Raw genomic sequence first — 57,671 nt, forward strand, 5'->3', positions numbered from 1 at the left:
ATTTTTATTTTTAATAAGATTAATATCTACTCCTACATTTGATCTAAGTCCTAGAAAAATGCTTTCTAGTCTAATGTCATTTGGGCTTAAACTTTCTTTAATTCTAAAATATGGATTTGCTATATATTCATTTAGGTTTGAACTTGCTGTATAGCGAATATTATCGCTAGTGCCAACGCTTGAAAGTCCAATGCCTAAGTAATTTTCTTTACTCCAATAAGCTTTATTATGAGAGCATTCATATTCGCTAGAACTTGCAAAATTACTTATTTCATAAGCTTTTAACCCGATTTTTTGCAAATTTTCATAAAAATAGCAATTTAACTCATCATCTTTTTGAATGTATTCGGTTTTATTTTGAAAAGGGGTATTATCTTCTAAAATTAAAGTATAAGCACTAAGATGATTTAATTCTAGGCTTTTTATGACTTTTAATTCATCATTTAGCATATTTAAATCATCTAAATAAGTGCCATAAATTATATCTATACTAAAAGATATTTTTTCATTTTTTAATAGTTTGATTTTTTCTATAGCTTGTTTGCTTGAGTGGGCTCTATTTAAGAATTTTAATTTCTCATCATTAAAGCTTTGCACCCCAATGCTTATGCGATTTAATCCATAATTACGCATAGTATTAAGCCAATTTAAGCTTAAAGAATTTGGATTTGCTTCAGCACTGATTTCTGTATCATTATTAATATAAGGCTTTAATAATTTAAAAATATTTTCATAGTATTTTGCGTCTATAAAGCTTGGAGTTCCACCCCCAAAATATATGCTTTTTATATCTTTAGAAAATGGTAAAAACCTTGCCAAATCTAATTCTAAGGCTTTAAAATATTCGTTTATTTTTTGCTGATTTGTAAAACTAGCAAAAGAACAATAAGAGCATTTGCTAGCACAAAATGGAATATGAATATAAATTCTCATTTTATGCTTTGAAATTTAATAAATTTTCGCCTAGTTTAGCGATTTGCTCATCTATCATTTTGATAGCATTATCAAGAGTTTTATTAGCCAAACTCATATAATCATCACCGAAATTAAATCTTTTTAATGCTTCATTAAAGCCACTTAATAATCCATCTTTACCTAATCTTAGTTTATTAGCATCATTATTTGCATTTTTTAGGATTTGCTCTGCCATTCTTTTTGCAGTATTTTTTGAACCAAATTCTGCATTATCTAATAATAAATTTTTAGCACTATTGCTATCTAAATTATCATTAACTAAATCTTTAAAATTATTTAAAAATTCTTTGATATTACCCCTATTATTTGCAATTTCGTTTAAATTACCTTGAATGCTAATTTCTGTGATACTAATCTCAAAACTCATTGCAAAAAAACTATCATTTTCGCCTTTTGCTGTGAGTTTGTCTAATTCTTCGTTGCTAAGATTTACGCCGTAGTTTTTTAAGCTATCTTTAATGTTTTTTTGTGCTTCATCTTTACTACTAAAAGAAGCTGCTGCTTGATAAGATAAAGTTATATTTCTAGCACTTATTTGCATTTTTTCTCCTTGAAAATCATAAGCTTCATATCGGCAAAAAATAATTATTTCTTTAGTAAAAATGTTGCTTTTAATTAAATTTTTCTTGATAGTATCGTGTGAAATTAATTTTAGGTTATTTGATGAAAAAAAGATTTAGAAAAAATGTAGCAGCTATTGTTTTGTCTCAAGAATACCCATTAAATTGTAAAATTTTAGTGGCTTTAAGACTTGATATTGATGTTTGGCAATTCCCGCAAGGTGGGATTGATGATGGAGAAAGCCCAAAAGAAGCATTAATAAGAGAGCTTGAAGAAGAATTAGGCACAAAAGAATTTGAAATCATTGCTGAATATCCTGAATGGTTAAGCTATGAATTTCCTAACGAAGCTGTTAAGAAAAAATATAATTTTGATGGGCAAACTCAAAGGTATTTTTTAGTTAAAGTAAGAGATAATAACTTGATTAATTTAAATACCAATGAACCTGAGTTTAAAGAGCATCTTTTTGTGGATTATAAGGATATAAACCCTTATATTAATCATTTTAAAAGACCACTTTATACCAAAGTTTTAAAGTATTTTCAAAAAGAAGGATTTATAGGATGTTAGTTGTTCAAAAATACGGAGGCACAAGCGTTGGCAACCTTGAACGCATAGAAAATGTTGCAAATAGGGTTATTAAGTCTAAAAAGACTTATAAAGATATAGTTGTGGTAGTTTCTGCAATGAGCGGTAGAACAAATCAATTAATTGATAATGCTAATTTTTATTCAGAAAGTCCAAATAAAAAAGAATTAGATATGTTGCTTTCTTGTGGTGAGAGAGAAACTGCTGCTTTACTTGCTATTGCACTTATGTCAAAAGGATATGATGCGATTTCTTTAAGTGGTAAAGAAGCTGGGCTTTTAACTACAGATGATTATACAAACGCAAAAATTATTGATATTGATGCAACTAGAATTAAAAAAGAACTTTCAAGTGGAAAAATAGTTGTAATAGCTGGTTTTCAAGGGTATGCAGCAAATGGAAATACTACTACACTTGGTCGCGGGGGAAGTGATTTGAGTGCTGTTGCTTTTGCAGGGGCTTTAAATGCTGATTTGTGTGAGATTTACACAGATGTTGATGGGGTTTATACTACTGATCCAAGAATTGAGCCAAAGGCTAAAAAACTTGATAAAATTTCTTATGAAGAAATGTTAGAACTTGCTAGTTTAGGTGCTAAAGTTTTACAAAATAGAAGCGTTGAATTAGCAAAAAAATTAAATGTAAAATTAGTTACTAGAAGTAGCTTTAATGAAAATAGTGGAACAATTATAACAAGCGAGGAAAAAATGGAACAAGCATTAGTTAGTGGAATAGCATTAGATAAAAATCAAGCAAGAATAGTTTTAAGAAGAATTGAAGATAAGCCAGGAATTGCTGCTAGTATTTTTACAACTTTAGCAAAAAAAGACATTAATGTTGATATGATTATTCAAAATGTAGGTCATGATGGAACTACTAATTTAGGTTTTACCGTGCCACAAAATGAATTAAAAAATGCAAGTGAAGCTATGAGAGAGCTTTTAGGTAGTGATGTAGTAATAGAAAGCGATAGCGATATAGTTAAGGTTTCAGTAGTTGGAGTTGGTATGAAAACTCATTCAGGTGTTGCTAGTGCTGCATTTGAAGCATTGGCAAATGAAGGCATTAATATACAAATGATTTCAACAAGTGAGATTAAAATTTCTATGATTGTTAGCTCAAAATATGCTGAATTAGCAGTTAGAACACTACATAAAGTTTATAAGCTGGAAGATTAATGCAGGATTTTTTAAGTTTTGTAAAAGACTTTATCCAAAAAAAAGGTATGCTTTATAGTTGGCTAGATAGCGAAAGGTTTAAGATAAGCCCTTTGCTATCTTCTAGGCTTAGCTATTTACTAGATGGGAAAAATTTTATAGTAATTTGCGATGATGAAAGAGCTTGGTTTGAGGAGTATTTTTTAAGTCTTGTAAATGCAAAAAGTGCTAGACCATTGCTACCATTTTTTAGCTTAAAAGGTTTTAAACTTGATAATTATGATAAGAATGAAGATTTACTTGATGATGTTTTAAGTCTAGCATATCCTAATGGTTATATTTATATTTATTTTGGTAAGGATAGTTCAAAAATGGCAAAACTTGCTAAAAATAAAAAAGATAGCTTAATGTTTATATTAGATGAAGAATATGATAATTCTTTTTGTCTTAAGTCAAGTGATGAACATTTAGATATTAAACTAATAACTATTGCTCAATTAATTAACGCTTGTTTAGACGCTATTATTTTTGCAAAGGTTAAGATTTGAGAAGTGAGATAATAATCACTCAAAGCCCTGATGATTTTATAAATGATTTAAGGCAAAAAACCAAAATCTGCAAGGTTTTTAGTGGCGATGAGTTTTTATTAGATGATGCAAAAGCTATTATGCAAAATGCTTATTTGATTGAAGAATATGACAAATATTTCGTATTATCATATAAAGAATATAGCATACAAGCTCAAAATTATATGCTAAAACTACTAGAAGAGCCACCTGCTAATGTGTATTTTAAGATTTTAGTTAGTTCAAAAAATCTTTTATTAGCAACTATTAAATCAAGATTAATTTCAAGAAAATTAGAAAATTATAAAAATAATTATGAGATTAAATTAAATCTTAAAAATATGTCGTATTTAGATATTGTAAATTACGATGTTGATAAAGCGAGTTTGAGTGAATTTATAAGTGCATTAGCTAAAGAATGCTACAAACAAGGCATAAATATTAGTAGTGATTTATTAGAAGAATTTTATAAATGCTATGAATTATCAAAGCTTAATTCAAATTCTAAAATTATAATTTCAAGGTTATTATTAGGAATAATGCGTGAGAGAAGCTAGTTTTTATTTACTAGATGAAAACTCGGCTAAAGATATTAATTCAAGTGAGTTTGCACTAGATAGATTTTTAAAAAGAAGTAATCATCAAATAATTTATATAAAAAATATAAGTACAACCGCTGCAAATATTTTAAAGCAAGACGCAATTAGCGTAGGTGCAATTGTTTTAAATCACAAAAATACAATTTTAGGCGGAGAGTATAAATACGATAGCATTTTGCTAGTTGATAGCATTAATGCAAAGGATTTAGCTAATAAGCTTAAATTGCAGCAGTTTTCTTGCATAAGACTTAGTAAATTTTTAAACGAATTAAAAATAAGCAAAAAATATCCAAAAATTATGGGTATTATGAATATTAATGATGATAGTTTTTATGAAAGTTCTAGGATTAGCGAGAAGGAATTTTTAGCTAAGGCTTATGAGTTTATTGAAAATGGTGCAAGTATTATTGATATCGGTGCTATGAGCTCAAGACCTAATTCTACTTATTTAGGAGCGAAATTAGAGCTTGATAGATTAAAGCCTATTTTTAATTTAATAAAAGAACATAGATTATGCGATAAGATAGATTTTAGCTTGGATAGTTTTGATGAGATTTGCTTAACAAATGCTCTTGATATTGGCTTTAAATATATAAATGATATTAGTGCTAATACTAAGCTATCAAAACTAGCTTTAAAATACGACGCTACTTATATTTTAATGCACTCACAAAATAATTATTTTGATAATTATATAAATAATACTGGCTTAAGCAACTCAAATTCTAATTCTAAATTCTTTATTTTAGATAGCGTTTATGAGTTCTTTTTAAATAAATTAAGCGAAATAGAAAGTAAAGTAATAATTGATGTTGGAATAGGTTTTGGCAAAAGTGAGTATGAGAATTTAGTTTTAGTAAAATATTTAAATCATTTCAAGACCTTAAATAAACCTATTTTATTAGCAGCTTCAAACAAAAGATTTTTAGGTGAGCATAAAGAAGCTTTAAGTTTAATCACTCACGCTAATTCAAATGCTGATTATATTAGAGTTCATGATGTAATAGGGCAAAATGCAATGATAAATTATCTTAAAAAAATGGAAAGTATATGAAAGAGTATTTAGAAAATATTAAATTAGCAAATAAATGGGCAAAGGCTTATTATTTAGGAGAAAATCCACTTGCAAGTGATGCTGAATACGACGCACTTATGAAAAAAATAAAAGATTATGAGAGTTTAAATCCAAATGATATAAGCCCTGATTCTCCAACGCAAAAAGTATTGCCAATCAATCTAAAAGATGTAAATGATGGCTTTAATAAATTAGCTCATCTTAGCAGAATGTATTCTATGGAAGATGTTTTTAATGAAGATGAATTACACGCTTGGATAAAAAGAGCAAAAGCAGAAGATGAAGAATTTTTCATTGAGCCAAAATTTGATGGAGCTAGTTTAAACTTAATTTATGAAAATGGTAAATTAATTCATGCAATTACTCGTGGAGATGGTAGTGTAGGCGATGATATTACTCTAAATGCTATGCAAATTACTTCAATTCCTAAGAGCATTGCTTATAAAGAATTGATTGAAATTAGGGGCGAAATTGTTATTTTAAAAGATGATTTTTTGAAGTTAAATGAAATAAAATTAGCAAATAATGAAAGCTTATTTTCAAATCCAAGAAATGCTGCAAGTGGTTCATTAAGACTTAAAGAACCAAGCGAAGTTGCAAAGAGAAATTTACAATTTTACCCGCACGGAATAGGGCAAAACTCACTAAGTTTTACAAAGCATAGCGAAGCAATGGAATTTATTAGAAGTTTAGGTTTTTTAAAAGATGATTTTTGCAAGGTTGTTAGGGCTAATAAATTGCAAATTGAGTATGAGAATTTACAAAATGATAGATTAAATAAAAAAATGATGTTAGATGGTTTTGTTTTAAGGATAAATGATTTAAGCAAATGCACTGAATTTACAAGCAAATTTCCAAAATTTATGGCTGCTTATAAATTTGAACCTTTAGAGCAAATTACAAAATTAATTGATGTTAGTTATCAAGTAGGAAGAACGGGAGTAATAACCCCTGTTGGAACACTTGAGCCTACTAATATTGATGGAGCTATAGTTAAATCAGTAACTTTACATAATTACGATGAGATAACTAGGCTTGATTTAATGATTAATGATAGCGTTAGCATAATTAGAAGTGGAGATGTTATACCAAAATTAACTCGTGTTTATAAAGAAAGAAGAGATGGCACACAAATTAAAATTCCAAAGCCAATAAATTGTCCATCTTGTAATGAAACTTTATTAGATGATGGAGCTTTAATTAAATGTATAAATCTTAATTGCAAGGCAAAAATGCTAAATCAATTAATATATTTTGCGAGTAAAAAATGCCTAAATATAGATGGTTTAGGGGATAAAATTATTGAATTGTTATTTAAACTTGAAAAAATCAGCACATTTGAGTGTATTTATGAGCTAAAATACGAAGATTTTCAAGGTCTTGAGGGTTTTGCTGATAAAAAGATAACTAATATTTTAACTTCTATTGAAAAATCAAAAGATTGCGAATTAGCAAGTTTTATAAATGCTTTAGGATGTGAGCATATTGGAGAAGTAGCTGCTAGCAAGGTTGCTAGTGAATTTGGATTTGATTGGTATTTAAAAGATGAGATTGATTATTTAAAATTAGATGGATTTGGAGAGCAAATGGCTAAATCTATTGCTAATTTTTGTGTGATTAATAAAGAGCTAATTATTAGATTTTATGAGATTTTAAGGCTAAAAAATACAAATATAAAATCTAGTGATAAATTCACAAATACGACTTTTGTAATAACTGGCACACTTAGTAATCCAAGAGAATATTATGAAAATATAATCAAAGAAAACGGCGGAAAAACTAGCTCAAGTGTTAGTAAAAAAACTTCTTATCTATTGTGTGGAGATGATGCAGGAAGTAAGCTTACTAAAGCTAAAGAATTAGGCATTAAGATACTTAATGAAGATGAGTTTAAGGCACTTTTATGAGAGCTGATTTGTTTGTAGCAAATAAATTAAATATAAGCCGAAATAAAGCTCAAGAATTATTAGAAAATGAAAAAGTATTAATCAATAACGAAGTAAAAAAGGCAAGTGATAAGATACTGCAAGATTATGAATGTAAATTATTAGATGAAGTTTATGTTAGCAGGGCTGCTTATAAATTAAAAGGATTTTTAGAAGAATTTGAGTTAGAAATTAGCGGGATTGATTGCTTAGATGTTGGCTCTAGCACGGGTGGATTTACCCAAATATTACTTGAAAATAATGCTTTAAGTGTTACTTGTGTAGATGTTGGAGATAAACAATTGCATAATAGTTTAAGAGCAAATCCAAAGGTAAAAGTATTTGAAAATACAGATATTAGAGATTTTAAATCAGCTCCGTTTGAAATAGTAGTGTGCGATTTAAGTTTTATATCAGCTAGATTAATAATAAATGATTTAATAAGACTAAGTAGCAAGTATTTAATTATTTTATTTAAACCACAATTTGAAGTAGGAATTAATGTAAAACGTTCTAAAAATGGTGTGGTAAAAGATGAAAAAGCCGTGCTTAAATCTTGCGAAGAATTTGAAAAAGAAGTAATAAGATTAGGTTTGATTTTACTTAAAAAATCAAAATCAAAACTTAGCGGAAAAGATGGAAATTATGAATATTTTTACGCTTTTTCAAAATGAAATAATAAAAGCAAAAAAATGTGATTTAGAAAATATTACAAGTTTAGCAATAGGGTGTTTTGATGCTTTACATTTAGGGCATTTTGAACTGATAAAAAGGCTTGATGATAATGGGGCTTTATTAATAATATATAAAAAAACAAGAGAATTAGTTCCGATAATTTATAAGCAAGAATTGCTAAATTGCAAAATATTTTTTGTAAATCTTGATGAGATAAAAGATGAAAATGCGTATAATTTTACGCAAAATATTATGTATAATTTTACACAACTTAAATATTTTGTAGCAGGATATGATTTTCATTTTGGTAAAAATAGACAAGCTCACGCAAAAGAATTGCAAGAATTTTCTGGGCTACGATGTATTATCGTAGATGAATTTAAAATAGATAATATAAGTGTTCATTCAAGTTTGATTAAAGAATGTTTATTGAATGCTGATTTAGAAAGTGTGAATAAATTTTTAGGTAGAAATTATTTCATTCAAGGAAGACAAATCAAAGGTCAAGGTTTAGGAGCTAAATTTTTTGTCCCTACTATTAATGTAGATTATGATAATTATTTTTTACCAAAAGAAGGGGTTTATTTTACTAAGGTTTATTTAGATAATGAGTGTTATTTTGCAGCTACTTTTTTAGGCAAACGCTCAACTGATTTAAATACGGCTTTAGAAGTGCATATTTTAAATAGTTCAAATTCTTATTTTAAATTCCACAAAATTAAAATAGAGTTTTTAGAATTTTTTAGAGAGAATAAAAAATTTGATAATTTTGATAGTTTAAAACAACAAATTAACTTAGACATAAAAGCTCTAAGTTTAAAGGCTAAAGATGAAAGATGAAGTTTTTAACGAAGAATTAATAAAACAATTTGAATTTGATGAAAAAGTGGTGCGTGTGTTTGATGATATGGTTACTCGTAGTGTGCCGTATTATTTGCAAAATCAAGAATTAATTTTTAAAATTCTAAGTCAGATTTTGCCAAAAAATGCAAAGGTTTTAGATTTAGGTTGCTCAACTGCAAATACACTTTTAGCACTTTCAAAAAGAGATGATTTAGAGCTTTTTGGACTTGATAATTCAGAGCAAATGCTAAATAGGGCTAGAATTAAGGCTAGTGATTTAGGTGTTAAAATTAATTTGATTAATAAAAATATAGAAGATATTTTAAGTCTTAATGATAGTTTTGATGCGATAATTTGTTCTTATACCTTGCATTTTATTAGACCGCTTTTAAGAGAAGATTTATTACAAAAAATATATAAGTTATTAAATAAGAATGGGATTTTTATTTTATGCGAAAAAGTGCTTTATGAAAATAAAATTTTACAAAAAAATATAATTGATATTTACGAAAATTATAAGGAATTACAAGGATATTCAAGATATGAAATAGCTCAAAAAAGAGCTGCTTTAGAAAATGTTTTAATACCTTTTACTTATGATGAAAATATAAAAATTTTAAGCAATGCTAATTTTAAGCAAATTGATTGCTTTTTTAGGTGGGCAAATTTTTGCTCTTTTATAGCTTTTAAGCTTTAAATGTTACGAAATGTAACAAATAATATAAAATTATTTTAAAAATATCTTGACATCAAAAATATTTTTTGCTTTAATCAACAAATATTTTTAAACAAAGGATTTTAAATGATGATGCAGATGCGCTAGCGTCTGGCTTTTAAAGACTTTCTTTTTTAGCTAGACGCAAATTAATTATATTAAAGCAAGCAAGCTAAAAAAGAAAGATAAAATATTTTTGCAACTTACAAAACTCTCAAAAATTTTTATTTTTCTTTAAATTAAATTTTAAGGAAAGTTATGATTGAAATTAAAAATCTTAAAAAGTATTACGGAAATACTTGCGTAATAAACGATGTAAGTCTTGATATTAAAAAGGGCGAGATTTATGCGATTGTCGGACAAAGTGGGGCTGGTAAAAGTACACTTTTAAGATGTATAAATGCACTTGAAAGCTATCAAGCAGGTTCATTAAAAGTATTTAATCAAGAAATTAAAGACCTTAAAGAAGAAGAGTTAAGAAAATTAAGAACCGAAGTTGGAATGATTTTTCAACATTTTGCTTTAATGGGTAGAAAGAGTGCTTATGAAAATATTGCAATGCCTTTACTTTTACATAAAAAAGATAATGTGGATAAAAGGGTTAAAGAATTGCTTGATTTGGTTGGATTAAGCGATAAGGCTAATTCATATCCTGCTAATCTTAGTGGTGGCCAAAAGCAAAGAATTGCAATAGCAAGAGCACTTGCACTAAATCCTAAGATTTTATTAAGTGATGAAGCAACTAGTGCACTTGATCCTGCTACTACTAATCAAATCTTAGATTTATTAAAGCAAATTAATAAAGATTTAGGCATTAGCGTTGTATTAGTAACCCATGAAATGGACGCTGTTAAAAGAGTAGCTGATAAGGCGTGTTTATTAAGTGGTGGAGAAATCATAGGCAATGGAGAAATTAGCGAAATATTTTTAAAACCAAGTAAGAAGATGAGAGAATTCTTAGATGAGAGTGATTGTGTGCCAGAAAGTGGGCTTAATATAAGATTAATTTTCCCTAAAGAAGTAGCACTTGATGGAGTAATTTCTAAAATGGCAAGAGAGCTTAATATTGATTTTTCAATAGTTTGGGGAAAAATTGAAAAGCTAAATGATATTGCACTTGGCTCACTTATTATAAATATTAATCCAAGTGATAAACAAAGAGTGTGTGAATATATTAATAAAAGTGGCGTTTTATGGGAGGAAGTATGAATTATTTTGATAATTTTTTAAGTCATTTTGACAAGATTTTATATCCTGCATTAAAAGAGACTTTATATATGAGTATTAGTGCTACTATTATTGGTTTTGCACTAGGACTTGTTTTAGGAATATTTCTTTTTGTTAGTAAAAAGGGTGGTTTGTATGAGAATTTAGGCTTTTATAGAGTGCTTGATTTTGTTGTAAATATATTCCGTTCTTTTCCGTTTTTAGTATTAATTATTGCTTTAATTCCTTTTACAAAGTTTTTAATAGGAAAAAGCATAGGAACAACAGCGGCTATTGTGCCACTTACAATTGGAATCGCTCCATTTATTGCAAAATTAGTGCAAAGTGCTTTAAATGAAGTAGATTACGGAATAATTGAAGCGGCTAAGAGTTATGGTGCTAGTAGAATACAAATTATTTTTAAGGTCGTATTGTATGAAGCATTACCTGCGTTAATTAATGCAGCAACGCTTACTTTAATAGTAGTCATTGGATATAGTGCAATGGCAGGAATTGTAGGAGGTGGGGGACTTGGCGATGTTGCTAATCGCTATGGTTATCAAAGATTTAAAACAGATATTATGGTAGAAACGGTTATTGTTTTGATTGTATTGGTTCAAATCGTTCAGATTTGGGGGGATTTAGTTGAAAAAGCTTTAAGAAAAGGTAAGGATAAATATCTTTATATTTCAATTTTAGCTTTAGTTATTTTATTTATTTATTCAGGAAATTTTATTTAAGGAGATATTATGAAAAGATTGTTTAGTTTAGCTGCTTGTTTGGCTTTAAGTGCAAATTTATTTGCTGATGTTATTAGTGTAGGTGCAACACCTGTTCCACATGCTGAAATTTTAGAAGAAGTTGCAAAAATTGTTAAAGAAAAAGGTCATGAGTTAAAAATCGTTGAGTTTAATGACTATGTATTGCCAAATCTAGCGGTTGATGATGGCGAAATAGATGCAAACTTTTTCCAACATAAACCATATTTAGATGAGTTCAATAAGCAAAAAGGAACAAAATTAACTCCAGTTGCACCAGTTCATCTTGAGCCAATGGGAGCATATTCTAAAAAGATTAAAGATATTAAAGATTTAGGAGATAAGGCTTTAATTTATATTCCAAATGACCCAACAAATGAAAGTAGAGCTTTAGATATACTTGAAGCTGCAGGGCTTATTGAACTTGATAAAAATGTAGAGCTAAAAACTCCACTAGATATCGTAAAAAACCCTAAAAATCTTGATATAAAAGAGTTAGAAGCTGCACAATTACCAAGAGTTTTAGATGAGTGTGATTTAGCTGTGATTAATTCAAATTACGCATTAGCAGCGAAGTTAAATCCTACAAAAGATGCGGTAATTATTGAGGGTAAAGATAGTCCATATACTAATGTTTTAGTAGTTAAGACTGATAATATTAATAGTGATAAGACAAAGGTTTTAGTTGATTCTATAAATGATGCAAGAATTAAAAAATTTATAGAAGAAAAATATAAGGGCGAAATAATCCCAAGTTTTTAAGGAGAAAATATGAAAAAATTAGCTTTAAGTTTAGCATTTTGTTTATACGCTAGTGCGGAGATTTTAAGAGTAGGGATTACCCCATATCCAAATGCTACTATTTTAGAAAATGTAAAAGATGATTTAAAAGAGCTTGGATATGAGTTAAAAGTTGTAGAATTTAATGATTATATTCTACCAAATCTTGCATTAAATGATGGGGAATTAGACGCTAATATGTATCAACATAAGCCTTTTTTAGAAGACTTTAACGAGAGTAAAGGCACTGATTTAGTAGCGGTTGCTAATGTGTTTTTACCTCCAATGGCAGCATATTCAAAAAAGGTAAAAGATATTAAAGAATTAAAAAATAATGCTTTAGTATATATCCCAAATGACCCAACAAATGAAAGTAGGGCTTTAGACATACTTGAAGCAGCTGGACTTATTAAGACAAATAAGGAAGTAAAATTTAGAAGCGTTATTGATATTACGGAAAATCCTTTAAATCTTGATATAAAAGAGTTAGAAGCTGCACAGGTTCCAAGAGTTTTAGATGAGTGTGATTTGGCTGTAATTAATACAAATTATGCATTAGCAGCGAAGTTAAATCCTACAAAGGATTCTATAATATTAGAAGATTTAAATAGCCCTTATGTAAATGTTATTGCTGTTAAAAAAGGCAATGAAAATAATGAAGGGGTAAAAGCTTTAATAAAGGTTATAAAAACAGAAAAAATTAAGAAGATACTTGAAGAGCAATTTAAAGGTGCTATAATCCCAGCATTTTAATGATTAGGAATTTGCTTTTGGCAAATTCCTTTTTTTATTTCTTTAAAATTTAAGGAGAAGTGTTGAGATTTATTCTACTATTTTTATTATCATTTAGCTTGTTTGCTAAGGAAATTACTTTCAAAGATGTAACAGGAAACGAAATTACTTTAAATACTCCAGTAAATAGAATAGCTTTAGGTTTTTACTATACAGATTTTTTAGCAGTTGGTGGAGAAAAATCATTTGATAAAGTTGTTGGTTTTTCAAAAGCAGTTTGGAGTGAGTGGAGTCCAATTTCTTGGCAAATGTATTTAGATGTAATGCCTAATTTAGACAAAATTGCTGATTTTGGTGAAGCAGAATCAGGCACATTGTCAATTGAAAAAATATTAGAATTAGAACCTGATGTATTAGTTTTAGCTAAATGGCAATATGATACATTAAAAGATACTTTAAATCCAATTAAACTAGCAAATATCCCAATAATAGTAGTAGATTATCACGAAGGAAAATTACAAAACCACGAGATAAGCACTAAAATTTTTGGAATTTTAACCAACCAAGAAAAAAGAGCTGAAGAAATTATGAATGATTATAAAAGTCGTTTAGAATTAATTCAGACAAGAACTAAAGATATTAAAAATAAAGTAAAAGTTTATATAGAATACGGAATTAATGGCCCTAGTGATAATGGAGTTACATATTCACATTATATGTGGGGAAGTTTGATTGATAAAGCAAATGCTAAGAGTATTGCTGATGGATTTATTAAGACTTGGGGAGCTATTAATCCTGAAGAAATCATAGTTCAAGACCCTGAAGTAATTATTATAGCAGGTCGTGAAAGCGAGCTTAAGAAAAATAAAACTTCAATGGTAATGGGTAATAATATAAGTTTTGATGAAGCAAATAATAGATTAAGAGGATTTTCTAATAGAACTACTTGGCAAGATTTAAACGCAGTAAAAAATCATAGAATTTATGGTGGTTATCATAGTATGCTAAGGACTTTAGGGGATATTTTTATGTTAGAATTTGTAGCAAAAGCTGCTTACCCTGAGTTGTTTAGCGATATTAATCCAAGTGATGATTATATTAATTATCATAAGAAATATTTGCCAATTATTCCTGATGGAACTTTTATGTTAAAGCTTGATGATGAGAAATTTTAATAGAGAAATTCTTTCATATAAAGCAATTGTTTATAAGAGATTGGGATTTTTACTAATCTCTTTTTTATTAGCATTAGTATTTTTTATACTAGATATTTCTACAGGACCAGCTCAACTTGATTTAATTATTGTATGTAAAGCTTTATTATCTAAAGCACTTGATATAGATATACAAAAGAATTTCGTTAATATTGTTTATAATTTAAGATTGCCTATGGCATTAATGGCACTTGTTGTCGGAGCTTCATTAGGACTTGGCGGAGCTTTGATGCAAACTATTTTAAATAATTCTTTAGCTAGTCCATATACTTTAGGTCTTAGTGCTGCAGCTGGATTTGGAGCTTCATTAGTGATTGCATTTAATATAAGTTTTATAAGTTCTTTTATTAGCATTCCATTAGGGGCATTTTGTGCTAGTTTGTTAAGCTCTGCAATATTATTTATGTTTGCTAAAAATAACAAATACAACACTCAAAGTTTAGTTTTAGTTGGTATTGCTTTATTGTTTTTATTTCAGTCTTTTTTATCTTTAGTGCAATTTTTATCAAGTCCTGAAGTATCTCAACAAATATTATTTTGGTTATTTGGAAGTTTGCAAAAAGCTAATTATATGAATATTTTAATAGTCTTTTTGGTTACTTTATTTTGCTATTTAATTTTATTAAAAGACAATTGGGCTTTAAGTGTATTTAGACTTGGGGAGAAAAATGCTAAAGTTTTAGGGGTTAATTTAGTATATTTAAGAATTAAAGTTTTATTATGTGTTTCTTTTGTTAGCTCTGTTGCTATTTCTTTTGTGGGCGTTATAGGTTTTATAGGTCTTGTTGCACCACATATTGCAAGGCTTATTATAGGAGAAGACCAAAGATTTTTCTTACCAGCTTCAATGATAATAGGAGCTTTATTTTTAAGTTTAGCTTCTAGTGTTTCAAAATTGATAATTCCTGGTAGTTTATTTCCTATAGGAATAGTAACTTCTTTTATTGGTGTTCCTTTTTTCTTTTTTATTATATTAAGGAATAAAAATGCTTAAAATTAATAATCTAAATATAAAAAAAGGAAATAAGACTATTTTAAATAATATAAACCTAGAATTTAAATCAGGTAAAATTTATGCTATTTTAGGCGCTAATGGTGTAGGTAAAAGCACATTATTAGATGCTATTTTTCAACTTGATAAAAAACATAATATGACTTATCGTAATATTAATTCAGATAATCTTAAAAAATGGCAAAGCAATATAGGTTATATGTTGCAAAGTTTTCATACTCATACAAACCTTAGTGCTTTAGAAGTAGTTTTACTAGGTGCTTATAATGAATTAGGTTTAAAAGTAAGTGATGAAATTTTAAATAAAGCAGTTAATGTTTTAAAGGAATTTAAGATTTCACATCTTGCTAATATTAATATTAAAGATTTATCTGGTGGTCAAAGACAAATGATAGCTTTTGCTCAAGTTTTGCTTAAAAACCCAAGTATTTTATTGCTTGATGAGCCTGTAAGTGCATTAGACATTAAACACCAATGTATTTTACTAGAAGCTTTAAAGAAAATTACAATTGAAAATGATTTAATAAGTATAGTTGTTTTGCACGATTTAAATTTGGCAAGTTTATATTGTGATGAAGCAGTTTTTTTACACAACAACAAGGTTTATAAAAATGGAAAGATTAACGATGTTATTACACTTGATTTAATACGAGAAATTTACGAGATTAAAGCAGATATAAGTATAGTTGAAAACAAGAAATTTATTCAAATATTAGGTTCATTAAACAAGGAAAATTATGACAACTCAAATAAAGCAGTTAATATCTAGACTGATTAATTTTTATGATTATATTTACTTAATCATACTTTTGGCGACATTTTTACATGTGTCCTTTTTGTTTATATTTTATTATATGAAAATATATGAGCTATTTTATGTAAATATAGTCTCAACCTTAATTTATGTATTAATAATTACAAATTTTAGTAGCGATAAAATAAAAATTTATTATGCTGTTGTATATTTTGAAGTTTTAATCCATCAGCTAATCGCAATTTATTACTTAGGTAGTGCTAGTGGATTTGACTTGTTATTATGTTGTTTGATACTTGTGCAATTTTTATTTTTTAAGAAAAGCACCTGTTTTGTATCAACAATTTTAATTATATTTTTAATTTATCTTAGTTATTTTCAGGCAGATTCTATTGTGCTACATAGTGATAAATTTTTTGAAATTGATGAATATAAAAATGCTAATATTGTTCTTTATCCAATTAATTTAGCGGTTTTATTGGTATTCTTAGTTGTATATGGTATTTTAGTGACCGTTATCCCTAGTAAGAAAATAAATGATTTAGCTCAAATTGTATATAAAGATTTTTTAACAGGTTTATATAATAGAAAATATATGGAAGATGTTGTATTATCAAAGTATAACAAACAAAGAATTTTAATTGCAGTATGCGATATTGATAATTTTAAACGTATAAATGATACTTATGGTCACCAAACCGGAGATATTGTGCTAAAAATGTTGGCTATAGTTTTAATCAATAAGTATAAAAAATATTCTGATTTTAATATTAATATTTGTAGATGGGGTGGGGAAGAATTTTTAATCATTGCAGATATTGATAATAAAAAAGATGCTGAAATATTTTTAAATGACATTAGAGAAGAAGTGTTTAAATTAAAAATAAGTGATTTGCAAGAAACAATAAGTATTACAATAGGTGGATATATAGCTAATTTTAATCAAAAAGATTATAAGCAACTATTTGAAATCGCTGATAAGAATTTGTATCTTGGCAAGAATACGGGTAAAAATAAATGCGTAGTGAGTGTTGAAGAATAATAAAATTATGTAAGTTTTGCCTAGTTTTATCTAGTGAGCTTTAATTATTAGAATTAAAAAACCAATAAAATATAATATTTTATTGGTTTTCAATAATTCTTGTTATATCATTAAATGTAGCAAATATCATTAAAGAAAATAATAAAAACATTCCAATATAACTAAGTGTAATAAATACTTTTTGATTTACTTCTCTTTTAAAAACTAACTCATATAAAGAAAAACTACAAGAATAAGAAGTCTAGTTTAATTAAAAATATTGTAAGTAAATTAAAGAATTTAAAATAAGCAAAAATATATAGTGGTTTTAATTATTAGAATTAAAAAACCAATAAAATATACTTTATTGGTTTTCAATAATTCTTGTTATATCATTAAATGTAGCAAATATCATTAAAGAAAATAATAAAAACATTCCAATATAACTAAGTGTAATAAATACTTTTTGATTTACTTCTCTTTTAAAAACTAACTCATATAAATTAAAAACTATATGCCCGCCATCAAGCACAGGAATAGGTAAAAGGTTTAAAATCCCAAGATTAATTGATAATAAAGCTGTAATTATTAGCAGTTTTGAAATTCCAAGTGTAGTAGCCATTGTAGTTGTGTCGGCTATGCTTATAATTCCACCTATATTTTTAGGGCTAACTTCAGCTAATATTAATTTTTTAAGACCTTCAAGGATTAAAAAAGCCCCATCTAAACTCTCTTTAAAAGCCCAAGCAAACACACTAAAATCTCTATGATATTCTATAAAAGTCTCATTTTTAGGCACAATTCCTAATAGTGGTTTTGTGATGATTTCTCCGAAAATATTTTGAGTTTTGCCTTCGTAAGTTTTAATATCAAGTTCTAAAATTTCATTATTTCTTAATACTTTTACATTAATACTACTATCATTTACGAGTGGTTTTATATCGTAAAAATTATTAATTTTAGTGCCATTGATTTTTAGTATTTTATCATTTACTTTTAGTTTTGTATCAGCATATTCGCTAAGCGCACCAATAGTCGGACTAAGCCTTTCAACCCCTATAAAACCTAAACTTATATAGATTAAAAATGCTAAAAGTAGGTTAAAAAATGGACCTGCAAAAAGAATTAAAATCTTTTTAAATGGGTGTAATACCGAATAGCTATCATAATCATAATTTTTAAGAGTAGGGTCGCTATCATCTTGACCTTTCATCTTGACATATCCACCTAAAAACACGCTTGATATTTGATAATCAGTGCCTTTATAATGCTTCACATAAATTGGCTTTCCAAACCCTATGCTAAATGTTAAAACTCTAACTTTAAAGTATTTTGCAGCTAAAAAATGCCCTAATTCATGAAAAAATATCAAAAAAGAAAGTATTAAAATAGTGCCTAAAAAACTAGCCCCATAATGCCAAAAGCAAAAAGCTAAAACAATAAAAGTGAGAATTATATTCTTCATTTTTTTGCCTTAGCGTATTCTATTACATAAATAGCCCCAGAATAAATAGTAAAGAAAAAGCATAGATAAAATAAAATATCTTTTCCCCACCAATCCATTAGTAAAAATCCAATTGCTAACATTTGAAATGTTGTTTTGATTTTACCACTCATATTTGCAGCGATTTTAAGCCCATCAGCTACTATCATAACTCTTAAGCCAGTTATAAAAAACTCACGAACTAATATAAAATAAACTAGAATTTCATTAACCCTTCCCATCATCATAAGCCCTAAAAATGCTGCTAAGGTAAGCATTTTATCAGCCAAAGGGTCTAAAATCTCTCCTAAAATTGTTTTTTGATTCCAAGACCTTGCAATATATCCATCAAAAAAATCAGTTATAGAAGCAATAGTAAAAATAAGAGCTGCTAAATAATTTATCCAAGAAATATGTATGTTGTGAGTATTAACCAACACATTTGAGTGCGTTAATAATATAAATAAAATTGGTGCTAGGACTATCCTAGCACTAGCCAAAAGATTAGGTAAATTCATCACTTGAATGTTGTTCCACCATCTACAATGAATGTATGTCCTGTAACCCAACTAGCTTTATCGGTGCATAAGAATAAACAAGCACCTGCTAAATCTTCAGGTTGCCCCATACGATTTAATGGGCTTAAATTCATTGTAGCTTGTTTTACTTCTTCATAATTAGTAAATGCTTTTAGAGCATCAGTATCAATTGGACCACCACTTACAACATTTACACGGATATTTTTCTCGCCTAATTCAGTTGCTGCATATCTAGCCATTGCTTCAACAGCAGCTTTTGCTGTCCCATGACCTGCATAGTTTTCAATATGAACTAAATTCCCTGTGCTAGAAATTGAAATAATACTTCCGCCGCCAACTTTTTCCATTCTCTTAGCTGCTTCTTGAGCACCACAAACAAAAGCATTAACGGTAGCTGTAAAGATATTATTAATTCCACGAGGTTTAAGTTTCATAAACTTAGTATATCCACCTACAACTGCACGACCTGTAATAATTGCATTTGAGATAAAGAAATCAACTCTATCAAAATCTTCATCAATTTTTAAAAATAAATCTTTATAAGTTTCAGGCTCAAGTATATCAAATGGATAGCATTTAGCTTTAACTTTGTAAGTTTTTTCAATATCAGCAACAATTTCTTGTGCGATTTGTTCGTTTGAATTATAAGTAAATGCAACATTACAACCTGCTTTTGCAAATTCATACACAATAGCCTTACCTATACCACGAGTTCCACCGCTTATTACTAATACTTTATCTTTAAAATTAATCTCTTGCATTAAAATCCTTTTATATCATAATTTTTCATAACTTCTTCTATTCTTTTTAGATTTTCTTTACTAGGAGCACAAAGTGGCAAACGATATTCAAGACTAGGAAGTAATCCTGCTATAAACATTGCTGCTTTTATTGGAATTGGGTTGCTCTCACAAAATAAAATCTTATTTATATTATAAAGTTTATCGTTAATAGATTTTGCATTTTTATAGTTTTCTTTTAAAGCTTCGTGAGTTAAATTAGCAATTTCATTTGGTAAAAGATTTGAAGTAACGCTAATCACACCGCTACCACCATTGCTTAAAATAGGATAATTTATACTATCTTCTCCACTTACAAGTCTTAGTTTTGGCTCGTTTGCTAATAAATCTACGCATTTATCTATATTTCCACTTGCTTCTTTTACTCCGTAAATATTAGGACAATTTCTAAAAAGTTCAATTATAGTTTGACTAGCTATTTCACAACCTGTTCTTCCTGGAACATTATAAAGCATAATAGGAATATCAATTGATTTAGCAATAGCTTCATAGTGTTTATATAATCCACTTTGCATAGGTTTATTGTAATATGGAGTAATGCTTAAAATCCCATCAGCTCCACACTCTTGAGCAAATTTTGCTAAAGATATTGCTTCGTGAGTTGCATTTGAGCCCGCACCTGCTAAAACCTTAGTATTTGTTCCTTTACAAACACTTACTGCGATTTCTATACATCTTTTATGCTCTTCGTGAGTTAAAGTTGGGCTTTCTCCTGTGGTTCCAACAGGAACTACGGCATCAATTCCATTTGCTATTTGTCTTTTAACTAGCTTTTCATAACTAAGTTCATCAATTTTATCATTTTTAAATGGTGTTATTAAAGCTGTCATTGCACCTATTATTTCTTTTTTCATACTTTCTCCTTTAAAATTATTTGAGTTAAATTGTCATCTTTTAGATATTTTTTAAAAACTTGGTTTAAAATTTTATAATCTAATTCTTTTGAAGTTAGAGAATTTAAAAATACATTTACATCTCCAAAACATTCAAATTTACCAATTCCACTCGCTAAAGCACTTGGGTTGGATTTTACTTGATTTATGCTTAATTCTAATTGATTATAAATTGTTCTTGTATCAAATTTATTAAATTTTGTTTGATTAATTAATTTTTTTAGTTGCTTTATTGCTGATTTTGTATTTACTAAATCATTACAAACTCCAAAAATTATAAATAAATTTTCATTCTTAGAGCTTTGCGCGTAAAAGTCCAAATCAGCACATAGATTATATTCATTTATCATTTTATTTTTTATAATTGAGTTTTTATCAAGATTTAAAAATATTGAAATAGCCTTTAAATACTCAAAATCTTCGTGATTAAATGCAGGTATTTTATAAGCACAAGCAAAAATATTAGAATTTAGATTAGGAAAACTAAGTTCTATTTCTTTTAGACCTGTTCTATCTGGTTCATATACTTTATTTTGTGTGATTTTTTTTGCTGATTTTTTACTAAAAATCTCTTCGCACATACTAAAAATATCAATATTAGCTAAATCTCCGCTAATTACTATACAAGCATTATTTGGTGCATAGAATTTAGTATAAAATTCTTTTACAATTTTAGGTGTAAGATTTGCTATATCATCAGCAAATCCAATCGGCGTCCAATGATAACTAGTCTTTATAAAAGCGTAATTATAAATAGCATTATATAAATACCCAAAAGCATCATTTCCTACTCTTAATCTCTCTTCTTCAAGGACTACATCTCTTTCTTTATAAAACTCATCTTTATTAAACAATAACTCACTCATCATACTAGAATATAATTCTAAAACCCTTTTAATATGAATATTTGCGATATTTACATAATATTGAGTGTAATCAAAACTAGTGCAAGCATTATTTACTCCACCTAATGCTTTTATTATCTCATCAAATTCTCCAGCCTTATGAGTTTTTGTGCTTTTAAAAGATAGGTGTTCTAGCAAATGTGCTATACCGCTTTTGCCTAATTCTTCATAACTTGAGCCTACTTTATAAAAGATATTTACACTAGCTACACCTGAATTATCATTTAGATTTACAGCATAAATTTTTAAGCCATTTTTTAATACTTTACTTTCTATATTCATTTTATCTCTTTTAACATTCTTCAAATTTTTCTTTTAATTTTTTATAAAATTCATTATTTTCTAAGCTTTTATCGTTTCCAAATCCCACCATTTTAGAATTATCTAAAATCAAAATATTATCAGCAATTGCAATAGAATTTAATCTATGTGCTATTAGAATAATTATCTTATCTTGCTTAATATTTACTAAGCTTTTTGATATTAAATTCTGACTTTCATTATCTAAAGCACTTGTTGCTTCATCAAAAATTATTATTTCAGGATTTTTATAAAACGCTCTTGCAAGTGCTAGGCGTTGTCTTTGACCGCCGCTAAAATTATTACCTTTTTCACTTAGTTTAGTATAAATTCCATCAGGCATAATACTTATAAAATCATAAGCATTTGCAAGTTTTAAAGCATTAATAACTCTTTCTTCATCAAATTCATTTGCATAAGCAATATTATTTGCAATAGTATCGCTAAATAAATAAATATTTTGTGTAACTATTGCTATTTTTTCTCTTAAGCTATCTAGTGAATAGTTTTTATAATTGTTATTATTTATTTTAATTTCTCCAGAATTTAGCTCATAAAATCTTAAAATAGTATTTACTAAAGAGCTTTTTCCGCTACCACTTCTTCCTATAATTGCGGTGATTTCGCCTTTTTTAAACTCTATACTAACATTATCTAAAGCTAATTTATCATCGTATTTTAAACTAGCATTTTGTAATTTTAGGCTTTTAATTTCTTGATTTAAATTCTCATCTCCACCTTTAATCTCTGGCTCAAGGTCAAGTAAATAAAAAGTCCTTGTGCTAGCTGCTAGGTTTGTTTGAAGACTTGCATAAAGACTTGTAATTCTTTTAACAGGAGTATATATTAAAAATAAAGCCGTTAAAAATGAGAAAAAATTGCCTATTTGCATAGAGCCATTTATAACTTCCATTCCACCTATTATTATAGTTGCCGATACGCCTAAAGCACCAAAAGTCTCCATAATAGGGCTTGTAAAGGCATTTATTTTAGTTCCACGATAGATTAATTTCGCTACATTTTCATTGCTATTTTTGTATTTTTCTAGTTCTAATTTTTCAGCATTTGATGATTTAACTAGTTCAATATTGCCTAAAATCTCATTTAGTCTTGAAGTAAGTTCGGCATAATTTTGTTGTGTTGCTATTCCTATGCTTTTTAATTTTTTTATGAAATATCTAATAGGAAGCATAGCAGCAGGTAAGATAATAAATGCAAAAAAAGCTAATTTTGGGCTTTGAGAAATCACTACATAAAGTAAGCCTAAGGTTGTAATTATTTCTCTTGTAATATCAGGAATGAAATTAGTAAGCACATTTTGAAGACTTCCAATATCATTTAATGAGCGTGATATTAGCTCTCCACTAGGGTGTTTTTGAAAGAATTTCATATCCATTACTATGATTTTTTTTAGGATTTTTTGCCTTAGTCTTTTTGTAATTTCTATACCTATAAAACCCATATTAATTGTTTGCATATAAAGACCTAAATTCTTTATAAAATATAAAGCAAACACACCTAAAGGTAAGATATATAATAATGTTACATCTTTTTCTACAAAGATTTTATTTAAAATCGGTTCAATAATCTTAGCACTACCAGCAGTTCCAGCTGAAGCTAAAATCATACCTATTATTGCTAGAAAAAATCTTATTTTATAATCTTTAAAATAGTGCTTAAACCTTTTTAATACATAAGATAATTTTAATTGGGATACATTTTGATTTTCTATTTCTTTTAAATTCATAAAATCTCCCAATCAACACCATTAGCGCTATCTTGAATGCTTACGCCTAAATTACTTAATTCATTTCTAATACTATCGGCTTTTGCGTAATCTTTATTTTTTTTAGCTTCATTTCTTTCATCAATTAATTTTAGAATTTGAATACGGAATTTCTCATCACAATTTTGTAAATATTCATTAGGATTAATCACTCCAACTCCTAATAATTCAACAATAGCTAAAAACTCATTTTTAAGTTCATCATTAGCTTTTATAGTATTTGCATAATTTACCCATTCATCTACAATTGCAAGTGCTTTTGAAGTATTTAAATCATCGCTTAAAGCTTCAACTAATTTTGATTTTAGCTCACTATTAGGTGCTATTGTTTTTAAATCTAGCTCATTTAAATTAAGCTTTTTTTTCACTCTAAATATTTTATCAAGGCGTTTTTTAGAAGCTTTTAAATCAGTAATTGTGTAATTAAAATCTTGTCTATAATGAGTGCTTAGTAAATAAAATCTAAGTGTTTCTCCGCTAAATTCTTTTAAAGCGTCTTTTACAAAAAAGCTATTATTTAGACTTTTACTCATTTTTTCGTTATTAATATTTACAAAGCCATTATGTAGCCAAAAAGTAGCCAGTTCGTTTTTAGTTGCTAAGCGACATTGACAAGCTTCGTTTTCGTGGTGTGGAAATAACAAATCAGCTCCACCACAATGAATGTGTAATTTAGGAAAAATATCTAAAATCATACAAACACATTCAGTATGCCAACCAGGACGACCTGTGCCAAAACTTGCTTTATAATAATTCTCATCAAATTTCCATAATATAAAATCACTTGCATTCTTTTTATCTACTTCATTTTCAAGTCTTGAGATAGTATCATCTTGAGGTTTGTTTGAAATACTTAAATAAAGTTTATCTAAACTTGTATTTAAATATATTCCATCATCTAATCTATAAGCATATTTTAATTCAAGCAATTTTTCAATAAAACTAATCATTTGATTAATATATTCAGTTGCTCTTGGGCTAATATCAGGCTCTAAAACATTTAAAGCTTTCATATCAGCTTCATAACTTTTAATATAAGTTTCGCTAATTTCAGCTAGACTTTTGCCACTTTCATTCATTTTTTTGATTAATTTATCATCAATATCTGTGTAATTTTTTGCTAATTTTACTTCAAAACCATTTGCTTTAATTACTCTTTTTAATAAATCAAAACTTATGCTTGACCTTGCATGGCCTAAATGTGCGTCATCATAAACGGTTGGACCGCAAACATATATATTTATACATTCATTTTTATATGTAAATTCTTCTTTTTTTCTAGTTTGTGAGTTAAAAAATTGCATTTAAAAATCCTTTTAAATATATTAAAACATAAGCAAATATTACACTAATAAAGATAATTCCTAAGCAAACGCTAGGTCTTAAAATACTAAAAAATCTAGCATAAGAAAACACAAAAAGATAAGCAAGTAGTATAAACCAAGCAGAAATATTAGCACTTATACAAAAGGCTAAAATACCAAAATCTTTTATAAAACATAAACTTGCAATTATACTTATAAAACAAGACATTATTGAAATCTTAGCAGCAATTGAGTGTAAATAATTTGCATTTATCCAAGCTAAAAATAATTTTGAAATTCCAAGTGGAACTATACATAATATATAAAGTCTTAAGACTTTAGCGCATTCAAGTGTGTTTTCATTTGTAAATGCTCCACGCTCAAATAAGAGTTTAATTATCTCTTCGCTTAAAATATAGCCTGTTAATGCAGCAAGTATTAATAAAAGTAGCATTAATTCAAATATTTTTTGAATACTTAAAATAGCATTTTGAATTTTTCCTTGTTTAATATAAGCAATTAAGCTTGGGAAAAATACTTGAGTAAAAGCAATAGCAATTAAGGCTAGTGGGAGTTGATAAAGTCTAGTTGAATAATTAAGATATGAAATACTTGCGTGAGCTAATGAACTAGCTAGAGCAATTTCAACTAATGAGTTTAATTGCGAACTTGATGAGCCAATTAAAGATGAACTAAAATTTTTAAAAAAGCCTTTAAGAGAAGTTTTTTTATTTTTATGATTTAAATTCTTTACATAAATTATCATAGAATGAAAGATTTTATTATCTTTTAAAGCAATCATTAAAATAATTACTTGAATAAAAGCACTTATTAAAATAAAATAAGTAATCATTTTAAGCAATTGTAATTTTTCTAAATCTTTAAATATTAAAAGAGCAGCTACACAAGCAAAATTAAAAATAGAAGCGCTTATGCTAGTTATAAAAAATCTACCTTTATAATTAAGTAAAGACGCAAAAAACGAAGCACAAAAAATAATCACTAAATACCAAATATTAAGCCCGATTAAAGGTGCTGATATTTTTTTAATCTCATCATCAAAACCATAGGCTATTAGATTAGTAAAGATATTAGAAAACATAAAAACAATTAAGGCTATTAAACTAAGTATAGCTATAAAAATTATAAGTATCTTTACACAAAATTCGCCTTTACGATTAGTCTTGGCTAGATTTGGTAAAAAGCTTTGATTAAATGTGCCTTCGGTAAATAAGGTTCTAAAAACACTCGGAAGCTTTATCATTATAAAAAATATATCAGAATAAATACTAGCCCCTAAAAATCTAGCTAGCAAAAAATCTCTACAAAAGCCACTTATTCTTGATATTAAAATACCAAAAATATTGAAAAAATATTTTTTTATTAGTTCTTGTTTCATTCATTTTACTTTTTTAATTTATTTTTAGGTATATTAACGAAAAAAAATAAAGGCTTTACAATTTGGAAAAATACATAATCAAAACAGATAAACCTTATGATGAATTAACAAATTATGCAAATAGATATAGAAAAGATATAAATAATTTAGATTTTAAGGTTCTTCATTATGAGACAATAATCACTAAAGATGGAATGTCTCAAACTCTTTTAGAACACGAATTAGAAGTATTTAACGATGATAAATTCTTTAATGACGATATGGAAATTAAACAAATATATGAAATAGAAATAATAGACAATATTGTTCCATTAATTGATTTTAAGATAGGAACAAATAAAAATCTTACTAAGGTAGTAGCAAATTTTAGTGCTATAAATTATGATGATAAAATAGAATTTGCTGAATATATAGAAAATATTAGAGATTTAATTAATAAAAAATTTATAAAAGCAGGTTTATTACTAGGCATTAGAGAATTTACTTTTCAAGAGCAGCTTGTAAAAATGCTAAAGGCATTTGAAAGTAAGCAAATTATGGAAGCTAGTATAGTTTTAGCTAAGGGGATTGAGCCAATTAATGCTATTAATTCAGAAACCAAGCTTTATTATAAAGATAAAAAAGTAGATGAAAATGCTAAAATTGATTATTCTCAGCGTGGTTTTATAAATGCTATTAGTAAAGATGAATTAATAATTGAATTTATTAAACCAATAAAGGCTGTTAATGGTAAGGATTTAAAAGGAAATATCATTAACGCTACTAATTCTAATATTATAAGTGAGCCTGATTTTAAAGTTAGTGAAAATATTAGAATGCTTGAAGATGATTTGAGTATAAAGTATTATGCAAATATAAATGGCTATGTAACTTTTGTTTATAGAGATAAATTGTATGATATAAAAGATAGTGTTAGCGTTCAAGCTGTGGAATTTAAAACAACAGGTTCAATTGATGCAGGTATTAATAAAGATATTACTTTAAATGTTGATGAACAAGATTATTTAAAAGATGCAGTAGGGGCAAATCTTAGTATAGAAGTAAGCACACTTAATGTAAAAGGAAATATCGCTCAAAATTCAGTAGTAAAAGCAAAAATTGCAAATATAGGCGGACAAACTCATTCAAAAAGTAAGATTTATGCGAAAAAAATCAATATAGAAGTGCATAGGGGTTATTGCGAAGGCGAAGATATAGAAGTAAATAGGCTTGAAAATGGCGTTATTATAGGAAAAAATGTAAGAGTAAAACACGCATTAGGCGGTAAAATCATAGCAAATAAAGTAATGATAGATACGCTCACAACTAATACAACTATAGAAGTTAGTGATATTGCAGTTGTTAAAGAGTGTTTAGGAGAAAATAACAAATTCTTAGTAAGTGCTAGTAAATCTCCAATAATTGTTAAAAGTCTTGAAAAAACTTTAGGTCAATTAGCCGAAGTAAATAAAAATCTATTATCTTTACCAAAAATTATAGATAGTAAAAAATCAATCATAGACGCTAATAAAGATAGTATTATGCAAATTAAACAAAGATTAGCAGAGATGAAACAAAGTAATATTATTCCACCTACTGCATTTTTGCAAAAAATTAGAGATTATCAAAATGTTGTGCTTGAATATAATGATTTAATTACTAAATTAAAAGATTTTAAAGATAAGCATAAAGATTTAGAAGATGATTTAAAAAGATTGCAAAATAAAGTCTATGAAGCAAAGGTTATAAATACTAAAAGATGGGCGAATTTAAATGAAATTAAATTCAAATTACTTTATCCTGATATTGAGCTAACTTATAATACTAAAGAATATGAAGATTTATATTGTTTAAAATTAGAAAGAGTTATGATAGGTGATGAAGAAAGTGCAAAAATAGTAAAGCTAAAAAGAACAGAAGTTAAAAATTACGAAGATGAATTTATGGAAGAAAAGGAAGATTATTGATAGTTTATTTAGAAGGTGAAGTTATTAAAAAAACTCCTGCGTTTATAATCTTAAAAACTTATGGAGTAGGGTATGGAATAAATCTTAGCTTATTAAGTGCTGCTAGGATTAATAAAGGAGATAAAGTAGCTTTATTAATTACTCAAATTATTAAAGAAGATTCAAATAAATTATATGGCTTTTTAGATGAAAGTGAGCAAATATTATTTGAAGCCTTAATAAAAGTAAATGGCATAGGTGCTACAAGTGCTATGGCACTTCTATCATCAATGGATGTAGCGAGTTTGCAAAGTGCTATTATTAATGAAAACGCAAAAGCTTTATGTAAAGCTCCAGGAATTGGTGCTAAGAGTGCAAGTAGATTAATATTAGAATTAAAAGATAAAATAATCAAATTAGGAATAAGTGCGGAGAATAATTATTATTACGAAGCTAGTGAAGCTTTACTTGCTTTAGGCTTTAAACAAGAAGCTGTGATTAAAGCTTTAAAAGATATAAATGCAAATAGTGTTAGCGAAGTAATAAAACTAGCTCTTAAAAAATTAAGTTAAGGAAAATAAATGAAATACGCAATGGTTTTTGGTGGGAATTCTTACGAGCATGAAATAAGCATAGTAAGTGCTGTAACTGTGGCAAAATTATTAGATGATGTAATTTTTATTTATGTTAGTTTTGATAATGAGTTTTATCTAATAGATAAAAATAATATGAATGCAAATTATTTTGCAAAAGGTGGTTTTAAAAATCTTAAGCCTTTAGTATTAAAACAAGGTGGCTTTTATCTTAAAAAACTTTTAGGCGAAGAAAAAGTAGAATTTGATATAGCTATTAATATAGTTCATGGAAAAGATGGCGAAGATGGGAAATTAGCTTCTATGTTTGATTTTTATAATATCAAATACATAGGCCCTAGAACCGCTGCTTGTGTGCTTAGTTTTGATAAACATTTAACTAAACTTTATGCAAATGAAGTAGGGGTTAAAACAATTGCTTATAAATTATTAGAAAGCAAAAATGATGAAGTTGAACTACCTGTTATTTTAAAACCAGCTAGGCTTGGAAGTAGTATAGGTATAAATATAGTAAAAAATAAAGAAGATTTTGCTTATGCGTATGATAGTTCGTATGAATTTGATGACAAGATTTTAGCAGAGCCTTTTATTGAAAATATTCAAGAAGTAAATCTAGCAGGATTTTTTGATGGCGAAAAAATTGTATTTTCAAAGATTGAAGAGCCTAAGAAAAATGGTCATTTAGATTTTGACCAAAAATATCTAAGCTTTAAACAAGAAAAAATAGAAGAAGTAAAACTTAATGATGAGTTAGTAAATAAATTAAAAGACGCTTTTACTAGACTTTATTTGCCATTGTTTAAAGGTGCTTTAATTAGATGCGATTTTTTTATTAAAGATAATGAGATTTATCTAAATGAGATTAATCCAAATCCAGGTTCTTATGCTAATTATTTATTTGATGATTTTAAATCTTCTTTAGAAAAATTAGCAAAATCTATTGAAAGTGATTTTAAAATTAAAGAAAATTTCACATTTTTAAATAAAATTGTAAGAGCTAAATAATGAGATTTGTTTTGATATTCTTGCTAAGTATTAATCTATTTGCAGGAGATTATTTTGTATCAAAAGTAATGGATGGAGATACTATTCAAGTAAGAAAAGGCAAGAAAAAAACAAAAGTTAGATTATATGGCATTGACGCACCTGAAACAAGTCAGAATTTTGGTGCATATTGTACTAGGGTTTTGTCTTCTAAAATAATTGGCAAAAAGGTTGATTTGAAAATCAAAGGCAAAGATAAATATAAAAGAACCATAGCAATTGTATATTTAGATGAGGTAGATATAAATCGCTATGTAGTTCAGCAAGGTTGTGCTTGGGCGTATTCTTATTATACAAATATGTATAAAAGCGATGAGTTAAAAGCAAGACAAGAATTAAAAGGCTTATGGATAGATAAAAACGCTCAAAATCCTTATGAATGGAGAAAAAAGCATAAAAATAGAAGAAGTGAAAGTGAAGAGCTTAAAAAATTATTTCAATGGTTGATAGCATGAAAAAATTGATTGTTTTAATAGCTATTATTTTTAGCTCGTGTGCTAGTAAAGATGGAATTAGGCTTCATTATTATGAAGATTGTAATGAATATTATGACGCAGCTGGGGTTTATCATAAAGAATGTCCAAACAATATTATAGATTTTTAATACTGATTTTTTTTAGTATTAATTTATTTGCAGGTGTGCCTAATTTTGCTTATGAAAAAGAATATATTTTAAAAAAAGATGAATTAGAATGGTTTTTCATAAGTCCTAAGGGTGAAGAAAAATGGCAAAAATATGCCTTTAGATGGACGCATTTTGATAATACGAATTTGATTTTGCTAACTAATTTTAAAGATTATAAAAATTATAGAAAACAATATGTATTATCTCTTAGAAGGGGGCTTGATTTTGTTAAAGAACAAATTTTGCCTAATTACAAAAATCCTAGCATTGATAAAGTTACACTTTTTTTAGAATTTAAGGATTTTAAAGATAATAAAGCTAAAATAAAGGTTTTAGTTATTGATAACGATGGAAGAGTAGATATTGAGTTTAATAAGAATTTAAAAGGGAAGTAGTATGGAAAAGATAGATTTTTATATAAATGAATTTATAAAAGAGTTAAAGCATCCTAGTATTTATGAGTATTTAGCCAAGGTAAATCACGGCAAAAGATTACGCTCAAAACTGATTTTAAAAATAGCTGGAGTTAGTGATGAAGCTTATAAATTATGTGCAGTAATTGAGTGTATTCATCTAGCATCACTTATGCACGATGATGTAATAGATGAAGCACTAACTAGAAGAAATGCTCCAAGTATTAATGCAATTTATGGCGATAAAACTGCTATTATGCTAGGTGATATTTTATATTCAATTGCGTTTTATAATTTATGCTCTTTTAAAAGTGAAATAGCAGCCTGTGTTGGTCGTGCAGTTGCCTTGCTTAGTAGTGGCGAATTGCTTGATGTAGAGCTTGGAGAAAGCTTTAATGAAGATGAGAGCAAATATTATGAAATGATTTATAAAAAAACTGCTTCATTAATAGAAGCAAGTGCATATGCAGCAGCACTTTTAGCTAATTATCCTAACGCTAGTGATTATAAAGAATTTGGTAAAAATCTAGGAATTGCCTTTCAAATAGTTGATGATATTTTAGATATTACTCAAGATGAAGCTACTTTAGGAAAGCCAAATTTAAATGATTATAAAGAAGGCAAAGTTACTCTTCCATACATTATGCTAGATAAAAAATTGCAAGGCGATGATAAAGCAAGACTAAGGTCTTATTTTTGTAAGACTTTAAGCAAAGATGAATTATCGTGGATAAAAGAGCAATTTTTAAAATACGATTTAATAAATGCAAGTATAAATGAAGCTAAAAATTACGGAGAACTTGCATTAAAATACGCAAGTAGCGATGAATTAAAAGAAATCGTTAAAAAAATGATTTTTAGGGAGTTTTGATGCATTATTTTAGCGTTAGTTTTACTCATAAAAATACAAGTATTGAAGTAAGAGAAAGACTAGCTTTAAGTGATGAATTTAAGAAAAAAGAAATTTATAAATTAATCTTAGCTAATGATTACATAGAAGAATGCGTGATTTTAAGCACCTGTAATAGAATAGAAATAATGTGTTATATTGAAAACCAAGTGGGTGTTTATGAATACATAATAAAGTGCTTATGTTTAATTTGTAAGATTGATGAGCAACTTATCAAAAATTCTCCTGATATTTATGAAGGCAGTGGGTTTATTCATCATCTTTTTAGTGTTTCAAGCTCACTTGATAGCCTTGTAATAGGGGAGACTCAAATCACAGGTCAATTAAAACAAGCCTTGCAAAGTGCTAATTATTCTCCTAATTTAGAAGTAGCGATTAATTATTCTTTTAAATGTGCTGCAATGGTTAGAAATAAAACCGCTATTTCAAAAAACTCTGTATCAGTAAGCTCTGTTGCAGTAGCAAAAGCAAGAGAGATTTGTGATATTAAAACTAAAAAAATCCTTTTAATAGGAAGTGGTTTGATGATAGAATTAGCTGCAAAACACTTGCTAAATCATACAAAAGGAAATATTGCGATAATTTCAAGAACCAAAGCAAATGCTTTAAAACTAGCAAATGAACTAGATTTAATATGTTTAGATTATGAAGATTTAATCTCTATTTTAAATTCTTATGAGCTTATATTTTGTGCTACTAGTTCAAATGAACCTATAATTACTAAAGATATTATAAGTCCGGTTGAGTTTAAAAGGTATTTTTTTGATATTGCTGTGCCAAGAGATATTGAGCTTGAAAATAGCGAATTAATAGAAGTTTTTAGCGTTGATAGTCTAAACGAAATAGTTAAGAAAAATATGCAATTTAAAGATGAAGAAGCAAAAGTTGCTTTTAGTGTAGTTGCAAAAATGGTTAATGAGTTTTATAAGGATTTAAATGTAATTCAAGTAACTCCTATAATAAAAGCTATGAGAATTAGAGCAGATGAAATCATAAATCAAGAATTAGAAATAGCAATTAAGAAAGGTTATTTAAAAAATAGTGATAATGAAGAAGCATTGAAATTCGCAAAACAAGTTATGAAGTCTTATTTGCACGAACCTACAATAAGACTTAAAAATATTGATGATGAAGGTTTAGAAACACAAAGTTTAAATTATTTATTTAATGTGAAGGAAAACGAATGAGATTTTCAAAATTATACGCACCAACGACAAAAGAAGCACCAAGAGATGCTATCTTAAAAAGTCATATTTTACTTAGTAGAGCAGCTTATATAGAGCAACTTGGCTCAGGACTTTATAGTTATTTACCATTAGGGCTTGAAGTATTAGAAAATATTAAAAATATTGTAATTAAGCATATGAAAAATGCAGGAGCAAACTATTTAAATCTTAGTTTTGTATGCCCGTTAAATTATTGGGATGAGAGTGGAAGAAGTGCTAAATTTGGTAAAGAATTGCTAAGGTTTAAGGATAGAAAAGAAAATGATTTTATCCTAAGTCCGACAGCAGAAGAAGCAATAGTTGCGCTTGTGCGTGGAAAAATTACAAGCTATAAACAATTGCCTATTAATTTATTTCAAATTCAAACTAAATTCCGTGATGAAGCAAGACCTAGATTTGGACTTTTTAGAGCTCGTGAGTTTATTATGAAAGATGCTTATAGTTTTCATGATTCGCTTGAGTCTTTAGAAGCTGAATTTTTAAATATGCAAGAAGCGTATTGTAAAATTTTTGATGAATTAGGGTTAAATTATGCGATTGTAGAAGCAGATAGCGGAGCAATTGGTGGAAGTGGTTCAAGAGAATTTATGGTGATTAGTCCTAGTGGAGAAGATGATTTGGCTATTTGTGAATGTGGATATTGTGCTAATATAGAAACAGCAAAAAGAGCTAAAAGAAAATTTATCAAAGAAATAGAAGCTGATTTTGCAAAATTTCACACTCCAAATGTAAAAACCATAGAAGATTTAGCTAAATTCTTTAAATGCAAAGAGCATAATTTCATAAAAGCAGTAGCAAAAAAAGCAATATATGTAGATAAAGAAGAAATCATAGTATATTTTATAAGAGGTTGCGATGAGCTAAATGAAACTAAGGCTTTAAATGCAGCTAATGCACTTGATTTAGTAGATGCAAGTGAAGAAGAATTAATAAAGGCTAATTTAGTTCCAGGATTTATTGGGCTTAAGGATTGTCCTGTTAGATTTTTCATAGATAGTGAGTTAGAAAATGAAAGCGATTTAATTTGTGGAGCAAACGAAAAAGACTATCATTATGTAGGATTTAAGGTAACTAGCTTTTTACAAGAGCGTTTTTATGATTTAAGCTTGGTTAAAGAAAATGATGAATGCCATAAGTGTAATAAAGCTTTAAAAATTACAAAAGGCATTGAAGTAGGGCATATATTTAAATTAGGCGATAAGTATTCAAGTGCTATGAATGCAACTTATCTTGATAATAATGGCAAGGCAAAACCTTTTATAATGGGTTGTTATGGTATAGGAATTAGTAGGCTTTTAGCAGTAATTGCTGAATGCAATAATGATGATTATGGGCTTATTTTTGATAAAAATATTTCAGCATTTACATTACAAATCATAATATCAGATATTAAAAATGAAGAGCAAGTTAAGTTTGCAAATGATATATATGAGTATTGTTTGGCTAATGGCATTAAGGCTTTATTAGATGATAGAAATGAGCGTTTTGGTGTAAAAATGAGTGATTATGAGTTAATAGGCACACCTTATGCTATTGTAGTGGGTAAAAAACTTGATGATAATTTGGTAGAATTTAGAGCTCGTAAAACACTTGAAAAACTAGAATTAAACTCAAACGAAGTTAAAGATAAATTATCAAATCTTTTAAAATAATTTTATTCATTTAAAACTATAAATAATATTTATAAATTATTTATAGTTTTTATAATCTAAATCTACCTTTAGAACTTATTGCTTTATATCTATTTTCAATATAACCACAACTATCTATGAAAAACTCTTCACTAACTTCGTTAAAATCATTATTTTCATCAAAGTAATAATACTTCACAAACAATCTTTCAGATTCAAAAACAAATGAAGCTTCATCATAAAAATATTTATCATTTTTTATTACTAGCTCATTATTAAATTTATTTATTTTTGAAGTTTTTAATAAGTCTTTGCTAAATTCTTTTATTTCTTTTATTTCATCTATATTTTTATAATTTTGAACTTTTTCTAATTTTTCTATATTTGCATGTCGATTAAAATAATCTTTTATAGCGAGTTTTTGTCGTTCTAGGTATTCAATTCTACACTTATAGCCGAATTTATTATAATCTATTTTATAAGTTTTATCAGTATTAAAATCATAATAGCTCAAATTATTCTCACTTAGGTCTGCTTCAATTCTATATAATTTTGATTTAAGTTCATTAAATTCTTTTAATGGGTCGGTGTTATTACTTATAAAATTATAAGTTAATGCAAAATAACATAAAGCAAGTATTAAACATAATAAACTTATAACAAATATTAATTTAACTATTCTAAAAAACATTTAAAATCCTAACAATTATTAATTACTTTCATACTAACTCTTTTACTACATACGCTCAATATAACCACAATCATCTATTAAAAACTCATAATTTTCTTCAAGCAAATTATTATTAAAATTAAAGTAATAATATTTTACAAATAATTTTCCATCTTTAAAAATAAAAGAATTTTTATCATAAAAATGCTCAAAACCATCAATTGTTAGCTCGTAATTAAATTCATAGATTTGTGAAGTTTTTAATAAATCTTTGCTAAATTTTTTTATTTCTTTTATTTCATCTATACTTTTATAATTATTGATTTTTTCTAATTGCGTATGTGGATATCTTTCAAAAAAATTTTGAATAGCGTATTCTTGTTTTTGTAACTCATCAATAATGCAACCATATCCAAGTTCATTGTAATTTACCTTATATGTTCTTTTATCACCAAAATCATAATATGGTTTATATCCTTGCTTTAATAAAATTTCTTCAACTTTTTTTAATTCTTTTGTTACCTTAACAAAATCACTATAATCGTAAGGTTTTGTAACATAATATTCTATTATTGTAAAAGCGCCGATGGATAAAATAGATAATATAAATAGTATGCAAAGCAATGCAAATATACAATACAATAATTTTCTTATAAACTCTATCAGCTTAGAATACATTTATCGCTCCGAATGTAAAACAACTTTTATGGTTTAGTATAGCAAATAAGTTTATTTAAATTCTTTTAAACAATAAGGTTAATTGATGGTATAAAATATTTTGGAATTTAAATTAGGATTTTAATAAATTTAAAAATGTTTTATTGTAAAAATAGTTGGAATTAAAAGTTATTATTTTTTGCTTTTATATAACAATAAAATAAAATAGTAGATATAAAAGCCATAGCAAGACTTAATATGCTATTTTTTATAGGAAGTGATGCGATATTGTCTATATTAAATTTCTTTAGTATTTTTAGTTAAAACATATTTATCAATAATTAATATGTGAAATACATGCATAAAATAACCATACAAAAATATTAAGATAAAAAAACATATAAGTTCGTTAGCTATAACACAATAAAACACATACATTAAAATAATACTAAAAATAAGAGCAAAAATATTGCAAATAAAAATCAAAATTCCTAAAATATCTCTTGTTTGATGTTTGTAAATAGCTTTACAATAATCGCATTTCATTATATACCCTAAATCTTCATCAAAAACATGTGTTTTAGGTAAAGGAATTTTATTTTTACAAACTTCACATTTTTTATAAAAAAACATTTAAATGCCTTAACTTGCTAATTAATTTTTTATAATATAAAGTTTTAGTAAAAAATCCATAAAATTTAAAAATAATTATTAATTTAATTTCAAATTCCTAATCCAAATTCTTAAAGAATTTGGATTTAGTTTATAAATATACTTGAATATTGTTGTTTTTATCATCTGTATATGTAATAAATCCAGATGAATTAGGCGAGTAAGCATTCGTATCTTGTATTAGTCTTTCTGTGTTTTTTAAATAAGATGATAAATCAGGTTTAATCACTTTATTTACCAAATCCTCATAGCTTGGTAATTCTTTTGCGGCTGTATTTATAAACTCATCATAGCATAAAGTTTTATCACTAAAAACAAATTTTTCAATCTTATTAAATCCTATCCCAAAATTACCTAATATAGTAACACTATCTTTATTATTGTTATATTTGATGATTAGATTATCTACATCTTTTTTAAGCACAACTTCACTAAAGCTAATATCATTAAATTTAATAGTATCATATCCTAAGGCATCTTTTATATAATCATTTCCATCATTTCTATTAAAGATATATGTATCATTTCCAGCACCGCCGTCTAAATAATCATCTCCTTTACCACCAATTAAAGTATCATTACCAAATAAGCCATATATTTTATCGCTATATTCACTTCCAATTAAAGTATCATTGCCCCAAGTAGGAGTTAATACCATTTGTCTTAAATCATTAGCACTTAAAGTCTTATCTTGTAATACTAAAGCAGATATATCATAATCTTTTTTGAAAAAATCTACAACTTTTATAGATGAACTTTCATCAACCACTTTTCTAAACCAACCAGCACTTTTTAGCTTGTTTATTATTAAATCATCATTATTTCTAGTAATTTTTACAAATGATGAGCTAACATCTAGGATTATTTCATCATAAGCATTATCATTTCTAAGATTAATTATTGTATCTTTCCCCCAAACTCCTTTATAAATATACTTATCATTCCCCATACCGCCTTGCAAGATATCATCTCCTGCTCCGCCTATTATGATATCATCACCATCTCCTGCATAAATATCATCATTACCATTGCCACCATTTATGATGTCTGCTCCTGCTCCACTTCTTATGATGTCATCTCCATCTCCACCATCAATAATATCATCTCCATTATGTGTGATTATGGTATCGTTGCCATCTAGCATAGTTATTACATAATCTTTATTTGTAAAAAACATTGTAAAGTTATCATCACCATTTGTAGGTGTATAAACTCTATTAATTATCTCATCCTTATTTATGCTTGTATTATTAGCGAATTTGATTTCATCAATAGTATTTCTTAAATCTTCATATGCAAAAAAGTCTTTAACTCTAATGCTATTATTATCATCTTTAATCAGCATTAAATCATCATAATTTCTTACATATTTTAAATTATTGGCATTTATGCTTGCATCGTTAAATTTAATACAATCTATATCATTTAGATTTGATTTGTAGTTTATGATAGTATCGTGTCCGAAATCTTTATCAAAAACATAAGTATCATTGCCATTACCACCTACTAAAGTATCATCACCAATTCCACCGATTAAGGTATCATCGCCATCAAGTCCATATAAAGTATCTTTACCATTTAATAAATTTGTCCCTACTAATGTATCATTACCACTTGTTCCTGTTTGAGTTGATAGTGCATTTATAGTATCTTCATCTAAAAGTTTTAAATAATCACTTAAAGTATAATTATTCATTGTTTTTATAAAATCACCTAGCAATATTACACAATCATTTAAAGAATTTATATCTTTAAAGCTTGTTATAAACTCAGCTAAATCAACGAAAGCTTTTTTAGGATTTGTTTCATTAATAGCCTTAAATTTTTCTATACTTTTAGAAAAATCTAATTTAAGCTCATACGAGCCATTGTTTTCGTAGCTAGTAATGTTTATTTCATCATAGTATTCTTTTAATCTTGTTTGAAATAACAATCCCTTATAAACATAAGTTCTTAAACTATCATAAGTATTATTAAAGCTATTTCTAAGCTCATTAAACTCATTTAAACTAGCTACATAAAAATCTTGATTATTAACGCCTAAAAATGAATTAATAATTGATATTTTTTGCTTAAGCTCATTAAACTCATTTTTTAAACTTTCGCTAATAGTAAAATTAGCATATTCTCTAGCTTGTGATGGCGTAAGCCATAAATCCCTTATGCTATCAGTATTGCTAGGATTATTGCTATCAAATTCTTTAGTTTTAGATAGGTTAAAGTCTTTGTTTAAAGCTTTATTAGTATTAGCCCAAGCATAAATTAGACTATCAAGCTTGTGCAATTGCTCTTCTTTGCTGTTTGTAGATGAATAATCTTTAAGCAATGCTTTTAATTTAGTATTTAAACAAGCAGCGTCCCTTAAATCTCTTAATACTCCATAGCCTTTAAGATTTGCTAGATTTAATTCTTCTTCTGAATATATTATCTTGTCTTTAAATACTCTTTCTATACTACTAACGCTAAAATTAATATCAGCTAATAAGCTTTCTTTATCATCCTTGATAAAGGTAGCTGTTTGAGTGATGGTGTTATCATTATCAAGCTTTTGATTTGTATCTTTATAGTTTAGATTTATACTAGTTATGTTTAAATCTTTTAAAGACTTTAGCTCGTTTATTTGCGTTATGCCATCTTCGTTTAAGTCTTGCCATACTTTAAGATTGTTAAACTCTTTATCGTTTATATCAATTACTCCGTCTTTATTACTATCTAAAAGCTTTAAGGCTTCAAAGCCGTTTAGAGCAAATGTGGTTTGAGTAGGATTTAAGGTTTGATTATTGTTAGCATCTAAAGCTTTAAAATCACTACTTGGAATTTCAGTAAAGTTTCCAAATAATTCATTGCCATTATCTATTAGATTATTATTGTTTTTATCTAATACTAATAATCCATCATCTTTACTAATCCAAGATGATTTATAAGCTATGTTGTCATTGTTGTGGTCAAAAAATGCCTTAGAATTATTAAGAGTGATTGTATCTATTGCGCCGTTGTTGTTTAGGTCTAGGACTAGCGGGTCGTATTTTATAACTTTAGCCATTGGATTATAGAAAATGTTTAAAGTTTTATTTTTATATAAACTATTTTTAAAATCATCACTATAATCCCCTTTAAATGTATCTTTAAAGGTTCTTGATACAAAATCTTTATAATCAAATATTTTTGCCAAATCTCCGTTTGCTTCAACCAATACTTTATCTTCTAAAAATTTAACTCTTCCTTGTTCTATTAAATTTGGATTTAGTTTGATTAAAGATTTAACACTCATTTTGTTTGCTTTTGCAATATCTATGATTGTATCGCCTTGTTTTACTACATATTTTTTATTATCTCCTAATAAAATCTCTTCTCCTACTAATATCTTAATATTAGTTAGCACAAACGATTTACTAGGTATATAATCTATAATATCTTTTAAAGTATCATTATCTAATTGTTTTATATCATATTTAACATTATTGATACTAGCCTTATTTACTCCACTAAATAGTGCTAAATCAAATAAATCTTCATCAGATAAAGTAGAATTATTATTGGTGTTTATTGTGACAAAATTATTGTTTTTTTCAATTTGAACTGAATTATTATAATCACTTAATGCGATATCATAATTATTAAATTTAGAATTATTTGCAAAATCAATCCCATCATTAATATTATCTGCTTTAATAATTATATTATTATCTTTAACTTCTGCTTCTAATACAGGTTTACCTTTTTTCACATCTTCTTTTGGTCTAAGTAAATCTATAACATCACTACAAAATTTATCAAAAGTTACATTAGAATAATAATCCTTTATCAAATCAAAATCTAAAACTGACTTGGCATTTTCAAACATTTCTTTTGCAAACTCTTTATCATTCAATATTCTTCCATAGAATTCAGCAGCTTCAGGAAAAGTTTCTCCAAAATAATCAGAAGCTTTAAAATTGATAATAGCTTCAATCCTTTCATTTTCTACAACCCCTAGTTTGTTTAAGAATACTAATATATTTTTAGATTTATTGAGTATAACTTCATCAATTATACTGCCAAAAATATTGCCTGCCAACCTTAAAGCTGTATTATCTTTATCTTTATTTTGTAAATATTTTATATATATAGAAAATGTTTGAGTTTTAATATCAAAAAATATTGTATTCTTAACCCCAAGATATTTTGCCATTGATTTTTCTACAAATTGAATTTTTGCAAAAACATCATTTATAAAATCTAAAGTTTCTTTATTTTTCTCGGTCATAATGTCTCCTTTTTCTTGTTTAAAATCTTTTCAATTTTCTTTTGTTGTTTTGCTATGTATTTTTCGCCTAGTGGTTGTGCTTCTTCTTCTCTAAATTCCATTTCAAATCCACCTTTGCTAATTGCAGAATACTTTTGTCTAAACTCTGTGTATAAAAAATAAACCGATAAATCATCAACAAAAGGCAATGAAACTAGCTTGGTTTTAGTTTGATATATTGTGTAAGTTTTTAAGTTTTTACCATTTAAGAAAAATAGTGCTAAATAGCTTGATAAAATATCCAATATTACAAAAAACATAATTATAGGAAAGAAAATTATTCTAGCTATAGGGTAGTCTAATCTATAATTTAAACTTTGATTTTCTGTTTCTTTAGTGTTATAAGCGTCTTTATTGAATATATACGAATAAGCTAAAGCAGGTCGCTTGGTTTGTAATCTAAAAACTATATCGCTTTTATTTATCGTTGCAGTTACTTTCTTATAGCTCTTTGCTATACCAAAAACACCTGCTTCATCTATCTCATAAGTATCAAAATATATCTTTTCATTATCTACGCTAATATAAAAATCATTATTTTTAACAAATCTAAGTCTTTTTATTTGTCTAAGTTTTAAAAAGAATGCAACAAAAAAAATACCATCAATAATACCACTCCAACCTTTTTGAATTCTTCGTATGTCAGTCATTGTTTTTTCGGGTTTACTATTTAATTCATTGATAATATCTATTACAAAATAACATGAAATAAGTGTAAGAAAAATTGAAAAAATCTCATTAAACAATCTAATAAGCTCTAAGTTATATAAATAATCGTTTTTTATTTTATAATCTTTTAAATTATCTATATTCAAATTTATCCTTTGTTTTTAATAAGATTAATTATAGCAAATAAACAATAAAAATTCATAAAATTTAAAAATATTTATTAAAATTATGTTACTTTTCGTAATAAATAATATTAAAAAATATTTTTTAATTTAATTTCTAATTCCTAATTCAAATTCTTTTAAAACTATAAATAATATTTATTAAATTATTTATAGTTTTAGTGTTTATAGATTTTGCTGTTTGTATAAATGTGCGTAGTATCCATTAAGCTCCATTAGTTTTGTATGATTTCCACACTCAACCAAATTACCCTTATCAAGGACTAATATCTCATCACAATCTTTAACCGTGCTTAATCTATGTGCTATTATTATAAAGGTTTTGTTTTGTTTGATTAGTGATAGATTTGATGTGATGATTTTCTCGCTTTCATAATCTAGTGCCGAAGTAGCCTCATCAAATATCAAAACCCTTGGATTATGTAACAAGGCTCTTGCTATTGCTATTCTTTGTCTTTGACCGCCGCTTAATGCAGAGCCTCTTTCTCCTACTAAAGTATCATAACCTGCACTAAGTTCGCTTATGAAATCGTGTGCTCCTGCTATTTTGCATACATTTATTATTTCTTGCATTGATGCACTTGGCTTTGATAGGCTTATGTTTTCTTTGATACTACCGCTAAATAAATAATTTTCTTGTAAAACTACGCCTAAATTACTCCTTAAAACATAAGGATTTAAATGTCTTAAATCTATTCCATCTATATAAATAGAACCTTCGTTTGGGATATAAAGTCTTTCTATGAGTTTTGTTATGGTGCTTTTACCACTGCCACTGCGTCCTACTATTCCTATGCTTTTATTTGCTTGTAGGTTAAAGCTTAGATTGTTTAAGACATAGTTAGAATTTGGGCTATATTTAAAGCTTACATTATCAAATTTTATATTACCTGATATTTGATTTAGCGATATAGGTTTATTTGTAGTTTGCTCTTGCGGTGTATTTAAAATATCTCCTAATCTATCTACGCTTAAAATAGCTTGTTGTAATTCATTCCACAAGCTTACAAGTCGCATAATAGGGGCGCTAAATTGATTAGCAAACATCTGAAAGGCTATTAATTGTCCTACGCTTAAACTCCCGTCAATTACTAATCCTACTCCAAAATATAAAATTGCTAATGTCATAAGCTTTTGTAAAGAATTAGCAAAAGTACTTGCGATATTGCTTAGATTACTTAAATTAAAAGATGATTTTAAATATTTTGCTAAATAATCCTCCCAGTATTTTTTCATACTACCTTCAATGGCTAAGGATTTTATGGTTTGCATTCCTGTTATGCTTTCTACTAGATATGAATTAGATGCTGCTCCCATTTGGAATTTATCTTCAAGCCTTGCTCTTAAAATAGGCGTTATAAAAAAATAAATCAAAGCAATGCAAATCACAAAAGCTAATGAAACAAATGTTAGCTTCACGCTATATAAAAGCATCATCAAAATAAAAACTATACTAAATAATAAATCTAAAATCACGCTTACTGATTTGTTGGCTATAAAATCTCTTATATTATCAAGCTCTCTTATTCTAGCTGCTATGTTGCCTACTTTTCTATTCTCAAAATACACCATAGGTAACAATAATAAATGTGTAAATAACTCACTGCCTAATTTTGCGTCAATTTTTGTGGTAGTATGAGTAAAGATATAATTTCTACTAAGGCTTAATAAACTTTCAAAAACAATAACGCTAAAAAATGCAAAAGCAATTACATTAAGTGTGCTTATACTATGGTGCAACAAGACTTTATCAAGGACTACTTGAGTAAATAAAGGTGTAACTAAGCCAAATAATTGCATAACAAAACTTGCTAATAAAATTTGTAATACAATACCCTTATAACTTAGCATTCTTTTATAAAACCAAGAGAAGCCAAACTTTACACTATCGTTTAATAATTTGTGTGCTAGGATTAAGATTTTATCACTTGATAAATTATGTAATTCTTCATAGCTAATTTGCCTTGCTTCTTTTCCACCATCAAAAATAAGAGCTTGTTGATTATTAAAATCAAGTTTTAAAACTACAAAATATGTTAAATCTTTTTTCAAAAATATAAAAGGTGCTTTATATAAATGAAGGTTTTTTAAATTAAGCTTTTTGATTTTTACTTTAAAATCATTATCTTTAGCGATTTTTGCTAGTTCGTAAATACTTGGCTCGCTATCTTTTAAAGCGTATTTGTTACAAATCGCATTAATATCTATTGATATATTTGCAAATTGCGCACAAAGTGATAAGCAACCTAAGGCTGTATGCATATTAATATCCTTTTTTACAATTATTAAATTGATTATTTATTAAATTAATTTTAATAGCGTTTGCATTTGCATTTATTATATATTCATTTAAATCTTGGAGTTTTTTATAGTTTTCTATACTTGCATTTATGACTTCAAATTTTGATTTTTCACCAGTTTTGTGTAGTTTTTGTATATAAAGCTCATTTGTATTTGCTTCTTTGCTTATTATCTTTAAGGTTTTTATTATTTCATCTTTGTTTTGTATAAAAAATATAAGCTCGTTTATTTGTTTTTCATATTCTAGCTTTGCTTGTATTAGCTCTTGATTTAATTTGTTTATTTCTAATTGTTTTAACTCTTTAGATGAACTTGTTTTAAATCCATCAAATATAATATAGTTAATCCCAATTCCTACTAAATACCCGTGTTTTTTAGAACTATCGGCAAGGTCTTGATAATTATTTTTGGTTTTATCATAAAAATCATATCTTGAATAAAGGCTTATTGTAGGGCGTTGATTTAGGGATTTTAGTTCATACATTGAGCTTTTTATTTTAGAATTTAATTCTAAAAATTTATTTGTTTTTTCAAATTCTAAAAAGTCTAAAGCAATTTCATCAATTTTACTAAAATCATCTATTTTATCAATATTAAGATTTGATAAATACGATATATATGATAAATAATTTCTTAATTCAAATTCTAGTTTTAAAATCTGTGTTTTTGCATCGCTAAAGTCCAAAAAATAAGAATTTACATTGATTAAATCTAATTCTCCAACTTTATTTAATCTCTTTGATAATTTATATAAACTTTCATAAGCAAGGCTTAAATTTTTATATGTTTTTAATTTATTTTCACTTAATAGTGCGAGTTTGTAGTATTCTAATAAATCTAGTGATAATTGCAATTCCTTATAGCACTTATTGTAATTACTTGTAGCGATATTCTCTTTGGCTGATTTGATTTTATAATAATCATTTCCAAATTTGAATAAATCATATTTTAATATAAGTGATATTGTGCTTTGATGATTGTTATAATCGCTAAAAAGCTCTCTTTTATAATCATTACTTTTTGTATTTGAATACTTAAAATCTGCATTAAATGATAATTCTGGATATAAATATGATTTATAAAAATCATAATTATAATTAGCGCTTTTAATATCTATTTTTGCGATATTTATGATAGGAGAATTTTTAAGTGCATAGTCTAGTATGGTGTAAAAATCTTTAGCTATTGATGTGCTAAGCATTATAAGAAAAACAAAAATAATTTTCATCTAATACTAAGCCCTTCATCAAGATATCTAATAATAGGATATATGAAAAACTCTATTACTCTTCTTTTGCCAACCTTTACTTCAGCTATTACTTGCATTCCTGGTTCTATTTCTTTTGTTTCACCATCTACTATCAAATGATTTTTTAAAGGTTTTACCTTAATTTCAAAAATATCTCCTAATTTTTCATCTTTTATAGCATCGTTTCCAATATGTTCTAAAATTCCATCTAGTTTGCCGTATTTTTGAAAATTAAATGTGGTTATTTTGATAGCTACATTTTGCCCTTTTTTAAGATATCCTATATCTTGATTTAATACATTTGCCTTTATTATAAGTGGCTTATCAATTGGGATTATTGATATTAATTGCTCATTGCTTGATACAGAACTTCCTTCAGTATTTACAAATAATTTTCCTACATATCCATCAACTGGTGATGAAATAACTTGCCTTAGGCTTTGAAATTCTATCGCGTTTATATCTGCCTTTAATAATGCTATTTCATTTTTAGTTTTTAAGAGTTCATCATAATTTTTAGCAATAAAATTTGCTTTAAAACTCTCAAGTTCTTTTGTGAGTTCGTTTAATTTATTTTCTAATTCTAAAGATTTGTTTTTATTTACAAGTATTTGTAATTGTAAATCTTGCTTTGTTTTTAATAAATTTTCATAATCTTTATAAGCGATTATATCTTTTACCTTGCTAAGTCTATTTAATTTTGAGCTTGTGTATTTATGCTCTATTTCTAATCTTTTTAATTCTTCTTTATTGGCTTGTAATGAATTAATAGTTTGTTTGATTTTAAATTCATAAGTGTTTATGCTATTTTTAAAGCTATTTAATTGGTTTTGATATAGGCTTAATTCTGCATTACTAACATCTTTTAATTCGCTCTCGTTACTTAGTGCATTTAATCTTTTTAAACTATCTTCTAAAGCTTTTAAATTCTCTTTTTTACTTTCTAAATTGACTTTAGATACACTTGGGTCAACTAATATTAAAGGCTCATTTGCTTTTATTTTATCACCTTCTTTTACAAGAATTTTATAAATTACTCCGTTTTCTAAAGGTTTGATTATTTTAATTTCTCCATCAGGAACTACTTTACCACTAGCACTTACTACTATATCAACCTTAGCTAGTATTAGCCAAGCAATACTAAAAACTATTACAAATAAAACTATATATAAAATACTTTTACCTAATGGATTTTGCGGTCTATCTTCTAACTCTACTAAAAGTGGTTTAAATTCGTGTGTATCATCATCAAATTTTTTAAAAATTTTAAACATATTTTACCTAATTAATATATTTTTTAAATACTTAAATAATAATTACCCTAAATTAATTTAGGGTAATTTGCTTAATTCCAAGCACTCATATAGATTTGATTTAATCTATCGTCGTTTATATGATTAATATTATGAATATCTATGCCGTTATTTTTAGCAAATGCACTAGTTTGCTCTATTAGTTTATCTATTGTTTTTGTATTGATGAATTTATTATCATCAAGTTCTATTGTGTTTATTTGATTGTGATAGCCAAATTTCCAAGCAAAGTGATGTGCTACTCTTATGCTATTTGTATCATCATCTTTAAACTTTATTAGCAGGTCTTTACCATCTTTTATTAAAAATATTTCATCAGCTTTTAAATTTTGTAATTTTAAAGCATCTTGCCCACCATCGTCATAGATTAAATCATTTCCATCACCTTTTCTATAAACATATATATCATTACCAAATCCACCATATAACTTATCATCTCCTTTACCACCGATTAAAGTATCATTTCCTAATTTGGTTGATATAATATCGTTTTTATTACTGCCTATTATTACATCATCTTTATAAGATGTGCTTATATTGCTTGCATTATCTTGATAGGCTACTGCAAATGTTGATGTAGCAAAATTAGAAAAGCTAAAATCTTTTTCTTTTAAGAATATTATTGCTTCTTTGTTTGCTTGCATACTTACGCTTCTTTTGATAGCTAGTTCATCTAATGTAACATCACTAAAGCTTATGCTACTAATTTTACTTTCATTATTGGTATTATAAAAATCTTTTATTGTTACGCTATTATCTTTATTAAGTGTAATTTTTAAATCATTTAAATCTTTTTTAAATCTTACATCTTTATAGCTTACATCTTTAAAAATAATTGTATTTTTATCAATATTATTTAAATTGCTTTCTATTATGGTATCGTTACCAAAATTAAGCCCAGTAAATGTATAAGTATCGCTTCCAGCCTTACCTACTAGTGTATCATCTCCACCAAATCCATTAAGACTATTATCCTTATCATTGCCTTCTATCACATCATTACTTGAGGTTCCTATATTGCTTAATTCAAATAAAGCATCGCTAAGCTCTTCACTTGAATTTGAATTAAAATACATTCCATTAGTATTTTTAGCTAAATCTTTAAAATGCTCAAACTCATCACGAATAGCTATAAAATTAATTTTTACTGAATTATCTTCGTATTTATTGGTATTATTTGCATTTCTTAGACCTGCTACATAAAAAATTTTAGCTCTACCTTCTACTTCATCTCTTCTATGATTATCATCTCCAGGCTCATCTGTCATTACATACACTTCTTTACTCAAGTGATTATTTGGTGTAAAACGACTCATTCCTTCTAAGATAGCTGCCATAGTGTATTCTGTGCCACCATATTGCAAATTAACACTATTTATTCCACCTAAAAAACCTTGATAATCAGTGTAAGTTCCAATTGTTTTTATATCATTATCATTATAAGTAACTATTGATATTTTAGAATAAAAATTTTCTTTAAAGATATTACTAGCTATAATCTTTGCATTTGCTTTGCAAGTTGCTATATCATCTCCCATAGAACCTGTTGTATCTATTACTATAGCTACTTCTTTGCCTGGATTATCCTTTAAATTAATATTTAAAAATCCATCTTCGCTTTTTTTAAAATTGCGTATTGTTATACTACTATCGCCTTTAGTTACTATTAAATCATTATTGTCTTTAAGCTCATATGTAATACTTGTATCTTTAGCATCTATATATGCTTTCCTATCTTCATCATAAGAACCACCTTCTAATGTAGAGCCATTAAATACTACTTGACCTTTGCCATCCTTATCGTCTATTGTAACTTTACCATTACGAACATAATAAATATCATTACCGCTTATATCGCTAATCTTATGCTCTCCACCATCAATGATAATCAAATCATTTTTATTTAAATTTGTATTTTCACCTAATTTATTATGGGTATTATCAAGCAATATAATATCCCCACTAATTTGATTTTCATTAGTAAAATGTTTAAGGGTTGTAGAGATTTGGCTTTTAAAACTATTTGTACCTTGATAAGCTTCTCCTATTTTCTTACCATCATTTTCACTAGGTTCTTCTATGCTGGTTTCTTCTCCGATTATTTTATCTTTATAGTCAGCATACATTCTAACTACTTTCATATGATATTCTTCATCTACATTGCCATCAGGATAAAGCCCAAAAAAATCTGAAGTTCTTATTCTTCTTTGTGCAATTCCATAACCACTAGTTTTTCGTGATTTCCCGCCATTAGAATTATATCTTATCTCAAACCAAGCTCTAGCTCTATCACCTTCTTCAATAGCTTTAGATAAACCAGGTCCTATTAATTTTTTACCCCCATTGTACGCTAAATCAATAAGAGTTATTAATTCTTTGCTATCTTTTAGATATTTATACATTTCTTCACTAATTCCTTGATTAGGATTATTACTTGTTTTAATAATCATTTTTTTATAATCTGGCAATATAGTATAAAAAAGTTCTTTTGCTTCTTTTTCGTTAGTTAGTTTTATGCTATTTTTATTGTTATAATACTTTTCAATAATACGTTTGCCTTCATCTTTAGACTTTATTTTAGATAAAGCAGATATTAAATTATTAAAATCATTAGCTTGTTCATTGCTAACATTAAGTTTGATTGTTTTAAAATGTTCTCTCCAAGTATTTTTATGAGAAATTAATTCATAACCAACACCAATTGTAGGTCTAAGTTTACTATCAAGATAAACTTTTACATCAAAACCTTCATTATTCTTAATATTATTATATAATTCACTACTAAAGTTTTTTACCCTATGTAAACCACTTAAACTCATTTTTTCTCCTTTTTTAGATTTGTTTCACAACCAAAAATTTTAAATTTATTACATCTATTAAGAGTTTTTTCTGAATATGGTTGATAAATTACATTAGATACCATATCTAAAATATCAATAAAAGTTATATTATAATAACTGTCATATCTAATATGATTTAAATTATTAAATTTATGATAATTTAAAATATAATCACTACCCTTATACTCTATAATAAAAGTTTCTTTTGCTTCTTCGTAATATTTATTTGACATTTTCATTTTATTAGAATTTTTTAAAAGTTCTAATAGATTTTTATTCTTCATAGGATGATTGCAAAAATCTTTTTCTATAAATAATATATTTCCAATTTCACCTGATAAAGCTAAGTAATTTTTATCATCTAAAACTACATCACTTATAGTTATACTTTTATGTTTTTCTATGTATTTTTTACCTTTAATTTTACTTATAATATAAAGCTCATTATTTTTATCAACTTCTATAAAACGATAACTGACATTATCATTGCTATCATCTGAACTATAATCTTTTATATACTTATAAACTTTTCTATCAAGCCCTAAATCCCAGCAGTATTTAAGAGTATCTTTTACTTCTTGGCTTGCGTAAGGCTTAGCATCTACAATTTTTGGCTTTATTTTTATATCCTTATATCTAAAAAAATCTTGCCAAAAATTATTGAGTTTTAGTAATTTTCTACATTTTTCTGGCTCATCAATAAATCGTCCATGCTCATATCGCATATAGTTATCTTTATTGCATTCTATTGAGTTTTCTTGAATTATTTTTATATGTTCTATTAGTTCTTTAGGATAGGTTTTTGAGTTTTCAAGACTAGTGCTAAGCTCTTTTATTCTAGCTTTATAAGAACTTATAATACAATTATTATCATCTTTGCAATTACTAATGATTTTTATAAACTCATTTTGGTCTTGTTTTATCTCTTTTGTAATATATGCAAAGCTTTTATAAATACTATCTAGCTCTATTTTTAACTTATTTATTTGATATGAATAAATATTTGTAATTAGTAAAATAGCTAATATTTTAAACATAACTCTCCTTTATTTTTCATATCATAGCATTTACTTAAATAAAAATATCAAAAAACTTTATTAAAATTAATTATTGTGTTACTTTTTGTAATATTTTTAAATCCTTATTTCAAATTCTCATAATTTTTTAAAGAATTTAAAATAAGAATTATAAGTTTTATAATTTGTAATCTCATCTTTACTAGGAGCTCTTTTTTGTCCCCACAAATACAATGATAATATTTCACTTGTAAAATCATCATTTAAATCTAATCTAAAATTTGCCATTCTTTCTCCTTTTTATAATTTTTATCATTCAATTTCTTCTTTTTCTGGATCAAAGTTTGAATAACCACAATTATCAAATTTATAATTATAAGAAATACGTTGTTTTTTTATATCATTTTCATACGACAAAAGCCAATAATCAACTTTTTCAAGTCTATATTTATACTCTTTTTCTTTGTCTTCACGCTCATCAAATTCATCAGAAAGGTAAATTTTATAAAATCTATATGCATTATCTTCAAATTCAAATGCTAAATCTAAATAAAATGTAACTGAAATTAAACCATCACCCACAAGAATAATAGGTTTAGTAAATCCAGCTGTATTATTTTTGGTATCAATTACTAGATATTTAGTATAATCAACTGATTCTAATTCATCGTAATTAACAAAATATTTAGAATAAGCATTTTTTCTTAAGTAATCTTTGTAATTATCTAGATTTATATCTTTATGTATCTTATATTTATGACTTGTAATGATATTATAAAGATTTTTATAAACTTTATCTCTATATACTAATTGTTTTGTAAGATCATCAATCACTACTCTTTTATAAAGCTCATCTTTAGGTAATATTCTATCTTCTTCTAAGCAATAGCCTTGCTGGTATTTTTTATAATCACTTAGAGTTACTATTCTTTCATGAGTTTTACTTGAGTAATCAGGAACAACTTTTAAAAAATAACTACATAAAGCAAATATTATTATCATAGGTATTATGCTATAAGTAAAAGCAAGTTTGTTATTAAATTTCTTTCTTAATTTAAAGAAAAGTATTATAAAAAATATAATTATAAAAACTTTAAGATATATTAGTGGATGAAATGAAATTGCGTTATATGATAAATCAAATAATTGACCTAAATCTGTAAAAATTAAACCATTAGCTACAAAAAAGCAAAAAAGAATTGAATAAATTATATTTACATTTGAGCCAATGCCAAAAACACCACCTACACAAACTGAGCCAATAGCAATTAGTAATTCAATAATTAGAAAAGTTTTAAAAAGTATTTTTAAGAATTCTAATGCTTTTTTCATACCATACCTTAAATATTTTTCATATCATAGCATTTACTTAAATAAAAATATCAAAAAACTTTATTAATTTTTATTAATTGTTACTTTTTGTAATATTTTTAAATCCTTATTTCAAATTCTCATAATTTTTACAAGAATTTAAAATAGTAATTAGAAGTTTTATAATTTGTAATTTTATTTTTATTAAGAGTTTTTGTCCCCATGGGTATAATGATAATATTTGTAAAATCATCATTTAAATCTAATCTAAAATTTGCCATATTTTCTCCTTTTATTTAAAGTTTATTTCTTCTAAGCTTTCTTTTGCTTCTTTTTCTGGATTAAAATTTGAATAACCACAATTATCAAATTTGCGTATATAACTACGTTTTTTCTTTATATCAGCTTCGTATGATAAAAGCTCATGATTAAAAACTCTAAGTCTATATTTATACTCTTTTTCTTTATCTTCACGCTCATCAAATTCATCAATAAGAAATAATTTATAAATTCCATATGTATCATCTTGAAAATCAAAAGCTATATCTGTATAAAAAATAACACCTTTATCAAAGGAGATAATAGGCTTAGTAAATCCTGCTATATTATTTTTAACTACTATATATTTAGTATAATCAACTGATTCTAATTCATCGTAATTAACATATTCTTTAGAATAAACATTTTTTCTTAAGTAATCTTTGTAATTAGCTAAATTAATATCTTTATGTATATAGTATCCACACTCACAAGTTTCGTTATAACGCATTTTCGTATATATCTTTTTGTATTCTTGTTGTTTTACAAAATGATCAACCACTACTCTTTTATAAAGCTCATCTTTAGGTAATATCCTATCTTCTTTTAAGCAATAGCCTTGCTGATATTTTTTATAATCACTTAGAGTTACTATTCTTTCATGAGTTTTACTTGAATAATCAGGTATGGTTCTAAAAAAATAATTATATAAAGCAAATATTATTATCATAGGTATTATGCTATAAGTAAAAGCAAGTTTGTTATTAATTTTTTTTCTTAATTTAAAGAAAAGTATTATAAAAAATATAATTATAAAAACTTTAAGATAAATTAGTGGATAAAGTATAAGTCCTTTATAAAATAAAATTATTATTTGACCTGTAAAACCAAAAAACAAACTATTAATCGCTAAAAAGCAAAAAAGAATTGAATAAATTACATTTACATCTGAGCCAATGCTAAAAATTACACCTGCTAAAACTGAGCCAATAGCAATCATTATTTCAATTATTATAAAAATCTTAAAAAGTATTTTTAAGAATTCTAATGTGTTTTTCATACTAAAACCTTAAATATTTTTCATATCATAGCATTTACTTAAATAAAAATATCAAAAAACTTTATTAATTTACAATTTAACCACTATTTAGATAGTTAATTTACGATAAAAAAAGATAGAAAGTGTAAAAATTACATAATATAAATATTAAGTGAAGTGCTAAAAGTGATTAAAATCTATTTTAAATTCTTAGAATTTAAAATAGAATAGGGTAGGTTATTTAACAGCGTTTTCCAAGCTTAATGCTGCATTTAATAAGTTTTGCTCATCAAATCTTTTTGCTACTAATTGAACGCTCACATTTAAATTATCTTCAGTTTTAGCAACAGGCACGCTAATACCTGCAAGTTTTGCAAGATTAACTGAAATAGTGAAAATATCTTCTAAATAGCTTTCAACAGAACTAGTCTTCGCATCAAATGATTTTGGAAGACTTGGTGCAACAGGCATTAGTATTAAATCATTATCGCTTAAAATTTCATTGTATTTTCTAGTGATAACTTCTCTTACTAATTGAGCTTTTTTATAATATGCGTCAATATAACCACTTGAAAGCACGAATGTTCCTAATAAAATTCTTTTTTGAACTTCAAGCCCAAAACCTTCGCTTCTAGTATTTACATATAACTCGTTTAAATCTTTAAATTCCTTAGCTCTATTGCCATATCTAATCCCATCGTAACGACTTAAATTAGCACTTGCTTCGGCACAAGCTATTATATAATAAGCAGCTACATCGTATTTACTATCAGCAAGGCTAACTTCACTTATGGTATGACCACAAGCTTTTAATTTATCTATAGCTTTATAAGTTTGTGTTTTTATTTCATCAGAGCATGAATCTATATAATTTTTAATAATTGCGATTTTGTATTTTTTATTAGCGTCTAATTTATCAAATGTAGGCACAAATTGAATATCAGCACTAGTGCTATCAAACTCACAATGACCTGCAATGGCATCGTATAAAATACTAGCGTCTTTTACGTTTTGAGTTAATACTCCTATTTGGTCTAAACTACTTGAATAACTAGCAAGTCCATATCTGCTAACTCTTCCATAACTTGGCTTAAAACCTACACAACCACAAAATGCAGCAGGCTGGCGAACACTTCCACCTGTATCGCTTCCTAATGCAGCAAGAGCTATTTTTGCACCTACCGCAGCAGCACTACCACCACTACTTCCACCTGGGACTAAAGCATTATTTAAAGGATTTAGGGTCTTTCCATAAAAGCTTGTTTTTGTAGTATTACCCATAGCAAACTCATCCATATTACATCTTCCAAATGGTGCGAATTTGTGTTTTTTCATATTGCTAATCACACTTGCATCATAAGGTGCATAATATCCTTGCATTATTTTTGAACCATTTGTAATGCTCCAGCCCTTAACTTGAATATTATCTTTAATAGCTACAGGCACTCCTAGATAATCAACATCATCTAAAGGAGTATTGATTAATTGCTCTACATAAGCTCCTAAATGTTTGTTTTCTAATGCTAATTTATTTAGTTCTTTTTTTAATTCTATTAATTCATTATCACTTAATTTTAATGCTTGTTCTAAAGTTATCATTTCTTTCCTTTATTTACTAAAATTACTCCAATAGCACTAATTATAGCTAATACTATAATAGTGCCGACTATTAGCTCTAAGCTAACAGGTTCGCTCATTTTAACACCCTTTCACATCTAGGACATAAGCTTTCTTCGCTTAGGCTTAAGTATTTCCAACATCTAGGGCATTTGCATAGATTTGATTTTATGATTTTGTATGTTTTATTATCAATTTCAAAACTTGCCAAAGCTTCGTTATTATTTAAAGCTTCAATTTTACTTAATGAATAAAAATCAGCTGCTTCTTCATAATTTAATATCACTTCATCATTAGTAGCTAGATTTAGCTCTAATGTGCTTTTGATTATTTTATCTTTTTTCAATATATCAATTTGCTCATAGAATTTAACACGAGTTTTTAATAAATATTCATAATCGTTTTTGCTCGGTGTGATTTTACTAGCAAAATCAAAATCTTCTAAATCAAAAATACTCTTAATATCGCCTAATATAAATTTGTTTGCGTGTTCACAAGCTTCATTTGTAGTATGAGTTAATACAGGTGCTAGTAAAACTAATAATTTTTTAAGTATTAAAGCCATTGCAGTAATTGACGCTGTTCTTTTGCTATCTTCTTTAGCATCACAATACAAGCTATCCTTACAAATATCAAGATAAACACCACTTAAATCAGCACTTAAAAATGTGCAAAGTGCATTCATACCTTTAGCGAAATCATATTCTAAGAATGATTTTTTGTAAAGCTCAAACACATTATTAGCTTTATTTAAAATCATTTTGTCTAAATCACTGAAATTATAATTATAAGCTTTTAAATCGCTAGTATTTGCTAATAAAAATCTTATTGTATTTCTTATTTTTCTATATTGTTCGCTAGTTTGTTTTAATATGCTTTCGCCTAATTTAACATCAGTTGAATAATCACATAATGTTATATAAAGTCTAAAGATTTCTAAGCCATAATTTTTTGCAATTTGTTCTGGTGCTATTACATTGCCTAGACTTTTACTCATTTTTCTACCTTTTTCATCAACGGTAAATCCGTGAGTTAAAACTGCTTTATAAGGTGCTTGTTTGTTTAAAATAACGCTTAATAATAATGAGCTTTGAAACCACCCACGATGTTGGTCGCTTCCTTCTAAATACATATCAGCTTGAGTTGTTTTGATATCGTAATTTCCACTAGCTAAAACAGCGTTAAATGTAGAGCCGCTATCAAACCAAACATCTAAAATATCAGTAACTTTTTCTAATTCATCTGCTTTATATTTTGAATTAGCTGGTAATAAATCTTTAATATCTTTTTGCCACCATACTCTTACGCCTTCTTTTTCAAATATACTTGCAAGGTGTTCGTAAAGTTCAAAATCCATAATCAAATTCCCTGATTTATCATTAAAGAATGCTAAAGGCACACCCCAAGAGCGTTGCCTTGAAATACACCAATCAGGTCTATTGCTAATCATAGTTCCTATTCTATTTCTTCCTGCTTTTGGATAAAAACTCACTTCATCAAGTGATTTTTGAGCTAATTCTCTTAAAGTCATACCATTGTAAAATTCTTTATCCATAGCTATGAAAAATTGTTTAGTAGCTCTATAAATTATTGGTTTATGAGTTCTCCAACAAAATGGATATGAGTGTATAAATTTAGAGCATTTTAAAAGACTTTCGCCCAATAATTCAATAATTACTTCATTTGCTTTAAATACATGCATTCCTAATAATTCAGGTTTATTTGGCACTAATCTTTTGATATTTTCATCATAACAACCATCATCTCCTACAGGCATTTCTACTTCTATGTTGTATCTTAAACAAGCATAATAATCATCTTCTCCGTGTCCTGGTGCAGTATGAACTAAACCACTACCGCCATCCATTAAAACATGCTCTCCTGTTATGAATTGAGATAGATTATTGTTTAAAGGATTTAATGCGTTTGTATTTTCTAAAAAATCTCCTTTAAACTCAAGCACAGGTTTAATATTAAATTCTGCTAAATCTTCTAATCTTTTTTTAGCTACGATAAGACCATTTTCTCCTAAAACATATAGCTCATCTTTATTTAATGCGATTGCTTTATTTGCTGGTAAAGTCCAAGGAGTAGTAGTCCAAATAACAGCTCTTGCATTGTTTAAAACACTATCATTTGCTCCTAAAGATTTAAGTTTTGCTTTTGCATCATCGTTTAGTTTGAATGCTACGAAAATTGAATAATCTTCCTTATCTTCATATTCAACTTCTGCTTCAGCTAAAGCACTTTTAGCAGCCCAACTCCAATAAACTGGCTTACTTCTTTGAATTAATAAACCATTTTTAGCTACTTCTAAAAGAGTTTTATAAATATTTGCTTCAAATTTAAAATCCATAGTCAAATAAGGCTTGTCAAAATCTCCAATTATTCCTAAGTCTTTAAATTCTTTCATTTGAATACCTATGAATTCTTTTGCGTGTTCGGTGCAAGCGTCGTGAATTTCTTTTATACTTGGATTTTTATCTTTTAATTTGATTTCAACTTGTTGTTCAATAGGCAAACCATGGCAATCCCAACCAGGAGTATATGAAATTGAATTATTAGCTAGAAAATATCTAGTTTTATTAATCATATCTTTTAAGATTTTATTTAAAGCATGACCTATGTGTAAATGCCCGTTAGCATAAGGTGGGCCATCG

The 57,671-nt window shown here is 26.8% G+C and carries 52 protein-coding genes and 1 pseudogene (1 of these 53 running past the window's edge); 26 read left to right on the forward strand and 27 right to left on the reverse strand.

The features are described 5' to 3' along the window. Both hemW and AVBRAN9331_RS05510 read right to left on the reverse strand, forming a co-directional pair. Positions 1-933, reverse strand: a 933-nt coding sequence (gene hemW, locus AVBRAN9331_RS05505) for a radical SAM family heme chaperone HemW (protein ID WP_336612586.1), incomplete at its 3' end; no start/stop codon positions are given. 1 nt (position 934) lies between these two features. Beyond that, positions 935-1,516 (reverse strand): hypothetical protein, encoded by a 582-nt coding sequence (locus AVBRAN9331_RS05510; RefSeq protein ID WP_214119918.1) that lies wholly within the window; start codon positions 1,514-1,516, stop codon positions 935-937. Positions 1,517-1,638: 122 nt separating this feature from the next. Here AVBRAN9331_RS05510 and AVBRAN9331_RS05515 point away from each other — a divergent pair, with 122 nt between their 5' ends. The 17 genes from AVBRAN9331_RS05515 (at position 1,639) to AVBRAN9331_RS05595 (ending at position 17,177) form a co-directional block, all read left to right on the forward strand. Continuing rightward, complete coding sequence (locus AVBRAN9331_RS05515; RefSeq protein WP_214117753.1) at positions 1,639-2,106, forward strand: RNA pyrophosphohydrolase; 468 nt, start codon at positions 1,639-1,641, stop codon at positions 2,104-2,106. Further along, positions 2,100-3,302: an aspartate kinase gene (locus AVBRAN9331_RS05520; RefSeq protein WP_214117752.1), complete on the forward strand. Its 1,203-nt coding sequence runs from the start codon at positions 2,100-2,102 to the stop codon at positions 3,300-3,302. The genes AVBRAN9331_RS05515 and AVBRAN9331_RS05520 overlap by 7 nt, the downstream gene beginning before the upstream one ends. Next, positions 3,302-3,829, forward strand: a complete 528-nt coding sequence (locus tag AVBRAN9331_RS05525; protein WP_214117751.1) for a HobA family DNA replication regulator — start codon at positions 3,302-3,304, stop codon at positions 3,827-3,829. The genes AVBRAN9331_RS05520 and AVBRAN9331_RS05525 overlap by 1 nt, the downstream gene beginning before the upstream one ends. Next, positions 3,826-4,404: a DNA polymerase III subunit delta' gene (locus AVBRAN9331_RS05530; protein WP_214117750.1), complete on the forward strand. Its 579-nt coding sequence runs from the start codon at positions 3,826-3,828 to the stop codon at positions 4,402-4,404. Before AVBRAN9331_RS05525 ends, AVBRAN9331_RS05530 begins: the two co-directional genes overlap by 4 nt. Next, positions 4,391-5,500, forward strand: coding sequence for a dihydropteroate synthase (gene folP / locus AVBRAN9331_RS05535; protein ID WP_336612587.1), 1,110 nt, complete (start codon positions 4,391-4,393; stop codon positions 5,498-5,500). Before AVBRAN9331_RS05530 ends, folP begins: the two co-directional genes overlap by 14 nt. Continuing rightward, positions 5,497-7,428, forward strand: coding sequence for an NAD-dependent DNA ligase LigA (gene ligA / locus AVBRAN9331_RS05540; protein WP_336612588.1), 1,932 nt, complete (start codon positions 5,497-5,499; stop codon positions 7,426-7,428). Before folP ends, ligA begins: the two co-directional genes overlap by 4 nt. Then, the gene (tlyA, locus tag AVBRAN9331_RS05545) at positions 7,425-8,120 is read left to right on the forward strand and encodes a 23S rRNA (cytidine-2'-O)-methyltransferase TlyA (RefSeq protein WP_336612589.1); all 696 of its coding nucleotides are present in this window, start codon (positions 7,425-7,427) and stop codon (positions 8,118-8,120) included. The genes ligA and tlyA overlap by 4 nt, the downstream gene beginning before the upstream one ends. Further along, positions 8,083-8,961, forward strand: coding sequence for a bifunctional riboflavin kinase/FAD synthetase (locus AVBRAN9331_RS05550; protein WP_336612590.1), 879 nt, complete (start codon positions 8,083-8,085; stop codon positions 8,959-8,961). Before tlyA ends, AVBRAN9331_RS05550 begins: the two co-directional genes overlap by 38 nt. Further along, positions 8,951-9,661: a carboxy-S-adenosyl-L-methionine synthase CmoA gene (gene cmoA / locus AVBRAN9331_RS05555; RefSeq protein WP_214117745.1), complete on the forward strand. Its 711-nt coding sequence runs from the start codon at positions 8,951-8,953 to the stop codon at positions 9,659-9,661. Before AVBRAN9331_RS05550 ends, cmoA begins: the two co-directional genes overlap by 11 nt. Before the next feature lie 276 nt (positions 9,662-9,937). After that, complete coding sequence (locus AVBRAN9331_RS05560) at positions 9,938-10,888, forward strand: methionine ABC transporter ATP-binding protein (protein WP_214117744.1); 951 nt, start codon at positions 9,938-9,940, stop codon at positions 10,886-10,888. Continuing rightward, a complete protein-coding gene (locus AVBRAN9331_RS05565) occupies positions 10,885-11,625 on the forward strand; it encodes a methionine ABC transporter permease (RefSeq protein WP_214117743.1) in 741 nt (246 codons plus the stop codon). The genes AVBRAN9331_RS05560 and AVBRAN9331_RS05565 overlap by 4 nt, the downstream gene beginning before the upstream one ends. A 9-nt stretch (positions 11,626-11,634) precedes the next feature. Next, positions 11,635-12,405 (forward strand): MetQ/NlpA family ABC transporter substrate-binding protein, encoded by a 771-nt coding sequence (locus AVBRAN9331_RS05570; protein ID WP_214117742.1) that lies wholly within the window; start codon positions 11,635-11,637, stop codon positions 12,403-12,405. Positions 12,406-12,414: 9 nt separating this feature from the next. Next, the gene (locus AVBRAN9331_RS05575; RefSeq protein WP_214117741.1) at positions 12,415-13,176 is read left to right on the forward strand and encodes a MetQ/NlpA family ABC transporter substrate-binding protein; all 762 of its coding nucleotides are present in this window, start codon (positions 12,415-12,417) and stop codon (positions 13,174-13,176) included. A gap of 62 nt (positions 13,177-13,238) precedes the next feature. Continuing rightward, complete coding sequence (locus tag AVBRAN9331_RS05580) at positions 13,239-14,330, forward strand: ABC transporter substrate-binding protein (protein WP_250325151.1); 1,092 nt, start codon at positions 13,239-13,241, stop codon at positions 14,328-14,330. Further along, the gene (locus tag AVBRAN9331_RS05585; RefSeq protein WP_250325657.1) at positions 14,317-15,363 is read left to right on the forward strand and encodes a FecCD family ABC transporter permease; all 1,047 of its coding nucleotides are present in this window, start codon (positions 14,317-14,319) and stop codon (positions 15,361-15,363) included. The genes AVBRAN9331_RS05580 and AVBRAN9331_RS05585 overlap by 14 nt, the downstream gene beginning before the upstream one ends. Next, a complete protein-coding gene (locus AVBRAN9331_RS05590) occupies positions 15,356-16,150 on the forward strand; it encodes an ABC transporter ATP-binding protein (RefSeq protein ID WP_336608222.1) in 795 nt (264 codons plus the stop codon). Before AVBRAN9331_RS05585 ends, AVBRAN9331_RS05590 begins: the two co-directional genes overlap by 8 nt. Before the next feature lie 85 nt (positions 16,151-16,235). Continuing rightward, entirely contained in the window at positions 16,236-17,177 is a 942-nt protein-coding gene (locus tag AVBRAN9331_RS05595; RefSeq protein WP_336612591.1) for a GGDEF domain-containing protein, read from the forward strand. A 79-nt stretch (positions 17,178-17,256) separates the two neighbouring features. Here AVBRAN9331_RS05595 and AVBRAN9331_RS05600 read toward each other — a convergent pair. The 9 genes and pseudogenes from AVBRAN9331_RS05600 to murJ all read right to left on the reverse strand — a co-directional run. Further along, positions 17,257-17,400 (reverse strand): annotated as a pseudogene (locus tag AVBRAN9331_RS05600) (RIP metalloprotease RseP); the annotation flags it as partial. A gap of 120 nt (positions 17,401-17,520) precedes the next feature. After that, positions 17,521-18,621, reverse strand: coding sequence for a M50 family metallopeptidase (locus AVBRAN9331_RS05605; protein WP_214117736.1), 1,101 nt, complete (start codon positions 18,619-18,621; stop codon positions 17,521-17,523). Further along, entirely contained in the window at positions 18,618-19,157 is a 540-nt protein-coding gene (gene pgsA, locus AVBRAN9331_RS05610) for a CDP-diacylglycerol--glycerol-3-phosphate 3-phosphatidyltransferase (RefSeq protein ID WP_214117756.1), read from the reverse strand. Before pgsA ends, AVBRAN9331_RS05605 begins: the two co-directional genes overlap by 4 nt. Next, positions 19,157-19,939, reverse strand: coding sequence for an enoyl-ACP reductase (locus tag AVBRAN9331_RS05615; protein ID WP_214117735.1), 783 nt, complete (start codon positions 19,937-19,939; stop codon positions 19,157-19,159). The genes pgsA and AVBRAN9331_RS05615 overlap by 1 nt, the downstream gene beginning before the upstream one ends. Continuing rightward, positions 19,939-20,832: a 4-hydroxy-tetrahydrodipicolinate synthase gene (gene dapA / locus AVBRAN9331_RS05620; RefSeq protein WP_214117734.1), complete on the reverse strand. Its 894-nt coding sequence runs from the start codon at positions 20,830-20,832 to the stop codon at positions 19,939-19,941. Before dapA ends, AVBRAN9331_RS05615 begins: the two co-directional genes overlap by 1 nt. Further along, positions 20,829-22,058 carry a M16 family metallopeptidase gene (locus AVBRAN9331_RS05625; protein ID WP_336612592.1) on the reverse strand — a complete coding sequence of 410 codons (1,230 nt, stop codon included), beginning with the start codon at positions 22,056-22,058 and terminating at the stop codon, positions 20,829-20,831. Before AVBRAN9331_RS05625 ends, dapA begins: the two co-directional genes overlap by 4 nt. Before the next feature lie 10 nt (positions 22,059-22,068). After that, complete coding sequence (locus AVBRAN9331_RS05630) at positions 22,069-23,823, reverse strand: ABC transporter ATP-binding protein (RefSeq protein WP_336612593.1); 1,755 nt, start codon at positions 23,821-23,823, stop codon at positions 22,069-22,071. Further along, entirely contained in the window at positions 23,820-25,166 is a 1,347-nt protein-coding gene (cysS, locus tag AVBRAN9331_RS05635; protein ID WP_336612594.1) for a cysteine--tRNA ligase, read from the reverse strand. The genes AVBRAN9331_RS05630 and cysS overlap by 4 nt, the downstream gene beginning before the upstream one ends. Continuing rightward, positions 25,153-26,565, reverse strand: coding sequence for a murein biosynthesis integral membrane protein MurJ (gene murJ, locus AVBRAN9331_RS05640; protein WP_214117730.1), 1,413 nt, complete (start codon positions 26,563-26,565; stop codon positions 25,153-25,155). The genes cysS and murJ overlap by 14 nt, the downstream gene beginning before the upstream one ends. Positions 26,566-26,627: 62 nt before the next feature. Between murJ and AVBRAN9331_RS05645 the strand changes: the two genes are divergently transcribed. Genes AVBRAN9331_RS05645 through AVBRAN9331_RS05685 form a run of 9 tightly spaced genes read left to right on the forward strand, consistent with a single transcriptional unit; the run spans position 26,628 to position 34,953 of the window. After that, complete coding sequence (locus AVBRAN9331_RS05645; RefSeq protein ID WP_336609469.1) at positions 26,628-28,511, forward strand: flagellar assembly protein A; 1,884 nt, start codon at positions 26,628-26,630, stop codon at positions 28,509-28,511. Beyond that, entirely contained in the window at positions 28,508-29,062 is a 555-nt protein-coding gene (gene ruvA, locus AVBRAN9331_RS05650; protein WP_214117728.1) for a Holliday junction branch migration protein RuvA, read from the forward strand. Before AVBRAN9331_RS05645 ends, ruvA begins: the two co-directional genes overlap by 4 nt. A 9-nt stretch (positions 29,063-29,071) precedes the next feature. Beyond that, positions 29,072-30,088: a D-alanine--D-alanine ligase gene (locus AVBRAN9331_RS05655; protein ID WP_214117727.1), complete on the forward strand. Its 1,017-nt coding sequence runs from the start codon at positions 29,072-29,074 to the stop codon at positions 30,086-30,088. Next, a complete protein-coding gene (locus tag AVBRAN9331_RS05660; RefSeq protein WP_336612595.1) occupies positions 30,088-30,582 on the forward strand; it encodes a thermonuclease family protein in 495 nt (164 codons plus the stop codon). Before AVBRAN9331_RS05655 ends, AVBRAN9331_RS05660 begins: the two co-directional genes overlap by 1 nt. Continuing rightward, positions 30,579-30,731, forward strand: a complete 153-nt coding sequence (locus tag AVBRAN9331_RS05665; protein WP_214119933.1) for a hypothetical protein — start codon at positions 30,579-30,581, stop codon at positions 30,729-30,731. Before AVBRAN9331_RS05660 ends, AVBRAN9331_RS05665 begins: the two co-directional genes overlap by 4 nt. Then, positions 30,704-31,147 (forward strand): hypothetical protein, encoded by a 444-nt coding sequence (locus AVBRAN9331_RS05670; protein WP_214117724.1) that lies wholly within the window; start codon positions 30,704-30,706, stop codon positions 31,145-31,147. The genes AVBRAN9331_RS05665 and AVBRAN9331_RS05670 overlap by 28 nt, the downstream gene beginning before the upstream one ends. A 1-nt stretch (position 31,148) precedes the next feature. Beyond that, complete coding sequence (locus tag AVBRAN9331_RS05675; RefSeq protein ID WP_214119935.1) at positions 31,149-32,036, forward strand: polyprenyl synthetase family protein; 888 nt, start codon at positions 31,149-31,151, stop codon at positions 32,034-32,036. After that, the gene (hemA, locus tag AVBRAN9331_RS05680) at positions 32,036-33,262 is read left to right on the forward strand and encodes a glutamyl-tRNA reductase (RefSeq protein WP_336612596.1); all 1,227 of its coding nucleotides are present in this window, start codon (positions 32,036-32,038) and stop codon (positions 33,260-33,262) included. Before AVBRAN9331_RS05675 ends, hemA begins: the two co-directional genes overlap by 1 nt. Further along, positions 33,259-34,953 (forward strand): proline--tRNA ligase, encoded by a 1,695-nt coding sequence (locus AVBRAN9331_RS05685; RefSeq protein WP_214150443.1) that lies wholly within the window; start codon positions 33,259-33,261, stop codon positions 34,951-34,953. The genes hemA and AVBRAN9331_RS05685 overlap by 4 nt, the downstream gene beginning before the upstream one ends. Before the next feature lie 49 nt (positions 34,954-35,002). Here AVBRAN9331_RS05685 and AVBRAN9331_RS05690 read toward each other — a convergent pair whose 3' ends face one another. From AVBRAN9331_RS05690 to ileS, 16 genes are all read right to left on the reverse strand, one after another. Beyond that, the gene (locus AVBRAN9331_RS05690) at positions 35,003-35,623 is read right to left on the reverse strand and encodes a hypothetical protein (RefSeq protein WP_336612597.1); all 621 of its coding nucleotides are present in this window, start codon (positions 35,621-35,623) and stop codon (positions 35,003-35,005) included. Positions 35,624-35,668: 45 nt separating this feature from the next. Next, entirely contained in the window at positions 35,669-36,280 is a 612-nt protein-coding gene (locus tag AVBRAN9331_RS05695; protein ID WP_214117719.1) for a hypothetical protein, read from the reverse strand. Between the two features lie 276 nt (positions 36,281-36,556). Next, the gene (locus tag AVBRAN9331_RS05700; protein WP_336612598.1) at positions 36,557-36,892 is read right to left on the reverse strand and encodes a hypothetical protein; all 336 of its coding nucleotides are present in this window, start codon (positions 36,890-36,892) and stop codon (positions 36,557-36,559) included. A gap of 130 nt (positions 36,893-37,022) precedes the next feature. After that, on the reverse strand, positions 37,023-41,177 hold the full coding sequence (locus tag AVBRAN9331_RS05705) for a calcium-binding protein (protein ID WP_336612599.1): 4,155 nt from the start codon (positions 41,175-41,177) through the stop codon (positions 37,023-37,025). Further along, the gene (locus AVBRAN9331_RS05710; protein WP_336607237.1) at positions 41,174-42,031 is read right to left on the reverse strand and encodes a hypothetical protein; all 858 of its coding nucleotides are present in this window, start codon (positions 42,029-42,031) and stop codon (positions 41,174-41,176) included. The genes AVBRAN9331_RS05705 and AVBRAN9331_RS05710 overlap by 4 nt, the downstream gene beginning before the upstream one ends. Before the next feature lie 201 nt (positions 42,032-42,232). Next, positions 42,233-44,329: a peptidase domain-containing ABC transporter gene (locus tag AVBRAN9331_RS05715; RefSeq protein WP_336612600.1), complete on the reverse strand. Its 2,097-nt coding sequence runs from the start codon at positions 44,327-44,329 to the stop codon at positions 42,233-42,235. Between the two features lies 1 nt (position 44,330). Then, positions 44,331-45,596 carry a TolC family protein gene (locus AVBRAN9331_RS05720; protein ID WP_336612601.1) on the reverse strand — a complete coding sequence of 422 codons (1,266 nt, stop codon included), beginning with the start codon at positions 45,594-45,596 and terminating at the stop codon, positions 44,331-44,333. After that, on the reverse strand, positions 45,593-46,891 hold the full coding sequence (locus tag AVBRAN9331_RS05725) for an HlyD family type I secretion periplasmic adaptor subunit (RefSeq protein WP_214117713.1): 1,299 nt from the start codon (positions 46,889-46,891) through the stop codon (positions 45,593-45,595). The genes AVBRAN9331_RS05720 and AVBRAN9331_RS05725 overlap by 4 nt, the downstream gene beginning before the upstream one ends. A 71-nt stretch (positions 46,892-46,962) precedes the next feature. After that, positions 46,963-49,749 carry a VWA domain-containing protein gene (locus AVBRAN9331_RS05730; protein ID WP_336612602.1) on the reverse strand — a complete coding sequence of 929 codons (2,787 nt, stop codon included), beginning with the start codon at positions 49,747-49,749 and terminating at the stop codon, positions 46,963-46,965. Beyond that, positions 49,746-50,807, reverse strand: a complete 1,062-nt coding sequence (locus AVBRAN9331_RS05735) for a hypothetical protein (RefSeq protein ID WP_214117710.1) — start codon at positions 50,805-50,807, stop codon at positions 49,746-49,748. The genes AVBRAN9331_RS05730 and AVBRAN9331_RS05735 overlap by 4 nt, the downstream gene beginning before the upstream one ends. Positions 50,808-50,924: 117 nt before the next feature. Continuing rightward, positions 50,925-51,074: a hypothetical protein gene (locus tag AVBRAN9331_RS05740; RefSeq protein WP_214117709.1), complete on the reverse strand. Its 150-nt coding sequence runs from the start codon at positions 51,072-51,074 to the stop codon at positions 50,925-50,927. Between the two features lie 24 nt (positions 51,075-51,098). After that, entirely contained in the window at positions 51,099-52,118 is a 1,020-nt protein-coding gene (locus AVBRAN9331_RS05745; protein WP_336612603.1) for a hypothetical protein, read from the reverse strand. A 128-nt stretch (positions 52,119-52,246) separates the two neighbouring features. Beyond that, positions 52,247-52,378, reverse strand: coding sequence for a hypothetical protein (locus AVBRAN9331_RS05750; protein WP_336612604.1), 132 nt, complete (start codon positions 52,376-52,378; stop codon positions 52,247-52,249). Between the two features lie 11 nt (positions 52,379-52,389). Further along, complete coding sequence (locus AVBRAN9331_RS05755; protein ID WP_336612605.1) at positions 52,390-53,415, reverse strand: hypothetical protein; 1,026 nt, start codon at positions 53,413-53,415, stop codon at positions 52,390-52,392. Between the two features lie 216 nt (positions 53,416-53,631). Continuing rightward, positions 53,632-54,993 (reverse strand): Asp-tRNA(Asn)/Glu-tRNA(Gln) amidotransferase subunit GatA, encoded by a 1,362-nt coding sequence (gatA, locus tag AVBRAN9331_RS05760; RefSeq protein ID WP_214117706.1) that lies wholly within the window; start codon positions 54,991-54,993, stop codon positions 53,632-53,634. A gap of 94 nt (positions 54,994-55,087) precedes the next feature. Next, positions 55,088-57,671: the 3' portion of an isoleucine--tRNA ligase gene (ileS, locus tag AVBRAN9331_RS05765; RefSeq protein WP_336612606.1), read on the reverse strand. The gene runs 149 nt beyond the window's last position; 2,584 of the gene's 2,733 nt are visible here — the last part of the coding sequence; its start codon lies off the right edge, out of view; its stop codon occupies positions 55,088-55,090.

The sequence above is a fragment of the Campylobacter sp. RM9331 genome, from assembly GCF_020137685.1.
Lineage (GTDB): Bacteria > Campylobacterota > Campylobacteria > Campylobacterales > Campylobacteraceae > Campylobacter_E.

Excerpts from the sequence above, each read along its gene's own strand:
- AVBRAN9331_RS05595 (WP_336612591.1), top strand. The coding sequence starts at position 16,236 with ATGAAAATATATGAGCTATTTTATGTAAATATAGTCTCAACCTTAATT.
- gatA (WP_214117706.1), bottom strand. The coding sequence starts at position 54,993 with ATGATAACTTTAGAACAAGCATTAAAATTAAGTGATAATGAATTAATA.
- cysS (WP_336612594.1), bottom strand. The coding sequence starts at position 25,166 with ATGCAATTTTTTAACTCACAAACTAGAAAAAAAGAAGAATTTACATAT.
- AVBRAN9331_RS05690 (WP_336612597.1), bottom strand. The coding sequence starts at position 35,623 with ATGTTTTTTAGAATAGTTAAATTAATATTTGTTATAAGTTTATTATGT.
- AVBRAN9331_RS05705 (WP_336612599.1), bottom strand. The coding sequence starts at position 41,177 with ATGACCGAGAAAAATAAAGAAACTTTAGATTTTATAAATGATGTTTTT.
- cmoA (WP_214117745.1), top strand. The coding sequence starts at position 8,951 with ATGAAAGATGAAGTTTTTAACGAAGAATTAATAAAACAATTTGAATTT.
- AVBRAN9331_RS05575 (WP_214117741.1), top strand. The coding sequence starts at position 12,415 with ATGAAAAAATTAGCTTTAAGTTTAGCATTTTGTTTATACGCTAGTGCG.
- AVBRAN9331_RS05615 (WP_214117735.1), bottom strand. The coding sequence starts at position 19,939 with ATGCAAGAGATTAATTTTAAAGATAAAGTATTAGTAATAAGCGGTGGA.
- AVBRAN9331_RS05660 (WP_336612595.1), top strand. The coding sequence starts at position 30,088 with ATGAGATTTGTTTTGATATTCTTGCTAAGTATTAATCTATTTGCAGGA.
- AVBRAN9331_RS05665 (WP_214119933.1), top strand. The coding sequence starts at position 30,579 with ATGAAAAAATTGATTGTTTTAATAGCTATTATTTTTAGCTCGTGTGCT.
- murJ (WP_214117730.1), bottom strand. The coding sequence starts at position 26,565 with ATGAAACAAGAACTAATAAAAAAATATTTTTTCAATATTTTTGGTATT.
- AVBRAN9331_RS05510 (WP_214119918.1), bottom strand. The coding sequence starts at position 1,516 with ATGCAAATAAGTGCTAGAAATATAACTTTATCTTATCAAGCAGCAGCT.
- AVBRAN9331_RS05590 (WP_336608222.1), top strand. The coding sequence starts at position 15,356 with ATGCTTAAAATTAATAATCTAAATATAAAAAAAGGAAATAAGACTATT.
- AVBRAN9331_RS05560 (WP_214117744.1), top strand. The coding sequence starts at position 9,938 with ATGATTGAAATTAAAAATCTTAAAAAGTATTACGGAAATACTTGCGTA.
- AVBRAN9331_RS05750 (WP_336612604.1), bottom strand. The coding sequence starts at position 52,378 with ATGGCAAATTTTAGATTAGATTTAAATGATGATTTTACAAATATTATC.
- AVBRAN9331_RS05585 (WP_250325657.1), top strand. The coding sequence starts at position 14,317 with ATGAGAAATTTTAATAGAGAAATTCTTTCATATAAAGCAATTGTTTAT.
- AVBRAN9331_RS05670 (WP_214117724.1), top strand. The coding sequence starts at position 30,704 with ATGTCCAAACAATATTATAGATTTTTAATACTGATTTTTTTTAGTATT.
- AVBRAN9331_RS05725 (WP_214117713.1), bottom strand. The coding sequence starts at position 46,891 with ATGTTTAAAATTTTTAAAAAATTTGATGATGATACACACGAATTTAAA.
- AVBRAN9331_RS05630 (WP_336612593.1), bottom strand. The coding sequence starts at position 23,823 with ATGAATTTAAAAGAAATAGAAAATCAAAATGTATCCCAATTAAAATTA.
- AVBRAN9331_RS05565 (WP_214117743.1), top strand. The coding sequence starts at position 10,885 with ATGAATTATTTTGATAATTTTTTAAGTCATTTTGACAAGATTTTATAT.
- AVBRAN9331_RS05700 (WP_336612598.1), bottom strand. The coding sequence starts at position 36,892 with ATGTTTTTTTATAAAAAATGTGAAGTTTGTAAAAATAAAATTCCTTTA.
- dapA (WP_214117734.1), bottom strand. The coding sequence starts at position 20,832 with ATGAAAAAAGAAATAATAGGTGCAATGACAGCTTTAATAACACCATTT.
- AVBRAN9331_RS05675 (WP_214119935.1), top strand. The coding sequence starts at position 31,149 with ATGGAAAAGATAGATTTTTATATAAATGAATTTATAAAAGAGTTAAAG.
- AVBRAN9331_RS05715 (WP_336612600.1), bottom strand. The coding sequence starts at position 44,329 with ATGCATACAGCCTTAGGTTGCTTATCACTTTGTGCGCAATTTGCAAAT.
- AVBRAN9331_RS05695 (WP_214117719.1), bottom strand. The coding sequence starts at position 36,280 with ATGTATTCTAAGCTGATAGAGTTTATAAGAAAATTATTGTATTGTATA.
- hemA (WP_336612596.1), top strand. The coding sequence starts at position 32,036 with ATGCATTATTTTAGCGTTAGTTTTACTCATAAAAATACAAGTATTGAA.
- AVBRAN9331_RS05685 (WP_214150443.1), top strand. The coding sequence starts at position 33,259 with ATGAGATTTTCAAAATTATACGCACCAACGACAAAAGAAGCACCAAGA.
- AVBRAN9331_RS05625 (WP_336612592.1), bottom strand. The coding sequence starts at position 22,058 with ATGAATATAGAAAGTAAAGTATTAAAAAATGGCTTAAAAATTTATGCT.
- AVBRAN9331_RS05520 (WP_214117752.1), top strand. The coding sequence starts at position 2,100 with ATGTTAGTTGTTCAAAAATACGGAGGCACAAGCGTTGGCAACCTTGAA.
- ligA (WP_336612588.1), top strand. The coding sequence starts at position 5,497 with ATGAAAGAGTATTTAGAAAATATTAAATTAGCAAATAAATGGGCAAAG.
- AVBRAN9331_RS05655 (WP_214117727.1), top strand. The coding sequence starts at position 29,072 with ATGAAATACGCAATGGTTTTTGGTGGGAATTCTTACGAGCATGAAATA.
- AVBRAN9331_RS05605 (WP_214117736.1), bottom strand. The coding sequence starts at position 18,621 with ATGAAGAATATAATTCTCACTTTTATTGTTTTAGCTTTTTGCTTTTGG.
- AVBRAN9331_RS05755 (WP_336612605.1), bottom strand. The coding sequence starts at position 53,415 with ATGAAAAACACATTAGAATTCTTAAAAATACTTTTTAAGATTTTTATA.
- tlyA (WP_336612589.1), top strand. The coding sequence starts at position 7,425 with ATGAGAGCTGATTTGTTTGTAGCAAATAAATTAAATATAAGCCGAAAT.
- AVBRAN9331_RS05570 (WP_214117742.1), top strand. The coding sequence starts at position 11,635 with ATGAAAAGATTGTTTAGTTTAGCTGCTTGTTTGGCTTTAAGTGCAAAT.
- AVBRAN9331_RS05745 (WP_336612603.1), bottom strand. The coding sequence starts at position 52,118 with ATGAAAAAAGCATTAGAATTCTTAAAAATACTTTTTAAAACTTTTCTA.
- AVBRAN9331_RS05515 (WP_214117753.1), top strand. The coding sequence starts at position 1,639 with ATGAAAAAAAGATTTAGAAAAAATGTAGCAGCTATTGTTTTGTCTCAA.
- AVBRAN9331_RS05525 (WP_214117751.1), top strand. The coding sequence starts at position 3,302 with ATGCAGGATTTTTTAAGTTTTGTAAAAGACTTTATCCAAAAAAAAGGT.
- AVBRAN9331_RS05740 (WP_214117709.1), bottom strand. The coding sequence starts at position 51,074 with ATGGCAAATTTTAGATTAGATTTAAATGATGATTTTACAAGTGAAATA.
- AVBRAN9331_RS05730 (WP_336612602.1), bottom strand. The coding sequence starts at position 49,749 with ATGAGTTTAAGTGGTTTACATAGGGTAAAAAACTTTAGTAGTGAATTA.
- pgsA (WP_214117756.1), bottom strand. The coding sequence starts at position 19,157 with ATGAATTTACCTAATCTTTTGGCTAGTGCTAGGATAGTCCTAGCACCA.
- AVBRAN9331_RS05720 (WP_336612601.1), bottom strand. The coding sequence starts at position 45,596 with ATGAAAATTATTTTTGTTTTTCTTATAATGCTTAGCACATCAATAGCT.
- AVBRAN9331_RS05735 (WP_214117710.1), bottom strand. The coding sequence starts at position 50,807 with ATGTTTAAAATATTAGCTATTTTACTAATTACAAATATTTATTCATAT.
- AVBRAN9331_RS05550 (WP_336612590.1), top strand. The coding sequence starts at position 8,083 with ATGGAAATTATGAATATTTTTACGCTTTTTCAAAATGAAATAATAAAA.